Genomic DNA, 46,694 nt, shown 5'->3' with positions numbered 1-46,694 from the left:
CTACCCCGATTTGAAACCGCTATGTCGCCACATCAAAAGAGCAAATTCTTGCCTGTGATGTGGCTGCGATACTACGTCGATATGATTGATAAGGAGATGAAGTAATGAGGTGTACCCATTGCAATAAAGAACTCGATTTCGAAGAGGCTTACTATTACGAAAATTCCTGCGAACAATGCGAACGGCATTTCGAGTTAACTCAGAGTAAAAATAGCAGGATTAAATTAATCAGGATGAGATTTAAATTGTATCTCAGGAAGATTATTAACCGATTTAAATAAACCAAAAGCCAACCGGAGCGGATCATGAGATTCATCATTCGCGGAACGCCATCACCTAAAGAAAGGGAAATGGCGTTATTTGCTCTAAATAAACACAAAGAAAAATTTGGTAATTATGGTGTGACACGGAAAACTGTAACTTATGTGATTTTATCGGAAGGAAAGAAATATCGCATCGAAATAGCCAATAAGGATAAATCTTATGTCGCAACTGTCATCAATAAGAAACGCACCTTATCTAACCTTATATAAAAGTAAAAGTGATACCTATCCGTTAGATAGCCGCAAAGCTTGTGGATTTATGGATATATCGTATCCGACATTAAAAAAGTGGATAGATTCAGGTCGCTTGTCTGGTTCTCGCAAAGATCCATCAAAGCCAAAATCACCATGGCAATTCACAAGGGAAAATTGCATTGCCGCATTGAACTACAAAATGCACAATACACAAGAAAGTGTGATTTGTGCGGAAGAAGGAGATCGGAAATGTCAATCTTCCGTAGAGGTGAGTGCTGGTACGCAAGTTACTCATTCAATGGTAAAAGGGTTAAGGAATCGCTTGGCACAAAGGACAAAAAGCAAGCACAGGAGTTGCACGATAAAAGAAAGGCAGAGTTATGGCGTGTGAGTGTATTAGGAGAAACGCCAAAAGTGACATTCGAAGTGGCATGCACAAGATGGTTAGAGGAAAAGGCAAATAAAAAATCCCTCGATGACGACAAAACCAAAATAATTTTTTGGCTAGATCATTTCGAAGGAGTTTATTTGTCAGATATAGATGAATCCAGCATTTATAATGCCGTCAGTAAACTAACCAACCAGAAGCAAGCCGAGAACTGGGAAAAGCATGTGTCTGGTAAGAAGCGCAGGCAAGTAAAGAAAAAAATCTCGCCAGTATCTGTTGCAACAAAGGCTGCGTATCTGGCTTTTATCAAATCTCTATTGCGGTCGGCGGAACGCGATTGGAAGTATTTAGATAAAGCGCCAAATATCAAAGTACCAAAGCCAAAGAATAACAGGATCCGCTGGCTTGAACCATATGAGGCAAAGCGTTTGATCGACGAGTGCAGTGAGCCTTTAAAGGCTGTTGTTACTTTTGCCCTGGCTACTGGCCTGCGCCGTTCAAATATCGTTAACTTGGAATGGTCACAGATAGACATGCAAAGAAAGGTTGCATGGATACATCCAGATCAAACCAAATCAGGGAAGGCATTAGGTGTAGCATTAAATGATACAGCTTGTCATATTTTGAGGCAGCAGATAGGTAATCACCATAAATATGTGTTTGTTCACACCAAGGCAAAAAATAGGGCGGATGGAACTATGACGCCAACAGTGAGGAAAATGAGAGTGGATTCCAATACTTCATTTAGAACGGCTTTGAAACGTGCAGGGATAGAAAATTTTCGTTTTCACGACTTGAGGCATACGTGGGCAAGCTGGTTGATTCAAAAAAGAGTGCCACTTTCAGTGTTACAGGAAATGGGAGGCTGGGAATCAATTGAGATGGTGCGTAGATATGCGCATCTAGCACCTTCTCATTTGACAGAGCACGCACAACAAATTGATGCTCTATTTCACGATGAGGTCTCAAATATGTCCCACTCACATCTATCAGTGGTGGGACATACCGAGTAACTCATTGTCTTATATGGTGCCGGCTACCGGAGTCGAACTGGTGACCTACGGCTTAGAAGTCAGTTGCTCTACCAACTGAGCTAAGCCGGCGAAATTTGGCGGAAGGATAGAGATTCGAACTCTAGGATGGTTTCCCATCGGCGGTTTTCAAGACCGCTGCCTTCGACCGCTCGGCCATCCTTCCATGGCGCGAGATTATGCCTATATCGTTCTGATGTGTCTAGTCCCTGAAGGAAAAAAATCGTGTTTTTTTTACTGTTTGCTCAATCTTCGATCTGCAATGGTCTTTTTATTCTCTAACCTGCTAGTATTAGCATGATACAACGGCTTATTTGATTACGGGTTGATGTAGAATCAACCAAAAAATATATTCACACTAAAGGCAATTATTCAAAGAATGTATAAACAAGCATCTATCAAGCCATCCACTATTCCCCGTTTTTACGCGCTATTTGTTATTTTGCTTTTTACGTCTCTATTTTTATTCGGGTATAACTATTTTGATAGTTGGCTCACGGAGAAAAAATATGCTATTAGCAGCGTAACTGTTAAGATGAGATTGCAAATCGAAAATTATCGTTATCACGCCAATCATATCTTTGAGCAATCTAATATTCCGTCCTCTTCCTCCTCCTCTCAGGAGGCAACATCATTATTTAAATTGCGTCCCGATGTCCATTGGCTGGAAAGCCGTTATAAGACTGTCGATGCAATTATTTTTGGTCAGTACAATCATTCAAGTATTCAACTAGCTCAGCGGTTGTCTAACTATCTGGAAATTCTCTGGGGTTCCCGTAATGAATACGAATCTATGTATTATCTCAATGGTAAGGATAACAATTTACTTTTGGTAACGACTCATCCTATTTTAAAACCAGAAATCAGGTTTAAGGAGAGTTATCTGACCCTGACGTCTGAGGCCAAACGAACTGAAATGTTGGCTCAATCGATAGCGCTGGATGAAAAAGAAAGCATTTCAGCCATCAATGTGCTGCGTGGGGAGAATATTTATTTCTATACTTATAAAGCTGCATTCAATTTGCCTGGGCAATTAACTACCGTTATTGCCTTTGAACTGCCCATTAATAATCTTTTGCCGATTGATATGTCACCGGCAAACTTTCGCTTGAACTTGACCAACTCGCATGATGCCGAGGGCTCCAATAAAGTTGAGGTTTCACTGAACGGTTTTTGGCTAGAGTTCTCCCAGCATCTCAATGCCATGCCATATAAATTGGTTTATCAAGTCCCTCTGAAAGCACTGATTATAGATTTACTGATCAGGAATATCTGGCTCCTGCTCTCAATATTACTTTTCTCAATGTTCTCATTGAGTGGTTTGTTCTATATCCGCCGTAGATATATCACACCTAATGCTTCGATGGATCATGAGTTGAAAATTAAGGACTCTTTAGGTAATGATATCATTTCCAATATTCCTATCGGTTTGTTGATCTACGACTTTGCATCAAATCGGTTAATCACTAGCAATAAAATCGCAGAACAGCTGATACCTTATCTTGATTTGAATAAAGTTAAGGCGATGGCACAACAACATCATGGCGTCATTCAAACATCTATTGACGACGCGATTTATGAAGTCAAAATGTATAACAGCAATCTATTACCAGAGACATATCTCTTTCTGCTGCAAGATAGAGATCAGGAGGTCATGATAAATAGACGGCTCCAGCTTGCCAATCGAGAATATGATAAAACTGTTCAGGCCAGACGCTCAATGCTATCAAATATTAATAATGAAATAAAAATACCGATTCAGAGCTTAAATGAGATTGCTGTCCAACTGCAACAGAGATCACAAGATGAAAGCATGCAGAACTTGCTGGATAAGTTATTGGTTAAATCGGAATATATCACCAAATGGGTTGAAAACATTTCATTACTCAATGAGCTAGAGTCTGGTGACTGGCAGTCTGCTACTGAAATATTTTCTCTGTCTTCACGGTTGGAGCATATTCTGAAAGCTTCCCTGTCGACATTAAATGCCAAGGGATTGAAAACTTATTACCATTTTAATCTTCATCATGAATCTTTGTTCATTGGTGATGGTGTGGCAATAACTAAAATCATCTCGCTGTTATTTAATTACGCAATAGCGGCAACCAGTTATGGAAAAATATCACTGTCTATTAATAGTTCTGGTAAATATGACAATTACATTCAAATTGATCTCATTGATACCGGTTCAGGCCTTAGCGAAAAAGATTTAACCAGTTTGAATTATCCCTTCTTGAACAAGTCAGCAGAAGATAAGTATTATACGAACTCTGGGCTAACTTTTTATCTATGTAATCAATTGTGCAAAAAAATGGGAGGGAATTTTGAAATTAAAAGTAAGTTGGGTTTGGGTACACATTATGTCATCAACCTGCCTCTTTTGCAGCATAGTGATAACAATGGCGAAACGCCTCAGCTTTTGGAGGACGTGACGGCTTTAATTGATATCAGTAACCCTGAAATTAGTAAAATAATCCACAATTACTTGAATAATTATGGTGCGTCATACTTCGATAAAATCAAAGAGAATGTTACAGAAGAATACGATATTATCCTTACAGATATGCAGTACAAAGTAGAAAAACCAACTATATTATTAGTCGATGGTTTGGCTGACTTGAAGAAAATGAAACCTAAGCTGGTTCAGTGTAATTATAATTTTGTTGATGCGGTTATCAATGCAATATCGTTACTGGTTGAGGAAAATTTCAGTCTAGATGAATCTTGCTATGCTCTTGAAACCCCTAAATCAGAATGCAATATTGTCAACAGTGTTGACAATATTCTCAAGGATTACCAAACACAGTTGGCAGATAGTGATTATAGGAAATTATTTATAGAGACAGTACCGATGGATATTACTAAACTGTATACTGATATGGAACGACATGATTTGACATCACTTTCGCAAACGGTACACCGCCTTAAGGGTGCGTTTGCTATGTTAGATTTAAAATTGCTCAAATCATCATGTGAGGCGTTGGAACAACACATAGCAGACAATAATGAAATAGAAATCAAAAATAGCATCAGCCGTATTGATTCTTTTGTCACGAAGCTGTTGCAGCAAGGTAACCAATAATATGAATAACCTTAATGTCATTATTGCCGATGACCATCCCATTGTTTTGTTTGGCATCCGTAAATCACTCGAACAAATTGAGTGGATTAATGTTGTCGCTGAGTTTGAAAATTCAACGACACTCATTAACAATTTACCGCACATAGAAGCGGATGTTCTCATAACGGATTTGTCAATGCCAGGTGACAAATACGGTGATGGTATTACCCTGATAAAGTATATTAAACGGCATTACCCAACACTGGCTATTATTGTTCTCACTATGAACAATAATCCAGCTATTTTAAGCGCTGTGCTTGAACTTGATATTGAGGGAATTGTATTAAAGCAGGGAGCACCTACTGATTTGCCCAGAGCACTTTCTGCTTTGCAAAAGGGTAAAAAATTTACACCTGAAAGCGTTTCTAAATTGCTGGAAAAAGTCAATGCCAATGGTTATGGGGATAAACCCTTGTCTCCGAAAGAGAGTGAAGTACTGCGTTTATTTGCTGATGGTCTTCTTGTTACTGATATTGCTAAAAAACTTAATCGTAGTATTAAGACCATTAGCAGCCAGAAAAAATCAGCTATGCTAAAACTGGGTGTAGATAACGATATTGCGCTGCTTAATTATTTATCATCTGTCACTATTGAAAAAGATATTGGTAGATAATCAATATGTTATCTATTGGATAATAAAAAATCGGTAACAACAATTACCGATTTTTTATTATCCAATAGATAAATTAATTCAAGATTAAATATCACTGTATTCTATTAATGTATCCCTTAATATTGCCAATGAGACGGGTTTTGATAGACAGTGATCCATTCCAGCATCCGTACAACGTTGTTTTTCTTCTGCCAGGGCGTTGGCAGTGATGCCAATGATGGGGCTGGTATATCCTTTATCCCTCAGGTATTTTGTGAATTCATATCCGTCCATATTTGGCATATTCACGTCTGTCAGAATAATATCCGTTGAATTATTTTTCAGGTGCTCGATGGCATCAATACCATCATTCGCTGCGGCTGTTTTGAATCCTATTGTATTTAATTGTTCGATCAATAAGTGTCGGTTTAAAGGGTGATCATCAACAACCAAGATCTTAATGGTACTCAACCGGCTATCTGCCTGAATTGATGTTGACGTTGATATAGTGGCAGGAGAGACATGATTATTTTTTGATAGCAGTTTATCGATGACACTGTCAAGCTCGCTGAGTTGATAAGTGTTATGTAACCAATAATGTTCTCGAATTTGTTTTGGCGGCCCAATATGTTTTTCTGATATCTCTATGTAGTAACGTACAATAATGTCTAGTACATCAGGCTGGTCAATGATCACTAGTTCTGTGCCATCTATTTTATTTTTGTCATATAAGGCAATCTGAAAATAGTTCTTCGTAAGAAAATTCTGTAAATATTTTTCTAGATAGTCATTGCGAACAGCCAGTACGATTTTTTGTTGAGTACGATTCTTGGAATACTCTTTGGTATGATACTTTGCTCCATACAGTGGAAGGCGGATAGAAAAGATACTACCAATATGCTGTTGTGAAACAAATTCGATATCACCATCCATCAAATTGATCAATTTTTCACAAATCACTAATCCCAATCCAGTACCTTGCGAGAAGTTTTGTTTATTGGCGTTGATTTGAAAAAATGGTTCAAACAACTGAGTTTGTAATTTATCTTCGATTCCAAACCCGGTATCTTTGATACTGATATACAGGTAACTATGCTTTATCGAAATGGTAATGACAACACAGCCAGTTTCTGTGAATTTAATTGCATTATTCAGCAGATTGGAGATGATTTGCTGCAACCTTACGGGATCATTATTGATAATATCGGGAATGTTCGGTTCAATATAGCAGTATAATCCCAACTCTTTTTTCACAATGAGAGGAAGATAATTTGAGATCACATGCAATACGATTTCTTTACAAGAGAATTTCTTGGAATCAATTTTGAGCTGCTTAGATTCTATTTTGGAAAAATCGAGAATATCGCTGATGATTTTTAGTAACAATGATGATGCGTTATCCATTGCTGATAGCAGCCGTGCAGATTCTAATGGCAATGTATGAGATTGCAGCAGTTCCAGATTACCAATAATGCCATACAGTGGTGTTCTCAATTCATGGCTGACTGTTGCCAGAAACATGGATTTTGCCTGATTAGCCTGTTCTGCGGCTGACGCCATTTCCTGTAATGATTGTTCCATTTTTACCCGTGTACTGATATCTACTAGTACACAGATTGCTACTTCTTCATTTCGATAACGTGAATGTACAAAGCTAATTTGCAGGTGATTGTTGTTACTGGTGACAACATCGATATAGGTGCTGGTTTTATCGCAGATAATATCAACGATGCGTTTTTGATCTTCATATGTTAGCATTCGGGTGTAATTATGCGCCAGTTCGTTACTGAGAATATTGGCACCATCATTAATCCGTAAAATACTGATGCCAACTGGTGCAGAGGCAACAATTTTATGGTTAAATTGTTCATGCTCTTCAAGACGAATAGCATTGTCTTCAGCAGGGGCAAATATTTTACGTTCAAATAGCCAGACAAAGAAAATAATCAGGATCGCAGAAATAATATTCAATACGATACTGTTAATAATTGTTACCTTGAATTCATCATAGATATTTTTTAATGGCAATGAAAAAATAACGTTAAATGAAGAAGGAGCTAAGCGTCGTTTTAATAATAAATTGGTATAACCCTCGTCATAACCAAAATAAGGGGTCTGTATATTATAGTCAGCGTAACGAAGTTTATTATCATTCTTTACTGGATAATATAACTCAGGCTGATTATAGTGGTTTAGCATTGTGATAGAAATAGGTCGATTTCTTGTTTGTAGAAATGAATCTAACCTGATAGCTTGTTCGATACCTATCACTGCTGTCATTTGCCCATTAGTATAGATCGGCGCAAGAATATAAAAAGTACCACTGTCTGCTCTTGTGTTAGGCATGACCCAAAAGACATTCCGTTCTTTTCCTTGTTCTTTCAAAATGATTAGTTTACGGAAATTTTCGTAGACCATTTTCTTCAGTGTTTCAGGTTCTGTTATGGTACTGCGAACTGAAAAGCTCACCATACACATACTTTGTGTACCAACCAGAAAGATCTGATTCAGGCCTCGTGGAGCGGCAATATTATCTTTCCAAAATAAGATCAGGTTATTTAATGAGTCTAAATAATTATGTGTGCTTTTACGTAAGAGATCACAATCTGAATTCATATTCAGAGGAGTATATGAAAAAGCAGGGTTATTATACGGCAGAGTAATAGTTAGATCTTTTTCATTCTTTTGTGATAAATGTTTCTCCGTCATATGTTGGATATCCCGCAAGGTGTTGGTAGTATGCCGAATATAAGAGAACATTGTATCGTAGTTAGTGTTATATTCTTGACGAATGTCTGATTTGACTTCATTAAAAATATTTACCAGATAAAAGCTGGTTAATAAGGCGCCTAATGCCCACAGCATAAAGCCAAGCACCCGAAAAAGGTAACGGGATATCTTTAGTGACGTTTGAAAAGAAGATAGATATCTCAAAAGGTCGCCTGATGAAAAACATGATTAATAATAACTATTCACAGCATATACTAGTGTAGCAGGGAATACAAAGCAGCATTTGGTTCTTGTAAGTTCTTTGTAAAAAAATTGCACAAAAAAAGCAGGCATTAAAATACCTGCTTTATTAATAGTTTTATAGAATAGTCAAGGAAAGGTATATGTTATACCTGATCTTCTGACTCGCTATTCCCTTCATCAGAAGGAGACGTTATATTATTTTCTTCGTCTTCATCTTCATCAGGTTCAGCAACACGCTGCAAACCAACGACCTTTTCATCTTCTGCTGTACGGATCAAAGTAACACCCTGCGTGTTACGGCCAACAACGCTGACTTCAGAAACACGGGTACGTACTAGTGTTCCCGCATCGGTGATCATCATAATCTGATCAGTGGGTTCAACCTGAATTGCACCGATAACATTACCGTTGCGCTCGCTGACCTTGATAGAAATGACCCCTTGAGTCGCACGGGATTTAGTCGGATATTCGCTCTGAGCAGTACGTTTGCCGTAGCCATTTTCGGTGACAGTCAGAATTTCTCCTTCTCCACGAGGGATGATCAGAGAGACGACTTTATCACCTGCACTCAGTTTGATACCACGAACCCCTGCCGCTGTACGTCCCATTGCACGCACACCTTTCACACGGATAGTACCGTCTTCCAGAGTCTCTTCATCTTCTTCGAGGAAGCGAACGACTTTACCCTTCGCAGAGAACAGCATGACTTCGTTGCTGCCATCAGTCAGGTCAACACCGATCAATTCATCACCGTCATTTAGTTTTACCGCGATAATACCGGCACTACGTGGACGACTGAATTCACTGAGTTTAGTCTTCTTAACAGTTCCACTGGCGGTTGCCATGAAGATATTCAGCCCATCTTCATATTCACGTACTGGCAAGATGGCTGTAATGCGTTCTTCTTGCTCCAGTGGCAGTAGGTTGACAATCGGACGCCCACGCGCGCCACGGCTTGCTTCCGGCAACTGGTAGACTTTCATCCAGTACATCTTACCTTTGTTTGAAAAACAGAGGATAGTATCGTGTGTATTGGCGACCAGTAAACGCTCAAGGAAGTCTTCTTCTTTGATACGTGCTGCTGATTTGCCTTTGCCGCCACGACGCTGGGCTTCGTAATCAGACAATGGCTGATATTTCACATATCCCTGATGAGACAGCGTTACCACAACATCTTCCTGATTGATCAGGTCTTCAATATTGATATCCGCTGAGTTTTCAGTGAGTTCAGTACGGCGGGCATCGTTATATTGATCTTTGATGGCCAGTAGTTCTTCACGAATGACTTCTCTTAAACGTTCTGGGTTTTCCAGAATGAAAAGCAATTCGCCGATTAATTTCAGCAGTTCACGATATTCATCGAGCAGTTTTTCATGCTCCAGACCGGTCAGTTTCTGCAAGCGCAGATCCAAAATGGCCTGTGCCTGCTGTTCGGTCAGGTAATATTTGCCGTCATGAATGCCATATTCCGGCTCCAGCCATTCAGGGCGTGCAGCATCATCACCAGCCTGTTCCAGCATTGCTGCAACATTACCCAGTTCCCACGCTTGGGCAATCAGATTTGCTTTGGCTTCGGCAGGGGTTGATGCCCGACGGATCAATTCGATGGCAGAATCGATATTGACCAGTGCGATAGCCAGTGCTTCAAGGATATGTGCACGATCGCGGGCTTTACGCAGTTCAAAGATAGTCCGGCGGGTAACGACTTCACGGCGATGGTTGATAAACGCGGAAAGAATATCTTTCAGGTTAAGCAGCTTAGGCTGACCCTGATGCAGAGCAACCATGTTGATACCGAATGAAACCTGCAACTGCGTGAGTGAATATAGGTTATTCAGGACAACCTCAGCCACGGCATCGCGTTTCACTTCGATAACAATACGCATCCCATCTTTATCGGATTCATCACGCAGTGCGCTGATTCCTTCAATGCGCTTATCTTTCACCAGCTCGGCGATTTTTTCGATCAACCGGGCCTTGTTTATTTGATAGGGGATTTCATTGACGATAATGGTTTCGCGGCCATTTTTTTCGTCAGTTTCAATTTTTGCGCGGGCGCGAATATAAATTTTACCGCGGCCGGTGCGATAGGCTTCCAGAATTCCGCTGCGCCCATTGATAATGGCCGCTGTCGGGAAATCAGGCCCTGGGATGTATTCCATCAGGCCTTCTATACTGATGTTTTCATCATCAATATAAGCCAGACAGCCATCAATCACCTCAGATAAGTTATGAGGAGGAATGTTGGTTGCCATACCAACTGCAATCCCTGATGAGCCATTCACCAGAAGATTGGGGATACGGGTTGGCATCACTACGGGGATCTGTTCTGTACCATCATAGTTAGGCACAAAATCGACAGTTTCTTTTTCCAGATCTGCCAGCAATTCATGAGCAATTTTCGCCATGCGTATTTCGGTATAACGCATCGCAGCTGCAGAATCGCCGTCCACTGACCCAAAGTTCCCCTGACCGTCAACCAGCATATAACGCATGGAGAAGGGTTGTGCCAGACGTACAATCGTGTCATAAACAGCGCTGTCGCCATGCGGGTGATATTTACCGATCACATCCCCAACAACACGGGCTGATTTTTTATAGGATTTATTCCAATCATTTCCCAATACATTCATCGCAAAAAGTACGCGGCGGTGTACTGGCTTCAGTCCATCTCGAACATCCGGCAGTGCGCGTCCAACAATAACGGACATCGCATAATCCAGATATGAGCTTTTCAGCTCTTCTTCGATATTGACCGGTGTGATTTCTCTGGCAATGTCGCTCATGGAGCCACTATCCCTCATACTCCGAATTCAAAGGCTTAAATTATACCACAAATTGACAGTTTTATAAAAACCAGATGCGGGTATTTCAAGATTAAGGCATGTATAATACCCTCTTATCACACATCCCCATAATACTGTTACACTTTCTGTGGAGCAGTTTTCTATGAAGCAGTTCCTAGGAGCGATATCGCTGATGAACGTCAAAATCCCCGATTCACACATCCCGTCTCACCCCAATGTGGATCAACAGGAAATCGAAAAATTTGAAGCCGTTGCTTCCCGCTGGTGGGATCTTGAAGGTGAGTTCAAGCCATTGCACCGGATTAACCCACTGCGTTTGAACTATATCCTGCAACGTGCCGGAGGTCTTTTCGGCAAAAAAGTGCTGGATGTTGGGTGTGGCGGTGGGATTCTGTCAGAAAGCATGGCGCGTGAAGGTGCGGATGTGACGGGGCTGGACATGGGGTTTGAACCTTTGCAGGTCGCCCGATTGCATGCACTGGAATCCGATACTTCTGTCACTTATGTGCAGGAAACGGTAGAAAGCCATGCTGAACAGCATCTGCATTCTTATGATGTTGTGACGTGCATGGAGATGCTCGAACATGTGCCAGATCCTGAATCCGTGATTCGCGCCTGTGCCAAATTGGTCAAACCGGGCGGCCATGTTTTCTTCTCAACGATTAATCGTAATCGTAAAGCCTGGCTAATGGCTGTCATTGGTGCTGAGTATATTTTGAACATGGTGCCAAAAGGGACGCATGATGCGAAAAAATTTATTCGCCCTTCTGAACTGATTGGTTGGGTAGATAAGACTCCTCTGAAAGATCAGCATATTATTGGGTTACATTACAACCCGCTGACAGACAAATTTCGACATGGACACAATGTAGACGTGAACTACATGCTTCATACTCAATCGGTTTAAACGTGACAGTTAAGGGATTAATAAAACGGCAAATAGATATTATTTTTAAGATTTTATTTCCCCCGTTTCGCCGATAGTTTTGTGAAAGTAACATCAAGTAACTACGCAGGTTATCGGCTTTTCGGCAAAATTAATCCTCAAGTTATCCACAAAACTTCCCCGTTTTGTGCACTTGAAAAAATGCGGATTTAACAGTATCTTGTTATTACCGTTTTAATTACCCCCTATATATTGTGTTTCTCGACGTTCCGTTGCTACTAATTCCCGATTGGCCTTTAGCCATTTCGGGTACATCGTGCTGTCAATATGTCAATGTCAAGAAAGGCGATAAAGGCGAGATACGATAAAGAGAAGGTGTATTTCCCCATGAACCAGAGTCTGCTAGTAACCAAGCGTGATGGACATAAAGAACAAATTGATCTGGAGAAGATCCACAGGGTCGTTGCCTGGGCTGCCGAAGGTCTGAAAAATGTCTCAGTGTCACAAGTAGAACTGCGTTCTCAGATTCAATTTTACGATGGCATCAAAACAGCCGATATCCATGAAACCATGATCAAGGCAGCGGCTGATTTGATTTCTGGCGATGCGCCTGATTATCAGTATCTGGCGGCTCGTTTGGCCATCTTCCATCTGCGCAAAAAGGCTTACGGTCAGTTCGAACCACCTGCTCTGCATGATCATGTTGTACGAATGGTGAATTTAGGCAAATACGACAAGCATTTGCTGGAAGACTATTCCAAAGAAGAATTCGAGCAAATGGACAGTTTTATTGACCATTTGCGTGATATGGATTTCTCCTATGCAGCCGTTAAGCAGCTTGAAGGGAAATATCTGGCACAGAACCGTGTTACCGGTGAAATTTATGAAAGTGCCCAATTTCTCTACATTCTGGTTGCAGCGTGCCTATTTTCCACTTATCCAAAAGAAACGCGCCTGAGCTACATCCGTCGTTTTTACGATGCGGTTTCGACGTTTAAAATTTCGCTGCCAACGCCAATCATGGCGGGGGTTCGCACACCAACTCGCCAGTTCAGCTCCTGCGTTCTGATTGAGTGTGGTGACAGCCTTGACTCTATCAATGCAACATCCAGTGCGATTGTAAAATACGTTTCCCAGCGAGCGGGCATTGGTGTGAATGCAGGCCGCATCCGTGCTTTGGGTAGCCCAATCCGTGATGGTGAAGCTTTCCATACGGGCTGTATTCCATTCTATAAACACTTCCAGACAGCCGTGAAATCCTGTTCGCAGGGGGGGGTTCGTGGTGGTGCAGCGACTTTGTTCTATCCGCTGTGGCATTTGGAAGTAGAAAGCTTGCTGGTACTGAAAAACAACCGTGGTGTTGAAGGTAACCGCGTGCGCCATATGGATTATGGTGTGCAGCTCAATAAATTGATGTATGAACGCCTGATCAAAGGGGAAGACATTACTCTGTTCAGCCCATCTGATGTTCCAGGGCTGTATGATGCTTTCTTTGCGGATCAAGATGAATTTGAGCGTCTGTACACTCAGTACGAAAATGACGTCACTATCCGTAAAGAACGCATTAAAGCAGTGGAGCTGTTCTCACTGATGATGCAGGAGCGTGCTTCAACCGGCCGTATTTACATCCAGAACGTTGACCATTGTAATACACACAGCCCATTTGATCCGGCGGTTGCACCTGTGCGTCAGTCAAACTTATGTTTGGAAATTGCACTGCCAACCAAGCCAATGAATAATATCAACGATGAAAATGGTGAGATTGCCCTGTGTACATTGTCTGCTTTCAACCTGGGTGCCATTAATAATCTGACGGAACTGGAAGAATTAGCGGAATTGGCTGTTCGTGCACTGGACTCCTTGTTGGATTATCAAGATTACCCAATCATCGCGGCTAAACAGGGCTCAATGGGGCGCCGTACGCTGGGCATTGGTGTGATTAACTTCGCTTATTACCTGGCGAAAAACGGTGTCCGTTATTCTGATAGTAGTGCCAATAACCTGACACACAAAACATTTGAAGCCATTCAGTATTACCTGCTGAAAGCCTCGAATGGGCTGGCGAAAGAGAAGGGTGCTTGCCCGTGGTTTGGTGAAACCACTTATGCACAGGGTATCCTGCCAATTGATACTTACAAAAAAACACTGGATACATTGACCCGCGAACCTCTGCATATGGATTGGGAAGCCCTGCGTAATGACATCCGGCAGCATGGCCTGCGTAACTCAACATTGTCAGCATTGATGCCGTCAGAGACGTCTTCGCAGATCTCCAATGCGACCAATGGTATCGAGCCACCACGCGGCTATATCAGTATCAAGGCATCAAAAGATGGCATCTTGCGTCAGGTTGTACCGGAATATAACCGTCTGAAAGGGGCTTATGAGTTGCTGTGGCAAATGCCTGGTACCGATGGCTATCTACAGCTGGTGGGGATCATGCAGAAATTCATCGACCAATCGATTTCTGCCAATACTAACTATGATCCTGCTCGTTTCCCGAACGGCAAAGTTCCGATGAATCAGTTGCTGAAAGATTTACTGCTCGCTTACAAATATGGCGTGAAAACACTGTATTACCACAACACTCGTGATGGAGCGGAAGATGTTCAGGGTGATCTGGAAGAAGTCGTTGAGTCTGCTGATTCCGATTGTGACGGCGGCGCGTGTAAAATTTGATTTGAGGAAGTTATGTCCTATACCACTTTTTCACAAGTAAAAAATGATCAACTACAGGAGCCGATGTTTTTCGGCCAGCCTGTGAACGTAGCGCGTTATGATCAGCAGAAATATCCTATTTTTGAGAAGCTGATTGAAAAACAGCTTTCGTTCTTCTGGCGTCCCGAGGAAGTTGATGTTTCCCGTGATCGCATTGACTACAATGCATTGCCGGATCATGAAAAACACATTTTTATCAGCAATCTGAAATATCAAACGCTGTTGGATTCCATTCAGGGCCGTAGTCCGAATGTGGCATTCCTGCCGCTGATTTCCATTCCAGAATTGGAAACTTGGGTTGAAACATGGTCGTTTTCAGAAACGATTCATTCGCGTTCCTATACGCATATTATCCGTAATATCGTCAATGATCCTGCCGTTGTATTTGACGATATTGTAGCCAACGAGCAGATCTTAAAACGTGCCAAAGATATTTCGGGGTATTACGACGTTCTGATCGAAATGACTAACTACTATCATCAGCTGGGCGAAGGTACATACAATGTGGCGGGTAAAAACATTACAGTTAGCCTGCGCGCATTGAAAAAACAGCTTTACCTGTGTTTGATGAGTGTTAACGCTCTGGAAGCTATTCGTTTCTACGTCAGTTTTGCGTGTTCATTCGCTTTTGCGGAACGCGAATTGATGGAAGGGAATGCCAAAATCATCAAACTGATTGCGCGTGATGAAGCTCTGCATTTAACGGGAACCCAGCATATGCTGAACTTACTGCGCTCTGGTCAGGATGACCCTGAAATGGCAGAAATTGCCAGAGAGTGTGAACAGCAGTGTTACGATCTGTTTGTGCTGGCGGCTGAACAAGAAAAGGAGTGGGCAGATTATCTGTTCAAAGATGGCTCCATGATTGGTCTGAACAAAGAGATTCTGTGCCAGTATGTCGAATATATCACTAATATCCGCATGCAGGCAGTGGGTTTGAAGCTGCCATTTGAAGCTCGCTCCAACCCAATACCATGGATCAATGCATGGCTGGTTTCTGATAATGTTCAGGTGGCTCCACAGGAAGTCGAAGTCAGCTCTTACTTAGTCGGTCAGATTGATTCGGAAGTCAATGCTGAGGATCTCAGCGGTTTCGAACTCTGATATGGCTGATTACAAAGTTACCCTGCCGTCACGGCAGGGTTTATCCGTCCATTATTCTTCTGGTTTCCACCGTAACCTACTGGAAGCCTTGGAACAAGGCAGAGTACAGCTTGAATACCAATGTCGTCAGGGATATTGTGGTTCCTGCCGGGTTCGTTTGGTGAAAGGAAAGGTTGGCTATCCCTGCAAGCCATTGGCATTTGTTAATGAGGGTGAGATCTTACCTTGTAGTTGCCATCCACTCACTGATATTGAAATCGAACCGTGATCTTCCTTTAATTGACGGTCTCTATCGCAATTTTATATTCTTTAATTAAAAATTATTTTCATAAAGAGTGATTTTTTATGAAATCATAATATATAGAATCCTAAATATTAATCTATTATTAATAGAATACTTTATAAAAAAATAAAAAATTCACACACTATGATACTTATAAAAATACTCTGATTTATTATTTCAGTATAAAAGCATATGTACTATATTTTAATCATCAGGGTATTATATTACAATAAGTTCATCGTTTTACTATCTTCCAGCGCTATAGGGATTAATATATTTTAAGACAGCACTTGTTGAGATGATTTTATTTTGTTCCTTTTACTAAGAGATGAGGTCTTTATTCTTTAGTGAAGAAATGAAATCATTGTTGATATTAAATTAGAAAAACTATTTTTCATAATTTAATTTAGGTTCTTTACATTATTTTTTTCATAAAATGGATGGTGAAAATATAGAAAGACGTTAATATAGCGTGATATAAATAATGGAAAATTATTCTTACATAAGCAATGGCAAGTTCTTTCGAAAACGCGATACGCCTACCAGTACGAATGATAATGCATGAGATAGAATCCATGAGAAGTTTACATTTTGACGACTGAATCACACATATGGCTTTGTTTAATTGTAGAAAATGAGCGGGCAGAATACTTTTAAGGGGGGTATAAATTACATTTTTATATATTTGGTTGCTTTATCTATTTTGATAATGCATATAAATTAATAGACACAATGATGATTTTACAGCCATATACTGATTTAAATGGGTTTTCTTAAGTTAATTTTTGTTTTTCAGTGGGTTGGGTGTTTCAATTTCATTGTCAATTTTTTATCTGAGTTTTTAATGAATGGTTTAGTCAACCTAAACAGCGGTTTGTCAAACTTTAATATTTGATTAATTTTGTGATCTGGTTTATCTATTTTTGGTACTATTAATTGTAAATATTATCAGGAGCTTTAAATGGGTAAGCTATCGTGTTTCCCAGTTATGGTGATGGTAATAGCAATGCTGATATGCAATATTGCTGAAGCCAAGTCACCCTATGATGGCGATTATTTGTGCAAAATAAATAAAGAATTGAACGATGTGACTATCAAGAATGGGGGGATGTACTTTTTCCCGACTAACCTTGATACGGCCAGAGTTTCCTATAGAGATGAGAGTTTTACTATTTATGAAACAAGGCCAGAAGTGTTCATGAGTCCTAAATTAACCCCGATTACAAAATTTGGTATCTTAAACAAAAAGGAACTCACGGAAATGGGGGAAAACACATTGATATATGGAGGAGAGGGGCGTGGTCTGGGCTATTTTAGGCCAAGTCAAAACGAATTTTTCATTTCTAAGATAAAGATTCCTAATGTGAAGGGGGCTTATATCCTGTCTCTTGAAAATTGTGTTAAGCAGTTGTGAATTATTCAAAGAGTAGCCCCGAAGGGGCTTCTTCCTGATCTGATACCGTCAGAGGAATCAGGATATTGTGTCAAAGCAAGAAAAGCTTTGTAGGGCTAAAAAAGTTTACATTTGGTAAGGCGCAATTTATTTTTGGTTTTTGAATGATCCTATCTTTCCTATCTGTGATGATAAAGTCACTCGATTAGTGCTTTATGGTGTCATAAGAGAAGACATGATGCATACCATTACACTACTCCAATAGTCTATTCCATTGTTGGCCTATGCTCGGACAACAGTGATAGCTTTTAAACACACTTTGGTGAAGCCAGAAGGGTAAGCGGATTGAATCATCCTCACGTGCTAATTCCTAATAAGCTATGAAATTGGTATGGTTGAATTAAAACCGGGAAAACATGTATTAGAAACATCAGATGGTAAGAAGCAACCTTTCCTAGTTTATTCAAAAAATCAAGGAGGAATTATCAATCCAAACAGAGAATTATATTATACTTACAATATGGTGTACGCTATTGAAAACCATGAAAATAAGTTTTCACCACAAAATACAGAAGTTGTCATTGATGGTGTGACGCTGTATTTATTGATAACAATGTTTTTCGGTGTACATATCCAATTGGAACACCATTTCCAGAAGAAATTGTAATTTATGATAAAAAAAAGCAAAGGAAATATTAAAAGTAAATGCTTTAGAAAAAAAGAGTTTATTGATTTTTATGAACAAGAATCAGGAGAGGCACTACATTCTGAACACGATTCATTAAATAGTAATGATAATTCTGTGACAGATGAATTTGATTATCGTATTCCAACAGTGGATTTATCAAATCCTGAATTGCAAAAACGAGCACAAAATTATATTGCATTATTAAATGAATATGTAAAGGCTGATAATAATAAGAAACAAGAAAAAATACGTGAGCAGTACACTAAATTAATAATGAATGATACTAATGTTCGTTATGATAAAATTGATTCTGAAGAACGAGTTAAATACGATAATTTTTCCCGTAAGGTCAATCGTATTATAATGGCCGGTATTTTAGCAAAATAGGTATTTATTGTGATGATTAATGGTGTGATATTATGCCATTAATCATTTTCTTAAAAAATAAATAATTGCTTATTGTTCAGATTAAGCTAAAAATATAGATACTCACTTGATTTATTTGTTTTAATAATTAATATACTTTCAATGATGTAAATTGAATATAATTATGTGTTACAAAATGGATAATAATCTTTCCTATCTGCTTCTTATCAACTTTTTAATCTTAAGATATTTCTTAAAATTACAAAGAAAGTAATAATAAAACATTTTCTTTGTAAACAACAAGTTAAGGTTAATAGTGTTATATATAGTCGGATAGTGTGGGCAATTCAGTAAATGTTTTAATAGGGCTGTTACCATATAATTATTTGAATTTAAAATAAAATTTAATTTTTTGGGTGTGGATTGACGTTTTTATTTTATTGTTGAATTTATAATATGTCTCTTGTATATTTCGCGGGATTTAATTTTTTGAGAGAATGAGAATATTAACTTATGAAAAAAACGTTATTAACAGCTGTTATTGCTACAGGATTATCTATTTTTGCTTTCGGTGCTAATGCCAGTATTCGGTGCTAATGCCAGTAGTAGTGGTAAAAGTACTATCTCTTTGGGGTATGCTCAGAGCAGTGCTAATGCCAATGGTATTAAAGTATTTAAGAGCGATGGTACTGAATGGAATACAAAACAACATGGATTGAATTTGAAATATCGTTATGAGTTAGATGACCATTTTGGTGTGGTTGGCTCATTGACCTATACGCTCAATAGATTTGAAAATGATCATGCTGGAAACGTCACCAAATTTAAGTCGGATAGTTACTCCTTATTGGCTGGGCCATCATATCGTTTTAATGATTATATTAGCGCATATGGAATGATTGGTGCTGCCCACAATAAAATTAAGATACAAGGTGATAGTGAGTTTGACATAAGCAAGACATCACTTGCTTATGGTGCCGGTTTACAATTCAACCCCATTGAAAATATTGCAGTTGATGCATCGTACCAATATTCAAAATTTAATGATATCAAAGTTGGAACATGGGTACTGGGTATAGGATATCGTTTCTGATTTATTTTAACTTATACTATTTATTTTATTTATTATTTGATGCTTAATTTATAGAGATATTTTTCAAATATCATTTAATAAAATTATTATAGCCTGAACTCTTTAAATCATAGGGCTCAGGCTTTTTTATATATTTGGATTGTAATTATAAATTACGAAAATCCATTAAATTAATATGATTACCTCGCTTTTCAGGTAAATGTTTAAATTAATTTTAAAGATATATTTTATATCAGTTATTCATCCTATTAAAATATTACTTGAGTGATAATCTAAATCAACCTTTATTTATTTCTTATGTACTGGATGTATCTATATTTAGATGTGTAGTTATCACGGTGATATCTATGGGGAGGTTTTTTGGCGTTTTGGTTGAATTGCAGTCAATTTGAGGGGGCTGGATAATGCCATGAAAAAATAGTTTATAAAAAAGCCAGCTCTTGCTTTTGAACCGGCTATCTCCATCTCTATACTAACAAACGCTTACATAAAGCGAGTTGTTGACAGGCGGATAACGACGTTATGTACGTTTGAGAGGAAAGATTTTACAGATTTCATGATGATTTCCTTTAGGGTTATAAATTGTGACACACTTCACGAAAATATAAATTCTGAAGGAGATTTTATGCTCAAAATAAAAAGAGTCAAGGCATTTATTAAAATATTTTTTTAAAATTTAAAATATTTTTACATTTAGGTGTAACTCATTGAAAATATTTATTTAATTGTTTTTTTGTGTTTTTTTGTGTTTTTTATGTTGTCATATTGGTTTGCTTTTGTTCTGTAATTGTTTTTCTTTTGGTTTTCACACAGATAGTGGAGTAATCTCACTGGTTTTTCTAAGCTAGCTATACTTTACTCAACATTTAACGAGTGTTTTTTCTGAAAAATTTAACTTAACGATGAACTCAAGTAGCTGGAGATAACTAATGGAAATCAGTGAAAATGGCATTAATAAGATAAAAAGTTATGAAGGTTTGAGATTGCACGCATATCCTGATCCTGCCACAGGTGCTGAACCATGGACAATTGGGTATGGGCATACAAAAGGAGTGAAGCCAGAACAAATAATTACAGAGCAACAGGCTGAAACATTTTTGCATGAAGATCTGATACCAATTTATGCTGAGATTCAAAGAATTGTGAAGGTTCCTTTAACACAGGGGCAGTTTGATGCTTTATGCTCGTTTATTTTTAATTTAGGAGTAGGTAATTTTATTCATTCAACGTTGCTGAAAAAGTTGAATTTGGCTGATTATCAAGGTGCTGCTGAGGAGTTTTTGAAATGGGATAGGGCGGATGGACGTGTATTAGCCGATTTGCGTGTTCGAAGAGCATCTGAGCAGAAAATGTTTATGTCATAACACGATGTTGATAAGACCTTATTACGAAATGCAAAAAATATTAATTGCTGGATTCGACTAATAAGTACAATTTTTCAGAATGGCGGTCAGTTGCTATAGTAAGGGTTTTTAACACAGCTCCGTTCTAAGAATAGTAAATAAAATGGTTTATTATGATAATGTTTAAATCTGAACAATAAATTCGGGCTTATCAAGCCCGAATAAAAAATATGGATTAAATATGTGGTGGTGTATTTTGTAATACGACACGATAGCCATCAATATCTTCGAATGTTTTTCCGGTTCGATCCCAATAAGGATTATAAGAGGGGACAAGAGAAAAACCGGCTTCTTGCATCAATTGGCTCTGTTTCTGCCACTCAGACTCATCTTCGATATAAAAAACCAATAAACTATCTTGTGTCGGTGCTTTACCAACAGATGTATTGTGGTGGTGAGTAAATTCGAGATGCTAAGAATGATTGGGATGCCCTAACATAACACCATCAAAATTATCATGATCTCTGAATTCACCTAATAGAGTAAATTGTAATCCTTTGCAATACATATCTTTGATTATAGACAAATTGTCTGTTGGTCTGGCAATCCTAAGGACAGGTGTTGTTTTCATTTTTTTATAGGGTTTGATTTAAAACTGAATCTTATCAGTTAATATTTTAAATTGATTAGATAAATGTGCTAGCGAGCAACTAGCACATATTTTTTATCACCTTAATTTTATTGAGGAAATAATATTAAACCTAAAATATTATTTTATATCAGCATCAATGACTTGATAAAAAGCATTATCAGTATCTGCAATTGTCCAAACACCGAGAATGACATGGTACCCGGAACGTTCTGGAACCTCACATGTAATTGAGACATTTTGAGCCGGAAGTTTCCCATGATCATCACGTTCACAGAACGGTTTTAGATCAAATTGCGCACGAGTGAGTGGTTTGTTGGAGTCCCAACCAGGTTTAGTAATAAAAAATTGCCATGAGGCAGTACTATGTCTGGCGGTTAGCGTCCACTTAAAGTTGTTTTGGCCTTTGTTGACTGTGACGTGATGCCAGCGCTGAGCGCTTTGTTCGTTTAGAGGACTGAACTGGCCAACGCCACCGCTGGCAATTTGACCATCAGGTGGCCCTGATTCCGGGAAACCTTTAGGCCCTTCAACAGATTGCGGTTCATACATGATATTTCCGCAGTCTTTGTTGGTACGCTGATAACATAAAAAAGCTCTACTGGGCGGGGAATCTACATATCCATGGCGAGATACGGGGTCAGCAGTACTAGAGAATGGGATTGCACCAAAAGTAGTCAATCCCACTAAAAGTAATGACTTTTTAATGTTCATGATGAATTTCCTATGTTGTTCCGTATTTGACTGTTAAATAAGTAAATTTATCTATAGTTATTATCTTAATTTGACGTATAAGAGTATTAATTGACTTCTTATTGTGGAGCATATAAATGTTTATAACAAACTTAGTAAGTTATAAATACTTAATTTATGATAGAGGTATGCCAGAAAAATATATTAATTAATCTATTCAAAAAGTTCGTTTCTGATAGCTTTGGAACAGATTGTTAGATAGGAGGAATCCTATTTTTTATAGGGTAATTAAAATATAAAAAAACCTCCCTGCAATAGGGAGGATAAGAGCGAAATGAGAAGCAAATGAGGGTGTACAAAAATAAGATATTTAAGTACACACAAATAAAATAGACTTAAATGGCGGAATATTCAATAAACAGACATTAAACAAATCTTAAAGCCAAGAGCGTATCAGGGCGGGATTCCACTTTAAGATCGATTCTTTTATAGCCAAAAAACGTATCTCTACGTAAAATTTTCACCATCTTATCCAAGAAATCACATCATATTTTACGTACAAGCTCCTAAAGATTAATTTTTAAGCAAAGTAAAATCCCGCCCTGAAGAGCGTATCCCAGTAGATATTTATTGTTGATGTCAGTTTGAACAACGCACAGGTTCAAAATGGCAAATAAAATAGCTTAATGGGATAGGTTCTGAGTATGCTCTCGTATTGGTGGGGGTTCTATCGCATTAACAAAGAAAGTACGAGTTGATGCGGTTACAGGCATTCTGTCTTGTAACCGCTTATTTTTGCCCGGAACCAGCGCCTAAGTGGCATGAAACAGTACGTTGGGGCTAGGAGCCTCTGCAATGGTCACTCGGCCATTTCCGCAATCTGCTTGTTATGACTATTTTGCTGACTTATTTTTTGCTCAATATGCCGTACCACATAGGCAGCATCCTGATCGATCCCCAGAAACCGCCCAGAGCCCCATGTATGTAACCACGGCAAACCAATAAACGTGACATCCGGATCAATGGTAATACCCCGATCATGTTTTGGATAACCATTGGCTTGAAAAATATCTAAATCAATCCATGAATAATCCGGCCTAAAACCTATACACCAAATCACGGAAGTAATATTTGCTTTTGCTAAATTAATGTGTGTGATTTCCTGTTCTGGCTGCCAAACAGGCTGATATACCGATACAGGCTCATCAGTCTCAATGTTGTTTTTAGCTAAATATTCATCAATAGAGGCATTAATCCGATTATAAGTAGCATCGGCACTATCCAGATTTTCTGATAAATCTGGCCTGAACCAGAGTTGACCCTCTTTATAGTCATCAAAACGGCCAAGCAACTGCATACCTTCTAAAGCAAATTTACGCAGATCAATATCATGTCCGCCGTCACGGCCTGTAACATAGTGGTTGGTACTGTTACGTATTTCTTCACTATAGCGATGATCTTTCGCAGTCGTTTTGTAATGGCCCATATCAAACAGCCACTTCACCACATCTTTGCCGCGATAGAACCGGGAACAACGTGGGGCATCACCTGTCGATAAATAGACTTTTTTGCTTGCCAGATGTAAGTCTTCGGCAATTTGTGCTCCAGACTGTCCTGACCCGACCACCAACACCGCACCTTCAGGCAGTTGATCTGCATTCAAATATTCTTCCGAATGCATTACTTTTATATTCTCAGGCAAAACATCGCTTAATTTTGGATAAATCGGGGTGTGATACCCGCCTGCTGCGACTACAAGCTGTTTGGCTGTGGTTGTGCCGTAATTAGTTTTAATGACAAACTTATATGCTGCCTCTTTTTCCACATGTTCTACCTGAATGTTTAAAATGGCAGGTGGATTGAGTTTTTCAATAAATTCATCAAGATATTCCACGATTTCGTGCTTTTTCATAAATCCGTCGGGATCTTGCCTTTGATAAGGATGTTCAGGCAACAGGCACTGCCAGTTCGGTGTCACCAAGGTAAAATTATCCCAACGTTTACGGCGCCAGCTATGGGTCAACTCAGATTCTTTTTCCAACACCACATGATCAATACCTGCTTTTTGCAAATAGTGACTGATGCATAAACCTGCCTGACCACCACCAACAATCACCACATCATAATTTGGCTGTAATATTTGATTTTGGATATTTAACATAGAACATCCCTCTCATTTATGCGTCATTTCAATAACTGTAATTTGATCTTCCGGACTGAGTTCGAACAGTTTGGCTTGGTGTTGAATCATTGCCAGATTGTCCATAGCTGAACTACAGCCAAAGCCATAACATGCCCGTACTCTTTCTGATGCGGCATACAGACCATCTTCAACCTGATGCAAAAACTGCGTACTCGGGTAACACTGGCCAATGGACAAATATTCATAAATCACGGTTGAGGGTGAGTAATATTGAGTTTGTTCTCCATTGGACCACTTCACAGTAAAATTCACACTGGGCATAACATAGGCTCCTACTGGCTTTCAGGCTCAATCTATAACGGGTTGAACCTATAATTTTTTTAAACTGATTTTTTTAATCAAATGCTTTCAATTAAATGTTTTCAAGACATTGGCATAACAAAAACCGGTAAATACTTGGTTGTTAAAATCCCAAAATATGCCGTGTTGCTGTTGTTGCTGCACTGTAACCACACCACTGACATTGGTTTCAGCAATCACTGTGCAGGCAATGTCCTGACTGTGAAACAGTTTGATAATTTCTTCACATTTATCGACATTGGCAGTCAGTAAAAAACCAAAGCTGGGAAAAATTTGCAGCCATTTAGACCAGTCCACATCATCAGGTTTAGGCATGGCATCCAGGTTGATATGAGCCCCCGAGGCTGTAGCTTCGAGCAACATCAACAAACTGCCTAAAATGCCGGCATTGCTGATATCACGGGCTGCATGAACCAAAGCTGCTTCCGCCAATTGCGGCAACAAGGCAATTTGTGACTGTAAAACGCAGTCAGATACATGCTCAAAGCATTTCCAATAAGTGGTATTGGGGTGGAATTGTCCTTGCAGATTTAAAGCCATCAGGATTTTTTGTTGTGGTTTGACATGCAGCACTGAAAGCAATTTTCGCGCCGTGCCTTGAATCGCAACCGATAAGGCGGGCTGATAAACTGTACCAAGATTGGTATGCCCACCGACCAATGGCACACCATAAGCACGACAAGCATCCTGCATGCCTTGCATTAACAACTGTGCCTGTTTGCTGTTGGTATGCCAAAGACTGTTCACCACTGACAACGCCCGACCGCCCATGGCTGCAATATCACTAATATTCGCCATGACTGCCGACCATCCTGCAAAATAAGGATGATTGGCCACAAAATTTGGCAACATACCTTCACAGGCGTGCAATACATACTGACCATTCAATGGCAGTGCTGCCGCATCATCCCCAGGGTAAGCATATAAGCTATCCAATGAATCAACATGGCAGGTTGTATTGGCTGAAATACTGGATGCAATCGCCTGCTTGGACTGCATGGCGGGTGTGTGTCTCAATATTTCGAGTAATTGATTGAGTTCCATCATTGCGTCTCCTTCTGCATATAGGTTTGCATCGGGATATACTGCAATGGATAGTTTTCAATCTGTGCCTGCATTAACACATGTGGAATGTTGGCAACGGTCAACTGACACAAACTATCCCAACACAATCTTTGGAAGTAGTGTTCATTTTGACTTTGCACGGTGGCTAAAAAAGTACGGCATCCCAAGTTTTTGGCGGTCGATACCGCTGCATTGATTAACGCTTTACCAATGGTATGGTGACGTCGGTATAGAGGTTCTACACATAAACGCCCGCCATACCACGTCTGTTCGCCATCGGGGAAAATCCGGACTGCGCCAATCACACGGTCATGCTCACCAGCCATTTTTCCAATGGCAACAATACCTAATGCTTTAACATCGTACTCGTCACGATCTTCTTTCAAGATTTTCTGTTCATCACGAAAGGTCACTTCACGCAAACGATAATATTGGCGGCGTTCCCAATCTTCCGACACCATTTTGATGGCAATGTCATCGCTAATAAATTGTTTCAGCTCTTCATTTAGCCCAAGCAGCCAAGAATAACGAGAAAGTTCCATACCATATTCTCCTTATTCATATGCTTTCAGCGAAGAACAAGCGCCACATTTGGCACAGCCTGCCTGAGTATTTTCTGAGTTCAAGCTATGTTGTTTGAGTTGCAATCCGATTTTCGGGTAAAGCGACTGCATAAAGGCGTGATCAGGTTTAGGATGATGTTCTAATGGTGTGCCTTGAATTGGCACAAATGGCACCACAAATGGATACACCCCTATTTCAGTCAGTTTGGCAGTCATTTCCACGATTTCCGGTTCGGTGTCGCCCAATCCAGCCAAAATGTAGGTACTGACTTGTCCTCGGCCGAACACGGCAACGGCTGCCTCAAATGCTGAAAAATACTTTTCCAGCGATACTTCAGCTTTGCCCGGCATAATCTTTTGCCGTACACGCTCACTCACCGCCTCAAGGTGCATTCCAATTGATACAGCGCCTGCATCTTTTAAACGTTGAAACCATGCAAAATCATCGGGTGGCTCGCACTGTACCTGTATTGGTAAATCTACTTGTGCCTTAATCGCCTTGACCGAGTCACATAAGATTTTTGCTCCGCGATCTCCTGTATTTGGCGTACCTGTGGTGATCACCATTTGCTTGATACCATCCAGCTCAACGGCTGCTTTCGCTACCTCTGCCAATTGTTCCGGGCGTTTACGGATCAAGGTTCGACCCCCTATCAAAGACTGATCAATTGAGCAAAACTGGCACGCCGTTGCCTTGTCATTCATACGAATGCAATGCTGTAACACTGTCGTTGCCAACACATCATGGCTATGTAAGGTCGCAATTTGCTCATAGGCAATACCTTCGGCGGTTTTTAAATCATAAAATCGCGGTCGTGCAGGTATAGTTAAGGTTGCCACCGGGATCCGGTTTTTAAAGACAGTCACCTTGTCAGAGTTCAGATCAGGCTTTGCAGTATAGGGAGAGTCTTGTGCTGCAAGGTTCAGCACAGGAATCATCATGGTTTTTCCGTCAAGGCTCAGTGCCTTATGATCGCTTGGCCCTGCGCCACCTTTGCGGGATAAACCAAACTCGCCTTCCCATTTCAGACCATTACATTGCAAATCGGTCAGTAATTGTATTGCAGACATATTTACCCCCTATTACTTGGGTTTAATCAATATGGTTCAGATCTGGGTTTCATTAAATTTCGCGTGTTTTTCGAGATGATTTTGATCTGGTGTTTCAATTTTCAGTTCGTGCAATACATTTGTCGGACGGCGATCAATCAATAAGCTAAACAATTCAGGGCGACTGTAATGTCCCACTGAATCCATCATGCGTTTGCGTTTATCAATCAGGCTAAGATCCAAATCGGCAATGCAGTAACCTTCATCTTGCGTGAGCGGTTCAGCTAAGAACTTGCCTTCGGGAGAAACAATGGCGGTAAAACATCCCCCTGAAATTGGACCGATGTTACAGCCTGTATCCTGCATAATCTGCTGCTGCTGTTCAGGATGCAGCCATGCGGTGGCATTGACCACAAAACAGCCGGATTCTAACGCATGGTGTTGAATGGTTGCACTGATTTGATCGGCAAAAATTTGTCCTACCAACGAACCAGGAAACATGGACGCATGAATTTGCTCACCATCTGCCATCAAGGCAAAACGTGCCAACGGGTTGTAATGTTCCCAGCATGCCAGCGAACCAACACGCCCCACCGCAGAGTCAATGGCATGCAGGCCACTGCCATCACCTTGGCCCCAAACCATTCGCTCATGGTAAGTTGGCGTAATTTTGCGGCGATGCTGAATGATTGAACCATCGGCATCAAATAACAGCTGTGCGTTATAGATCGTACCGCCCGCACGTTCATTAATACCAATCGATACCACCATGTTGGCTTCAAGGCAGGCTTGACCAATCGCCAGAGTTGCTTCGGAAGGTACAACCACCGATTCATTCAACAACTTTAAATGCTCTTTTCCCATGGCAAATGGCGGTTGTACAAAGGAAAAATAAGGGTAATAAGGCACGACGGTTTCAGGAAAAACGGCAAATTGCACACCTTGTTTTCCAAGCTCTGAAATAATGTCACAGATTTTTTTTACCGTTGCGGCTTGGCTATAAAGCACAGGGCTACATTGCACTGCGGCAGCTTTAATGATTCGGTTCATGTCTTATTCCCCTTATGAGTTTGCGCTTACTTAAACAGTCCAAGTATCAATAATTAAGGCATTTTCACGACGCATCAGCAGTTTTAAATCCATCACATCCAATGGATTAATCGGGCGAATTCCCGGAATAAGTGCTTTCTCTGTTTGACCATACATTGCTTGCAACGCAAAACGACAGGCATAGACTTCGCCGCCTTCTTCCATAAAGGCTTTCAATTGGTTATTGACGGCCAAATGACCCGGAAAAGCCTCAGCCCCTAAAGTTGGAAAACCACGTTGAACACCCAATTGCACACCCGGGCCGTAAAGCAAGATTTTGGTTTCAAAGCCCTTACGCAATAAACGCTTTGCCTGTAACACATTGATCAGGCCAATTGATCCTTCAAATGCAACGGTATGGAAAGTCAACAATGCCTTTTCACCCGGCTGTGCTTTGACGTCCTCAAACACTTTTTCTTCGTAATCAACAAGAAAATCGCCATCTTTATATTGTTCGATATCAATTTTTGGCATAACAGCTCCTAGTTCAATGTTATTTTGGAATTAATCAATATGTCGTCTTCCTGTGTTATAGCGAAAGCTATGCCAAGTTATATTTCTGGGCAGGGGATTTGTGTTTATCTCATTGAAAAATATAATTAAAATTTATATAAAATATTTTTATTAATATAAATGGGACCGCTGGGATGTTATGATTTTCCGTAGTATTATGAATTTTTATAGTTTCAATTATGAAACTTCATAATATGAATATGAGGAATAATATGAATACAACTGATTTTATTTCGGATTGGGTAACTTCTGAAAACTCGATTCGCCCGTTGGTATTTGAACACACATCACAGGCATTAATTGTGTTAGATCCACATCAAAACCAGTTTATTGATGTGAATATCAGTGCCACTCGATTATTGCGTTATGAACGTCATGAAATTATTCAAAAAACAATAACTTCCGTTTTTGGTCATTTAAGCCAACTGCCACACCTGCTGGCATTTACCGAAGAAGCTTTGGAAAAAGATTGGGCTTGGAACAATGAGCTATGTTCCTTTGATAAACATGGTGAAAAAATCCAGTTAGATATCACTTCTATTTCATTGCCCTATAAAAACAAAACATTGTTGATATGGTCGCTGGTGGATGTCAGAGAGTTAGAACTGCGCCAACTTAAGAAAAATACCGATAAAGCCATCCGTACAGATTTAAAAGAATGGCAAGCCTTACAAGAATTGTTTATCGACTCCGACACAGGCAAGCATTTATTACTGAGTTCAGTCGGGGACGGTATTTACAGTATCAACAAGCAAGGCTTGTGCACCTTTATCAATCCTGCCGGGGCTAAAATGCTGGGGCTGCAACCTGAAGATGTGCTGAGTAATAATATTCATAAAATCCATCACCATACCCATGACAATGGCGATCATTACCCTGTTGAGGAGTGCCCGATTTACGCGGCAGTACATGACGGTATTGTGTATGAAGGTATTCAGGAAAATTTTTGGCGGCGTGACGGCAGTTACTTTCCAGTGGAATTTACCAGTACCCCAGTGATCCGTGACAGTGAAATTATCGGTGCAGTGGTGGTATTTCGCGATATTACCGATCGGCTGAATACCGAAAAACAACTGACCCATGCCCTTGAAGAACTGCAAGATTTAAAAAGCCGACTGGAACAGCAAAACGAATATTTGCAGGAGGAAATTTTACAAGAAAATAAATACCATGAAATTGTCGGTAATAGTGCATCTATTTTACAGATTATCGAAAAAATCAAGGTAGTCGCCTCAACGGATGCCAACGTGATGATTTATGGTGAATCCGGTACAGGCAAGGAACTGATTGCCCGCGCAATTCACCAATTCAGTCACCGTAAACAACAACCACTTATTCGGGTCAATTGTGCCGCGATTCCTTCGGAACTGTTTGAAAGTGAATTTTTCGGGCATGTCAAAGGTGCATTTACTGGGGCTGTGCGTGACCGTATCGGTCGTTTTGAATTGGCAGACCAAGGCACATTATTTTTAGATGAAATTGGCGATATTCAACCAGAGTTACAAAGTAAGCTACTGCGTGTATTGCAAGAAGGCACCTTTGAGCGGGTCGGCGAAGAAAAAACGCGGCATGTGAATGTGCGGATTATTGCCGCCACCAACCGTAATTTAAAAGAAGAGGTGAAATATAAACGCTTTCGTGAAGACCTGTATTTCCGTTTAAATGTATTTCCGATTCATTCCCCTGCCTTGCGTGACCGTAGGGAAGATATTCCGCTTTTGGTTACACATTTTACCAGACTGATTTGTGACAATCGTAAAATTAAGTATCTGCCATTTTCACAAAAGCATATTTTGGAGCTTCAGCAATATGACTGGCCCGGTAATATCCGTGAGTTGCAAAATGTCATCGAACGGGCGCTAATTACGGCAAGGCAAGGCGCTGTTTCCTTTAAATATTTGTTGGAACAAGATCAACAGCAACCTAAGATTCAGCGTCAGGATATTTACAATGAATATCAACAAACCGAAGGCGTTCTGACTATAGAACAATTCAAGGAGTTGGAAATTAAAAATCTTTCCCTTGCGGTTAAACAATGCAAAGGGAAAATTTTTGGTGATAACGGCGCAGCGAGATTGTTGGGAATAAACCCAACAACCTTGATCTCACGCTTAAAGAAATTAGGGATTGATTATTAAAAATCTCATCCAGAGGCAGGCTATTAGATGAATCTGTTTCCATTTCTTTCTGCACTTTGGATAACGTAGCATAAAAACTCAATTGTCCTTTGCGCAACATACAGACCCATAATAATGTCCATGTTTTGCGCGATCGGGGTTTATCACTAAGGACGCTGGATGGTGGGCGGCTCTATGGGATAACTATAAAGTAGAGGGAGTGGCATGGATGATTTACTGTTTCCGTTAGCCGGGATTACCTATGTATATGTACAGTAACTGACGGTGGTGTAAAAAAATAAAATTAAAGCTTGCTAAGTAAATAAAAATAGTGCTTAATAGCGCCATCGGTTTGGAAGTACAGACCTATTTATGTAAAGCAAGTTTAAAGTAGTTCACCTTTTAGCGCTATCTTCGATACCACTTCATTGCGAATTTCTTCTACTTAGTGCCCATAAGTAAAACAGAAAACAAACCTTACAACGCCTTATGGCAACTTAAAAAATTAAAGGAATTCAACATGTCTAATACAATGACTGGTACAGTTAAATGGTTCAACAGCGATAAAGGTTTTGGCTTTATCTCTCCAAAAGATGGAAGCAAAGATGTTTTTGTTCATTTTTCTGCAATTCAGAGCAATGATTATAAAACTTTAGATGAAGGCCAGGAAGTTTCTTTCTCAGTAGAAAGTGGCGCTAAAGGCCCATCAGCAACTAACGTGATTGCTTTATCTTAATCATTGCTGAACAGAATAAGACGATGACCTTATGATAGCGATGAAGGTGTAGGCCGGAGCACATAAGGTTATCATAGAAGCCTCGCAGAAATGCGAGGCTTTTTCGTATCTATCAGTAGTAGACTGAGAATTTGCAACTCGACTCCGGCAAAATTTACTGTAGTTCGATATACTGAAAGACTCAGGAAATATTCTAGGCTCCGCTTCGGCGTGGCCTTTTTTATTTTAGGGTACTAACTGTTTCTTCAAGTAAAATGTTGGTTGGGTTGCTGGGTTATATATTTTCAGCCCTGATCTGTATATCTTGATCTAAAACTAAAAAAAAGAATAAAATGGAGCAATATCACTAAGTTGGAATAAGGGAAATTATTATGATAAATCGAGATTTTGAACACTTAATGGAATTGCTTGATAGCTTCTTTTCTGATAAGGAGATTTGTAAAAAATTTCATATCATTGATGAAGGAAATATTACAGGCTGGGAAACTTGGCTTCAGGTTGAATTTTCATATATGCTTTCTAAAACAGATCATGAGTGGTGGAGAGAATATTCATTCAAGTATGATAATAGGAAAAATAAAGAAGGTAATTATTTAAAGCCTGATTTCCTTTTGAGAAAAAAAGGATGGACTACAGAGACATATTTGGCAGTAGAGTTCAAGCAAAATATCAGCCCTGTTTCATGTGTAAAAAATATGATTTCTGATTTAGATAAAGTGAGCAAAATTAGAAAATCTGAGATAGAACTAAGAAGTATTTGGGCTGTAGGTGTTACTAAAAATGTAGATCATGCTAAGTTGAATGGACTTGTAGATAAATATTTAAATGATAAAATTTATTATGCTAAAGATAAATCCAAACATATTCAATTAAAACAGATTGGTAAAACACCATTTCATTATATTATTATGTAAAAGTTTTAATTAATAACTAATTGTTTTTATAGAGTAATCTTACTATTTTTAATAGTAAGATTATCAGATCATATTTTTAAATTAACTCCTTTAAAATAATCAAAAATATGAGTAATCTGAATATTTACTGTCTGTTCACCATCTATAATAAGATCTGTACAGTTTTTAAGTCATTATCAACAAATAAATCACGCTATTCAGAGAGGTAAAATCGCTTCTCCTCCATCAGTTCACTTTTTGTAGCCTTATCATCTTGAAAAAGATGAAGTAACCGACGACAAGATGCCACATTCATCGATGTGTTGAGAGGAACGGCAATATTGATAAATTTTTCTGCCTGCATATGAAGCCTGCCCAGGGGGGCGTCGAATATAATAAAAATGGCGATCACTTTGTTTATAAATACCCAGCCCCTATAATTTATTGGCTGATTACTGCTGTCAGGGTAACTTAGCTATCTTGGCTTCTACGACAACACCAACAATATGCACTTTCTCATTGAGAGGTATCATATTGTATTGAGGATTCAGAGGCTTTAAATAGGCATCGTATCCTTCGGTAATTAATTGCTTAAAAGTCAGCTCTTTTTCTCCCTCAAGTTTTGCTATCACCAAGTTATTAGCCGTAGGCTTAACATCAGGGTCAATCAAAATGATCATACCTTGCTGTATGTTTAATTCATTCGATGATGCCATTGAATTACCTTTAACTTCCAGCCAGAAAGCATGGGGTGAACATTCAATAGAAGTTTCATACCATTGTTCAATATCGTTTCCAGGATATAGCGGTGCAGGTTCTTCACACCAACTACCTGCATTTGCCCAGTTCAGCAATGGATATTGTTTTTGAGGATGTTGATGGGCGGCAAGAGTAGGATCATCACCATAGATCACCTTCAGGAGTTTCCTGGCCTGTTGATCTAATGATGGACTGAAATCTGCAATGCGAACGCCCAATTTATTAGCGAAGTCGGCCGCTCTCTCCAAATTAAGGGCGTTTATACCATTGAGATAGTGTGAAACGGCGCTTTGAGTCATGCCAAGCTCGTCTGCGAATGCATCTTGAGAAGAGATACCGAGCTGCTTTTGCCTTGACACAAATATGCGCTTCAAACGTTTGGCATCTGCAAGTTGTTCTGTTGTTAGTTTCTTTTTCATAAGCCTATTTTAATACCAACGCTATTAAAATGATAAATACTAAAAGTATTGAAAAATTTAATACTTTGGATATTATTTCGAAGTAGACAGGAGAAAACGTATGGAAAAGATCTTATTATCAGAATATGTGAAGAAAAATGGCCAAGTGAAAGCAGCAAGTCTGGTCGGTGTTCATCAAACCGCCATAAGTAAAGCGTTGCGAGCAGGTCGTAAAATATTTTTGATCCGCCAGGAAGATGGCAGTTACAAAGCTGAAGAATGTCGGCCATTTCCCAGTCAGAAACAGGCTGTATAGAAGAATTAAAAAATATCAGGAGTATGATTAATCGGTATCTATTATTGAACAGACTTAATTATCTCATTGATTTTATTCTGATGTTTTTTGTGTATATTGTTCAGGAGAAGATATGGGTTCTAACATTTGTCATTATTTTAGAGCGATAGGGAGTATTCTTGACATTATGCCCGCAAATGATTATCGCGAGATCTTGGATTCTGATTTATCAGATAGAAATTCCTCGGAAAGTCAGGTGATTTCTCGTTGTTCTGAACCGCTTCCATCCCCTGATGTGTTGAAGAACTACGAGTCAATCCTGTCTGGTTGTGCAGAAAGAATATTGTCTTTCAGAGAAAAAGAGCAGCGTTTCCGGCATGATAATCAGAAAAAGGCACTTGATAGCATGATCACAAAGGATAAAAGGGGGCAGTGGATGGGATTTTCCATTGCGATGTTTATCTTAACCATAGCGACTGTCTTTGCGTTCAAGGGCGAAATGTTGTTTGCAGGAACGCTAATTACCATTGATCTGGTTGGGCTGGCAGCCGTGTTTGCCATAGGGCGTAAATCAAACATCAAATGACTCCGAAATAATAACGTAACTTATTGATATTATATGTAACTATGTTCATTTGCCATTTTTATATCCTCTCAATTTTATTTGAATATCTTCTTGTTGTTTTTATTTCATACCATAGAATTGACATGGTTTACATCGACAAGAATAAAAAGAATTTTGCATGGTAGGTTTAACTATCTATTTTAAATGAATTAGCATGTTATAGAGAATTTATATGGACATGAGAACTTTATGTGAACGTTATCAATCAGGAAAAAAGCTTAAATATCTTTTTTTCTGGGGGCATAAAAATAATCATACTGATTACATAACAAAATCCTGCCTAAGCCAGTGGTATCCAGCACCATTTATCGTTAATAACGTAAGTTATTCCAGTACTGAACATTATATGATGGCAGAAAAGGCGCGTTTATTTAATGATTCTGCAACACTGGAAAAAATTATCAATGCTAAAAACCCAGGTGCAGCGAAAGCGTATGGGCGCGAGGTTCGTGGGTTTAACCAATCGATTTGGGATGAACATCGATTGGCGATCGTGATTGACGGTAATCTGGCAAAATTTTCTCAAGATAATGCTTTGGCAGAGTTTTTATTGAATACGGGAGATAAAATACTGGTCGAAGCGAGTCCTGTTGATCGTATTTGGGGTATCGGGCTGGCAGAAGATTTTGCCAATATTGAGAATCCGTTGACGTGGAATGGTTTGAATTTATTAGGATTTGCCTTGATGGCTGTACGTGAAGAATTAAAAATATAAGACATAGATTAAATTTTAGCGCCTAAAAATCTAGGCGCTAAAATAGAATGGGAAGGGATAGACAATTTTATTCCCATTTAGTGGGAATGTTACTCACTAGGATAATGTCAATGACACAACGAACGATAAGTAGTAGCGACCTATTTTCTGGCAAAAAGATTATTATTGTGCATGGATATAGTGCCTCACCTTCATCACATTGGTTCCCTTGGTTAAAAGAAGTGCTTACTGAGCAAGGTGCGGAGGTTATGGTGCCTGCAATGCCTGAGTCATTGGCACCGATACCTGAAATGTGGGCCAAGATGTTGATTGATGTAATACCAAAGGCAGATGATGATACAATTTTTATTGGTCATAGCCTCGGTTGCGTCACGTTATTGCGGCATTTAGAGGTGATAAGTTCTACGGCTGACCGAATTGGAGGGTATATTTTAGTTTCTGGGTTTGATTCTCCGCTGGAGAGTTTGCCAAAATTAAACATTTTTACAGCCGAACCATTGAGCTATGCATTCTTGCGTGAAGTGACGGAACATCGTATTTCAATCATTTCTTCCAACGATTATATTGTTTCTCCGCAATCTTCTCACGCTCTGGCTAATTCATTGCAAACCAAAATCATTAATGTCGATAATGCTGGGCATTTTCTTGATAGAGAGGGCTTTACCCGTCTGTTACCTGTCTATGATGCTCTAAAAACCATCGTTTCAGGATGAAAATAAAGAGATGAAATCCTGCCAATGCCTCAGTTTATTTTATTTAATCTGAGGCATTGGCGCATCTGGTGTGTAAAGATATTAAATATAAAAGACCAATGATGTATTTTAAAAAACGATGGTTAATTATAAGGTTTGACTATCGTCAATAATGGGAACAATATAAAAACACGCATTTTAGTGACGTGATTTGATATTGATTGATTTAATTTGTGATTTACTGTTATTGATGTTTTTAAATAAATAATGTCAGTGTTGTGATAGATATTGTAGGTTTTGATTAAAGCGTTGTAACCTTGTATTTAGTATAAATATAAATATCTTATTTTAAGTATATCTATATCTGAATGTTTATATAGAGGTGAGAATATAAATTATATAAGGAATAAATTATGGCACCTGTCGATTTAACTTCTACTGCTAATCAAAGTCATGATGATTTAATTAACGTGAATTTTGACCATAAAGTAGGGAAATATTCTGCTAAGGATTTCAAATCTGACTGGGGTATTTCACCCTCAGCTTCGTCAGGTCTTAATCAAGGCCGTTTAAATATTGTTGTTGATCCTCAACATGATCGAAATAAAGTACTAGAGATAACTTATCTTGCTAATACCGTCAGTTCCAAAGCGGGAACATCCTTTGATGTGCCTCTGAAAGGTGCTCATCAGGCGTTATGGCTACAATATAAGGTGATGTTCAGTAAAGACTTTATGTGGGTCAAAGGTGGTAAGTTGCCGGGGCTGGCAGGTGGTGATCGCCCGTCAGGGTGCATAGATAATGGAGATTTTGATGGATTCAGTAGTCGTTTAATGTGGCGAGAGCGAGGGGAATTGAAGGGATATCTCTATTATCCTGAGAAAGAATCACGATGCGGTGATTATTTTAAATTTGATATCACGTTAAATAAAGGAGTCTGGTATACCTTAACCCAATACGTAAAACTGAATAGCATCGGCAAACATGATGGTATTTATATACAATATGTTAATGATAAAGAAGTATTTAAATTGAAGGATTTAAAATGGCGTAATGAAGGGAATATTTTTATCGATGCTATAAAATGGAGTTCATTTTTTGGTGGTTCAACGTTAGACTGGGCTCCTCCGGTAGAGCAATATGCTTATTTTGACAATTTTATTGTCAGTATAGAAAAACCGAATAGTATTAAATAGCTATTCTGATGAAATTAAAACTTAAGATTTTAAAATTAGCCAATTAATTCAAGAATATTCTTATAATGTACAAAAAATATTTATCTTTTTGCCCACACGCTCAGCGTGTGGGCTACTGGGTATTTTTACGGTGTGGCGAAAGGATTGATTTATCACCTATAGCGTTTAAACTGTCGGCCTTGAACGCACATTGAAGTATACAAGGTTATGTTATCTACTCATGAATATGCAAACGATCTTATTTTGTTTGCTTTGATTGTTGACTGTGGATCGTTCAGTAAAGCGGCAGAAAGCGCAAGTATCACTAGTTCAGTCATCAGTAAGCGTATTGGGCGTCTGGAAAAATCCCTTGGCGCGCGTCTTTTGTATCGTACTACACGTAGCCTTACATTGACTGAAAATGGGCGGGTGCTTTATCAACATGCCAAGGAAATAAGTAGCCGAATTCAAGATGCATTATATGTGGTAAGTGAGAAAAGTGATGAATTGACGGGAGTGATCCGTATGTCAGTACCCACAGTTTCAGGCGAATTGCTGCTGAGTGAAAAAGTTGCTGAGTTTTGTAGCTTGCATCCTAAATTGAAAGTTGAGATACGGTTAGAAAATCATTTCGCTGATTTGGTCAATGAAAGAATCGATCTGGCAATTCGTACTGGCACGATGCCGGATTCCAGTTTAATTGCCAGGCCTATCTTGAATTCGCGCTGGGTGATTGTATGTTCTCCCGGCTATCTGGAAATGTATCCGCAACCCAAATCCGCGGAAGATCTTCTTAATCATAGCTGTCTCACTTATACCCATCAGGAAAGCGGTACGGCCAACTGGTTGATGAAACAGCCTGATAGCCGGGATATCTACGAATTACAGGTAAATGGAAATTTTTCCTCAAATAATGCATTAGCAATCCGCAAAGCTGTATTGGGTGGGTTCGGTATTGCAATGGTTCCGCGTGTCATGGTGTATGAAGATTTGCAGACAGGAAAATTGGTGGAAATACTTAAGGGATATAGTGGAAAAGTTTTGGGTGTTTATGCTGTTTATCCTTATACCCGAAATTTACCTTTGAAAATCCGAATGTTGATTGAGCATATTATGATCTCTTACAAAAATATCAGTCATTATTTTTGATATTCCTCTCTGCTGATAACTAATATTCAGCAGAGATTATGTCATTTTTGGATATAGTCTATTGAAAATTCATGTCTAATTAGTGTGATGTAACCGCTTTTATTATTTCAATGATGCATGCATCCATATGATTTTTATGATATTTAATCATATCCGTATGACATGATAATTTCGCCGAAAATTTATATTATTCCTTATTGTTAAAAAATAGTGACGTAGGAGCTTAGGAAAGGTTGTGATTATAATGGCGTCGTTATGAAGAATTAACTTTTTAGCTACATTCTTTGCCTTATAAAAATAGTCACTATGAGGATTTTATGCCCTTATTTTTCAGCATTGCTCCGATTGTCCTGCTGATTTGGATGATGACCAAGCGTAACGGTATTCCATCCTATATGGCTCTGCCATTGACTGCGGTTATAGTTTATTTCACACAACTATTTTGGTTTGAATCTTCGTCATTATTGTTACATGCAAACATCATTACGGCTTTGGTTTCCGTTCTTACTCCTATTACCATTATCTTAGGCGCAATATTACTTAATAAACTGATGCAAATCAGCGGAGCCGAAGATGTTGTACGCAAATGGCTGGAAAATATCAGTCCCAACCCCGTCGCTCAGTTGATGATTATTGGTTGGGCTTTTGCTTTTATGATTGAAGGAGCCAGTGGTTTTGGTACACCAGCGGCGATTGCCGCTCCAATATTGGTTGGTTTGGGATTCAATCCCTTGCGTGTTGCTTTGCTGACTTTGGTAATGAATTCTGTACCCGTTTCTTTCGGCGCGGTGGGGACTCCCACATGGTTCGGTTTCGCCAACCTTGGCTTACCTGATGGCAATTTATTAGAAATTGGGCGCTTAAGTGCGTTGATTCACTTTGTCGCTGGCTTTGTCATTCCGTTACTGGCACTGCGGTTTATTGTGTCGTGGCAGGAAATTCGTGGAAACATCCTATTTATCTTCTTAAGTATTTTGAGCTGTACCACGCCTTATTTGTTATTAGCTCAGGTCAATTATGAGTTTCCTGCATTGATAGGCGGTGCGATTGGACTGGCTCTGTCAGTATTATTTGCTCGCTTGGGTATCGGAATAAAACGTTACGAGAAAAAAGGTACTGTTCGGGTTTTGCCTTTCAGCAAGATTATCAAGGCGATGATGCCAACCTTGTTATTAATTGTGATCCTGATAATTACCCGTATTCACCAATTAGGGATCAAGGGGCTATTGAACAATGCCGATATCCAGTGGCAATTGAATTTGGGATGGTTAGGTGAACTTAATGTCAGTAAATCTCTGATTATTAACTTACAACAAGTGTTGGGTACGTCAGCTTCTGCCAGCTACAAAATATTATATGCACCGGCAATTATCCCGTTCCTGTTGGTTGTGCTGTTGTGCATCCCACTTTTTCAGCTGAACCGCTATCAGGTAAAACAGATGTTCTGTGAAACAGGATCACGGATTTTCAAGCCATTCATTGCGCTGTTTGGTGCATTAGTGATGGTCAACATCATGATGTTGGGCGGAGAAAATGCACCAGTGATTATCATTGGTAAGGCATTGGCCGTAATGACGGGGGAAAGTTGGCTCCTGTTCTCTTCGTTCCTTGGGGCGCTCGGCTCATTCTTTTCGGGATCCAATACCGTTTCTAACCTGACATTCGGCGGAATTCAGTATTCCATCGCCCTGAACGGCGGAATGAATGCCAATTTGATGCTGGCGCTCCAATCTGTTGGTGGTGCTATGGGCAATATGATTTGTCTGAACAATATTATTGCTGTCTGCTCTATTTTGGGTATCGCCAATGCAGAGGGACAAATCATGAAAAAAACCATTTTACCCATGCTGGTTTATGGGGCCATCGCGGCTGTTATGGCCCTGATTCTGACATTCTAAAAATGCGCAAATAAGTTCTCAACATTAAGGTACATATTATGATTATTTCCGCTTCAACTGATTATCGGGCAGCAGCACAGGCCAAATTACCGCCTTTTCTGTTTCACTATATCGATGGCGGAGCTTATGCAGAGCATACCCTTAAACGTAATACCGAAGATTTATCTAGCATTGAGTTGCGCCAGCGTGTATTGAAAAATATGTCTGAACTGAACCTGGAAACCCGTTTATTTGGGGAAAAAATGGCAATGCCCGTGGCGTTGGCTCCTGTGGGTTTGTCCGGTATGTATGCACGTCGTGGTGAAGTGCAGGCAGCACGGGCTGCAGCCAAAAAGGGAATTCCGTTTACTTTATCTACTGTATCGGTATGCCCGATTGAAGAAGTAGCTTCAGCTATTGACCGTCCAATATGGTTTCAGCTTTATGTACTGAAAGATCGTGGTTTTATGCGCAATGTACTGGAGAGGGCACAGGCGGCGGGAGTTAAAAATCTGGTGTTTACCGTTGATATGCCGATTCCTGGAGCGCGCTATCGTGATGCACATTCTGGCATGAGTGGCCCGAATACTTCCATGAGACAAATCTTGCAAGCGATGACTCATCCTCAATGGGCATGGGATGTGGGGCTAATGGGCAAGCCGCATGATCTCGGCAATATTTCCGCGTACCGTGGTATACCAACCAAGCTAAAAGATTACATTGGCTGGTTGGGAAATAATTTTGATCCGTCAATATCCTGGAAAGACTTGGAATGGATCCGCGATTTCTGGAAAGGGCCAATGATTCTCAAAGGTATTCTTGATCCAGAAGATGCCAAAGATGCTGTGCGTTTTGGTGCTGATGGGATTGTGGTTTCCAACCATGGGGGACGCCAGCTTGATGGTGTTTTATCGACGGCGCGTGCTTTGCCAGCGATTGCAGATGCTGTCAAGAATGACATCACCATTCTGACTGATTCTGGTATCCGTACTGGATTAGATGTGGTGAGAATGCTCGCTTTGGGAGCGGATAGTGTCTTGTTGGGGCGCGCTTTTGTTTACGCGCTGGCAGCAGCAGGGGAAGCCGGTGTTTCCAATCTGCTGGATCTGATTGATAAAGAGATGCGAGTAGCAATGACATTGACAGGTGCGAAGTCAATTGCAGAGATCAATTCAAATTTGCTGGTAGGCAAGCAAGGTTAATCAATTGTAGCTGTTGTTTATGGTCAGCAGAGGTTATTCTGCTGACCGACACTCAATTAGATTCCGATGGGACGATACCCCTGCCATTCCGGTTTATCAGGCTGACCGTCAGGATTTTCAACTAAATGGATGTAATAGCTATTCACTGACCCCAAAAGCAAGCAGTCATCAACATCTTTCAGGTTATCTTTATGCAGTTGGCCGTAACCAGCAAGTAAGCTTTCTTTGGCTTTTTGTTTAGCTTCTTCAACTGTGCGGGCTACAAAGAACCCGAACTCATGGGCTTCTGCCAGTGAATCTTTTTGGTAGCCTCCAACGTTGACGAAATAAAGCTGCATTTCTCCAGGATATTCATCATGACTGAGCATAATATCGTAACCGTCAGCCCATGTGATGGGCATATAACCATCCAGATGCAGTTTATCTTTATCGCCAAACCAGACCTCACGTAATACAGGATAGGCTTTTTCGACCTGATCCACTGCAACAAATTGGACATCGTGAACTTCGATATTGGATTTTCCGGCATTGCCACCCAGATAAAACATATATAACCGAGTCATATTATCTCTTATGTTATAATTTTATAATGTCATTGTTTGTAACAAGTGGAGAATTACTGGTCTTCAAGCAATATTTGCCCATGGGAAAAGAGTTTTGCTTTTCCAGTCAAATAAACGCGATTGCCGTCTGTTTTACATAATATATCGCCTCCTCGTTCGGAGAGTTGACGTGCATGGAGTGTTGATTTATTGAGCCTTTCTCCCCAGAAGGGCGTGAGAACACAGTGGGTTGAACCCGTCACGGGATCTTCATTGACACCTTTTGCTGGAGCAAAATAACGTGAAACAAAATCAACAGGTGACTCACCGGGAGCGGTAATGGTAAGCCCAGCTAAGGGAAGAGCTGCGATTTTATTAAAGTCAGGTTGGGTATTGAGAACTTGAGATCAGCAGAATCCATCACGCAAATATAGCGATCATGTGAGGCGAACACTTCGTTGATATTTTGCCCCAGAGCGTCCTGCATAATAGAGACGAGCGTTTTTTCTTCATGACAATCAGTAGCGGCAAAATCCAATGTGAAAATACCCTCTTGATGAGATACACGAAGCTCACCGGAAAGGCTTGTGAACGTGATCGGGTTATCTTGGCAAGATTGGTGTTCTATGAGGACGAAAGCGGTTGCCAGCGTCCCATGCCCACATAAATTCACTTCGACTTTAGGTGTAAACCAACGTAGTTGATTTCCTACCAGAAAGGCTGTCTCTGAAAGATTAATTTCTGCGGCAATGGCAATCAACGCTTCATCTGTCAGCCATTTATCCAGCAAAACAACAGCGGCAGGGTTGCCAGAAAAGGATTTTTCCGTGAAAGCATCGACATGATAAATAGGGTATGAAGGCATCAAAATCTCACTTTATTCTAATAAAAAATCGGACTCAGCATGTTGAAGTTACTTTTGTTTGTAAAGGGTTATTTTTTCCGAACATAGATCTACCTATAACGGGGTGTTGACCTGAGCCCATAATGGCTATTAAATAATAATTTTTAGTTATAGTTACATTAGGGGAATATATGAAAATCAAAGGAGTTTCTTGCTTGTTTTTTATTTTATCAATGGGCTGTACCCAAGCGTTGGCGCTGGATTTTAGCTACAAAAGTGAGATGCCTACTGATAACAAACCTTCAGAGGAGTATCTGAAAAAAAGAGCGGGGTTAGACTCCAAATATTGGAATGTTGATACGCTGACACAGGATAACGTGCTGGCGGAAAAACGAGAGGAAGAGATGAAACAGTACAACAAAAAATTCGAGAATAAAAATGGAATCGGACTTTCTTATGATTGGGAGAGTAAAAACCTAAAATCCTTTCAACATATGCAACAAACGAGTCATCTCTCCAATCGCCGCTGTTATCGAGCTACTCGACAGAAATTAGAAAAAGACTTTGGAAATAGCTATTCTTATTCAGATATTGCTGATACTTGTGGTTCTTTTCACTGAGCCAGTGACGGGCGGCGGATGATACGATAGTGTTTAGCTAACTGTGGACACCGGAAGAGTGCGAAAGGAGTCGCATATAAAAACTAAAGCCATCTCAGCATAATGGAGATGGCTTGGGTATATCTATTTCCCTACTCAATTAATTGCGGCTTTTGTCATAATTAAGATTTCGTTTCCGCTTGGTGAAGATTGCTCATTAAACGGCGAATCGGGATGATTAAAACAAGCAGAACAGCAGAACAGATAATCAACGATAGTGAAACATTGGAAAACAATTCTGGCAGGCTATCAAGTTTATCTGCGCGCACGTTACCACCAATCAGGCCAGCAGCCAGATTTCCCAGTGCGCTGGCACAGAACCATAATCCCATTACCTGTCCACGCATGCGGGAAGGTGCCAGTACGGTCATGGTTGCCAGTCCGATTGGACTGAGGCAAAGTTCACCCAGTGTCAGCAAAAGAATACTAAAAATCAGCCATAGAGGGGAAACCGTCCCCCCAGTTGCCAGTACGTACTGTGATGCAAGCATCATGATGCCAAAACCACCCGCCGCAAACAGCATAGCAATCATAAAATTACCGATACTGCTTGGGTTCATATTACGTTTTGCCAGCATAGGCCACAGCCAGCTAAATAGCGGTGCCAGCAGAATAATGTACAGAGGATTAATCGACTGGAACCAGACGGCCGGAATTTCATAACCCAGTACTATACGGTCAGTGTAGTCTTTGGCGAATAAGTTAAATGAAGTTGGTTTTTGCTCAAATGCTGACCAGAATAGAGCGGCTGAAACCAGCAGGATAAAACAAATGAACAAGCGGGTTTTCTCATTGCGGTCTAACCCTGCAAATAGGAATAAATAGGCAAAATAGAGGATAACGCTTAATGAGATAATATACACCAGCACATTGGCAACCATCACTGGGTTAAAGGGAATAACGCCCATAGCTACTATTGCAACAATCGCACAGATAACGACTAAGAGTGCGCCGATCCATTTACCAACGTTTTTGCGTTTTACCATTGGATGATCCCAACTGGAATCCAGACCCGCTTCTTTATCATAACGGCGCATTAGTGGGACAGTGTAAAAGCGGAAAATCAGCAGGGCGACTAACATACCTAATCCACCAACACCAAAGCCCCAGTGCCAGCCGTAATCCTTCACCAGCCAACCTGTAATTAATGCAGCGATCAAGGAACCCAGATTGATGCCCATATAAAACAGGGAGAAACCACCATCACGACGGGGATCATCTTTTTTGTACAGAGTTCCTACCATGACTGTCACACAGGTCTTGAACAGGCCAGTACCAATAGTAATGAGTAGCAGCCCGATAAAGAACAGATTATTGTTCCAGATCCCCGATAATGCGATGGACAGGTGCCCTAATGCGATAATAATCGAGCCATACCAGACTGCAAGTCGTTGACCTAACCAGTTGTCGGCTAACCAGCCGCCTGGGAGTGATGTCAGGTAAATACTGCCGGCAAAAATTCCGACAATGGCTGATGCCTGCTCACGAGGGATACCCATTCCCCCTTCAAAAATTGCCGCAGACATGAATAAAATCAGAAGGGGGCGAATGCCATAAAATGAAAAACGTTCCCACATTTCTGTCATAAAAAGGGCACTTAGTGGATAAGGATGCCCAAAAAAGGTTCTATGATTTCCATTCTTATTTGAAGATTGCATTGAATAATTCTTCCCAGAAACCCATCTTTGTGATGGAGATATTTTACAAGTTAAAATAAAAATCACTTTATAATCACGAGGAACGAAATTATTAACATGTTTTTATAAAGTTGATTACTTAATTGTTGGTATAGTTTTAACATGTTCTCTGCTTTTTTCATTGGCAAGCAACACATTTTCTATTTCATATTCCATTTTTTAGAACGAAAGTCGATAAGAATCGCATTTTTAGAATTTAATAGAGGTGGTGTGATATGCAGCTATTGACTTGTGGTTTTTTTTATCGGCTATGATATTTTTTATAAAATGAATTATAAAACAATATGTTACTTGATGATGATTTCGGAGTGAATATGCTTCTGCGTTAGCAAGAAAGAATAAAAATTAATCGTGACAAGGTAACATAAGGGCGGTTTATTTCTTTTTATGTGGTTTACAGTCACTGTGGGAATGTAAATCAATCGAAGAATAAATAGGATTAAAAAAACACCACGTTGGCGGTGAAAAAAAACACAAAATATAGGTTGGAAATGGTTGCAACAAATGCTTTTATTAACATTTTTGTAATATTTACCATATCGCAACATGATGGATTATAACTGAAAATACGGCTTGTCACCTGATATGAGCAATAAGAAATGAGTATTAAATGAAAAAAGATTTCGTTTTCAATAACAGATAGGTGAAAACATTGTCGTTTTGGTGTACTTCGGTTTGTATCTCGTAAAGAGAGAAAAATCATGGCTGCCATTCGATGAAATGGCAGCCGAATAACGTTAGTTAGTTGTAACGGCTCGCAATCGAAAACGGTCGGGCTTGCATTTATCCGCTTTTTTAGCCCACATTAATTGCAAATGAAAATACCTTCCTGCTCATATTAACTGCAAATGAGCTTGCATTTATCTTTTTCGGCTCGCATTTCATTTCGA

At 39.7% G+C, this 46,694-nt stretch carries 38 protein-coding genes, 2 tRNA genes and 2 pseudogenes; 25 read left to right on the top strand and 17 right to left on the bottom strand.

Annotated features, from left to right (window positions below; translation table 11 throughout):
* Positions 1-305 precede the first annotated feature (305 nt).
* The gene (locus tag NXS07_RS10485) at positions 306-533 is read left to right on the top strand and encodes a DUF4060 family protein (RefSeq protein WP_258086706.1); all 228 of its coding nucleotides are present in this window, start codon (positions 306-308) and stop codon (positions 531-533) included.
* A 234-nt stretch (positions 534-767) separates the two neighbouring features.
* Complete coding sequence (locus tag NXS07_RS10480) at positions 768-1,919, top strand: tyrosine-type recombinase/integrase (protein ID WP_258086705.1); 1,152 nt, start codon at positions 768-770, stop codon at positions 1,917-1,919.
* Positions 1,920-1,933: 14 nt separating this feature from the next.
* Here NXS07_RS10480 and NXS07_RS10475 read toward each other — a convergent pair.
* Positions 1,934-2,009 (bottom strand) — tRNA-Arg (locus tag NXS07_RS10475).
* A 6-nt stretch (positions 2,010-2,015) separates the two neighbouring features.
* A tRNA-Ser gene (locus tag NXS07_RS10470) sits at positions 2,016-2,103 on the bottom strand.
* Between the two features lie 213 nt (positions 2,104-2,316).
* On the opposite strand from NXS07_RS10470, the gene rcsD reads away from it, so the two are divergent.
* Together rcsD and rcsB are read left to right on the top strand one after the other, a co-directional pair.
* Positions 2,317-5,019: a phosphotransferase RcsD gene (gene rcsD, locus NXS07_RS10465; RefSeq protein ID WP_258086704.1), complete on the top strand. Its 2,703-nt coding sequence runs from the start codon at positions 2,317-2,319 to the stop codon at positions 5,017-5,019.
* Between the two features lies 1 nt (position 5,020).
* Positions 5,021-5,671 carry a response regulator transcription factor RcsB gene (gene rcsB / locus NXS07_RS10460; protein WP_012987314.1) on the top strand — a complete coding sequence of 217 codons (651 nt, stop codon included), beginning with the start codon at positions 5,021-5,023 and terminating at the stop codon, positions 5,669-5,671.
* 84 nt (positions 5,672-5,755) lie between these two features.
* Here the strand turns inward: rcsB and rcsC are convergent, their stop codons facing one another.
* On the bottom strand, positions 5,756-8,584 hold the full coding sequence (gene rcsC / locus NXS07_RS10455; RefSeq protein WP_071827805.1) for a two-component system sensor histidine kinase RcsC: 2,829 nt from the start codon (positions 8,582-8,584) through the stop codon (positions 5,756-5,758).
* Between the two features lie 182 nt (positions 8,585-8,766).
* Complete coding sequence (gene gyrA / locus NXS07_RS10450) at positions 8,767-11,409, bottom strand: DNA topoisomerase (ATP-hydrolyzing) subunit A (protein WP_038209399.1); 2,643 nt, start codon at positions 11,407-11,409, stop codon at positions 8,767-8,769.
* A gap of 193 nt (positions 11,410-11,602) precedes the next feature.
* On the opposite strand from gyrA, the gene ubiG reads away from it, so the two are divergent.
* From ubiG to NXS07_RS10405, 9 genes are all read left to right on the top strand, one after another.
* Positions 11,603-12,337, top strand: a complete 735-nt coding sequence (gene ubiG, locus NXS07_RS10445; RefSeq protein WP_258086707.1) for a bifunctional 2-polyprenyl-6-hydroxyphenol methylase/3-demethylubiquinol 3-O-methyltransferase UbiG — start codon at positions 11,603-11,605, stop codon at positions 12,335-12,337.
* A 366-nt stretch (positions 12,338-12,703) separates the two neighbouring features.
* A complete protein-coding gene (gene nrdA, locus NXS07_RS10440) occupies positions 12,704-14,995 on the top strand; it encodes a class 1a ribonucleoside-diphosphate reductase subunit alpha (RefSeq protein WP_038224470.1) in 2,292 nt (763 codons plus the stop codon).
* Positions 14,996-15,007: 12 nt separating this feature from the next.
* A complete protein-coding gene (gene nrdB / locus NXS07_RS10435; RefSeq protein WP_038195346.1) occupies positions 15,008-16,138 on the top strand; it encodes a class Ia ribonucleoside-diphosphate reductase subunit beta in 1,131 nt (376 codons plus the stop codon).
* Between the two features lies 1 nt (position 16,139).
* Positions 16,140-16,406, top strand: a complete 267-nt coding sequence (gene yfaE, locus NXS07_RS10430) for a class I ribonucleotide reductase maintenance protein YfaE (RefSeq protein WP_038209393.1) — start codon at positions 16,140-16,142, stop codon at positions 16,404-16,406.
* 976 nt (positions 16,407-17,382) lie between these two features.
* A complete protein-coding gene (locus NXS07_RS10425) occupies positions 17,383-17,835 on the top strand; it encodes a hypothetical protein (RefSeq protein ID WP_038209391.1) in 453 nt (150 codons plus the stop codon).
* A 370-nt stretch (positions 17,836-18,205) separates the two neighbouring features.
* Positions 18,206-18,481: a hypothetical protein gene (locus NXS07_RS10420; protein WP_051863096.1), complete on the top strand. Its 276-nt coding sequence runs from the start codon at positions 18,206-18,208 to the stop codon at positions 18,479-18,481.
* Positions 18,482-18,484: 3 nt separating this feature from the next.
* Positions 18,485-18,889 (top strand): hypothetical protein, encoded by a 405-nt coding sequence (locus NXS07_RS10415; protein ID WP_051870510.1) that lies wholly within the window; start codon positions 18,485-18,487, stop codon positions 18,887-18,889.
* Between the two features lie 556 nt (positions 18,890-19,445).
* Positions 19,446-19,961, top strand: a complete 516-nt coding sequence (locus NXS07_RS10410; protein ID WP_308686603.1) for an Ail/Lom family outer membrane beta-barrel protein — start codon at positions 19,446-19,448, stop codon at positions 19,959-19,961.
* A 929-nt stretch (positions 19,962-20,890) separates the two neighbouring features.
* A complete protein-coding gene (locus NXS07_RS10405) occupies positions 20,891-21,325 on the top strand; it encodes a lysozyme (protein ID WP_038224468.1) in 435 nt (144 codons plus the stop codon).
* 214 nt (positions 21,326-21,539) lie between these two features.
* Here the strand turns inward: NXS07_RS10405 and NXS07_RS10400 are convergent.
* From NXS07_RS10400 to NXS07_RS10360, 9 genes and pseudogenes are all read right to left on the bottom strand, one after another.
* Positions 21,540-21,935 (bottom strand): annotated as a pseudogene (locus NXS07_RS10400) (VOC family protein).
* A 138-nt stretch (positions 21,936-22,073) separates the two neighbouring features.
* Positions 22,074-22,667, bottom strand: coding sequence for a lytic polysaccharide monooxygenase (locus NXS07_RS10395; protein ID WP_038195336.1), 594 nt, complete (start codon positions 22,665-22,667; stop codon positions 22,074-22,076).
* An 838-nt stretch (positions 22,668-23,505) separates the two neighbouring features.
* Complete coding sequence (locus tag NXS07_RS10390) at positions 23,506-24,807, bottom strand: MSMEG_0569 family flavin-dependent oxidoreductase (RefSeq protein ID WP_038224466.1); 1,302 nt, start codon at positions 24,805-24,807, stop codon at positions 23,506-23,508.
* Positions 24,808-24,819: 12 nt separating this feature from the next.
* Entirely contained in the window at positions 24,820-25,110 is a 291-nt protein-coding gene (locus NXS07_RS10385; protein ID WP_038214773.1) for an MSMEG_0570 family nitrogen starvation response protein, read from the bottom strand.
* Positions 25,111-25,197: 87 nt separating this feature from the next.
* Positions 25,198-26,196: a sll0787 family AIR synthase-like protein gene (locus tag NXS07_RS10380; RefSeq protein ID WP_258086703.1), complete on the bottom strand. Its 999-nt coding sequence runs from the start codon at positions 26,194-26,196 to the stop codon at positions 25,198-25,200.
* Positions 26,193-26,756 carry an MSMEG_0567/Sll0786 family nitrogen starvation N-acetyltransferase gene (locus tag NXS07_RS10375; RefSeq protein WP_038181201.1) on the bottom strand — a complete coding sequence of 188 codons (564 nt, stop codon included), beginning with the start codon at positions 26,754-26,756 and terminating at the stop codon, positions 26,193-26,195. Before NXS07_RS10375 ends, NXS07_RS10380 begins: the two co-directional genes overlap by 4 nt.
* A gap of 12 nt (positions 26,757-26,768) precedes the next feature.
* Complete coding sequence (locus tag NXS07_RS10370) at positions 26,769-27,848, bottom strand: MSMEG_0568 family radical SAM protein (RefSeq protein ID WP_258086702.1); 1,080 nt, start codon at positions 27,846-27,848, stop codon at positions 26,769-26,771.
* 36 nt (positions 27,849-27,884) lie between these two features.
* Positions 27,885-28,877: a Nit6803 family nitrilase gene (locus NXS07_RS10365; RefSeq protein WP_046336933.1), complete on the bottom strand. Its 993-nt coding sequence runs from the start codon at positions 28,875-28,877 to the stop codon at positions 27,885-27,887.
* A 30-nt stretch (positions 28,878-28,907) separates the two neighbouring features.
* Complete coding sequence (locus tag NXS07_RS10360) at positions 28,908-29,390, bottom strand: MSMEG_0572/Sll0783 family nitrogen starvation response protein (protein ID WP_038181218.1); 483 nt, start codon at positions 29,388-29,390, stop codon at positions 28,908-28,910.
* A gap of 251 nt (positions 29,391-29,641) precedes the next feature.
* Here NXS07_RS10360 and NXS07_RS10355 point away from each other — a divergent pair, with 251 nt between their 5' ends.
* From NXS07_RS10355 to NXS07_RS10345, 3 genes are all read left to right on the top strand, one after another.
* The gene (locus tag NXS07_RS10355) at positions 29,642-31,567 is read left to right on the top strand and encodes a sigma 54-interacting transcriptional regulator (RefSeq protein WP_258086701.1); all 1,926 of its coding nucleotides are present in this window, start codon (positions 29,642-29,644) and stop codon (positions 31,565-31,567) included.
* A 499-nt stretch (positions 31,568-32,066) separates the two neighbouring features.
* Positions 32,067-32,282 (top strand): transcription antiterminator/RNA stability regulator CspE, encoded by a 216-nt coding sequence (gene cspE, locus NXS07_RS10350; RefSeq protein WP_012987298.1) that lies wholly within the window; start codon positions 32,067-32,069, stop codon positions 32,280-32,282.
* A 371-nt stretch (positions 32,283-32,653) separates the two neighbouring features.
* Entirely contained in the window at positions 32,654-33,196 is a 543-nt protein-coding gene (locus tag NXS07_RS10345; RefSeq protein ID WP_038209454.1) for a hypothetical protein, read from the top strand.
* Between the two features lie 440 nt (positions 33,197-33,636).
* On the opposite strand, the gene NXS07_RS10340 is transcribed toward NXS07_RS10345, so the two are convergent.
* Positions 33,637-34,353 (bottom strand): LexA family protein, encoded by a 717-nt coding sequence (locus NXS07_RS10340; protein WP_038209463.1) that lies wholly within the window; start codon positions 34,351-34,353, stop codon positions 33,637-33,639.
* Between the two features lie 100 nt (positions 34,354-34,453).
* Here NXS07_RS10340 and NXS07_RS10335 point away from each other — a divergent pair, with 100 nt between their 5' ends.
* The 8 genes from NXS07_RS10335 (at position 34,454) to lldD (ending at position 42,062) form a co-directional block, all read left to right on the top strand.
* The gene (locus NXS07_RS10335) at positions 34,454-34,648 is read left to right on the top strand and encodes a Cro/CI family transcriptional regulator (protein WP_038181229.1); all 195 of its coding nucleotides are present in this window, start codon (positions 34,454-34,456) and stop codon (positions 34,646-34,648) included.
* A 112-nt stretch (positions 34,649-34,760) separates the two neighbouring features.
* A complete protein-coding gene (locus NXS07_RS10330; RefSeq protein ID WP_038181232.1) occupies positions 34,761-35,213 on the top strand; it encodes a DUF2335 domain-containing protein in 453 nt (150 codons plus the stop codon).
* 211 nt (positions 35,214-35,424) lie between these two features.
* Positions 35,425-35,967 (top strand): riboflavin biosynthesis intermediates N-glycosidase, encoded by a 543-nt coding sequence (gene ybiA / locus NXS07_RS10325; protein WP_308686602.1) that lies wholly within the window; start codon positions 35,425-35,427, stop codon positions 35,965-35,967.
* Between the two features lie 110 nt (positions 35,968-36,077).
* Positions 36,078-36,680, top strand: a complete 603-nt coding sequence (locus tag NXS07_RS10320) for an RBBP9/YdeN family alpha/beta hydrolase (RefSeq protein ID WP_046336932.1) — start codon at positions 36,078-36,080, stop codon at positions 36,678-36,680.
* A gap of 392 nt (positions 36,681-37,072) precedes the next feature.
* Positions 37,073-37,855: a polysaccharide lyase gene (locus NXS07_RS10315; protein WP_258086699.1), complete on the top strand. Its 783-nt coding sequence runs from the start codon at positions 37,073-37,075 to the stop codon at positions 37,853-37,855.
* Positions 37,856-38,062: 207 nt separating this feature from the next.
* A complete protein-coding gene (locus tag NXS07_RS10310) occupies positions 38,063-38,983 on the top strand; it encodes a LysR family transcriptional regulator (protein ID WP_258086698.1) in 921 nt (306 codons plus the stop codon).
* 317 nt (positions 38,984-39,300) lie between these two features.
* On the top strand, positions 39,301-40,881 hold the full coding sequence (locus NXS07_RS10305; RefSeq protein ID WP_258086697.1) for an L-lactate permease: 1,581 nt from the start codon (positions 39,301-39,303) through the stop codon (positions 40,879-40,881).
* Between the two features lie 38 nt (positions 40,882-40,919).
* Positions 40,920-42,062 carry an FMN-dependent L-lactate dehydrogenase LldD gene (lldD, locus tag NXS07_RS10300; RefSeq protein WP_038209467.1) on the top strand — a complete coding sequence of 381 codons (1,143 nt, stop codon included), beginning with the start codon at positions 40,920-40,922 and terminating at the stop codon, positions 42,060-42,062.
* Between the two features lie 56 nt (positions 42,063-42,118).
* Here lldD and NXS07_RS10295 read toward each other — a convergent pair whose 3' ends face one another.
* Positions 42,119-42,625 (bottom strand): DUF1543 domain-containing protein, encoded by a 507-nt coding sequence (locus tag NXS07_RS10295; RefSeq protein ID WP_038197145.1) that lies wholly within the window; start codon positions 42,623-42,625, stop codon positions 42,119-42,121.
* Positions 42,626-42,678: 53 nt separating this feature from the next.
* A pseudogene (locus NXS07_RS10290) lies at positions 42,679-43,469 on the bottom strand (PhzF family phenazine biosynthesis protein).
* 170 nt (positions 43,470-43,639) lie between these two features.
* On the opposite strand from NXS07_RS10290, the gene NXS07_RS10285 reads away from it, so the two are divergent.
* A complete protein-coding gene (locus tag NXS07_RS10285; RefSeq protein WP_038209474.1) occupies positions 43,640-44,068 on the top strand; it encodes a hypothetical protein in 429 nt (142 codons plus the stop codon).
* 161 nt (positions 44,069-44,229) lie between these two features.
* On the opposite strand, the gene NXS07_RS10280 is transcribed toward NXS07_RS10285, so the two are convergent.
* Positions 44,230-45,765, bottom strand: a complete 1,536-nt coding sequence (locus NXS07_RS10280) for a peptide MFS transporter (protein WP_258086696.1) — start codon at positions 45,763-45,765, stop codon at positions 44,230-44,232.
* Positions 45,766-46,694 lie beyond the last annotated feature (929 nt).

Origin of the sequence: Xenorhabdus bovienii (genome assembly GCF_024721015.1) — a bacterium.
In the GTDB taxonomy this organism is placed as follows: Bacteria; Pseudomonadota; Gammaproteobacteria; order Enterobacterales; family Enterobacteriaceae; genus Xenorhabdus; species Xenorhabdus bovienii.
The sequence above is the reverse complement of the archived record's forward strand: the minus strand, read 5'-3'. Positions and strand labels throughout refer to the sequence as shown.

Coding starts and splice junctions, on each gene's coding strand:
- NXS07_RS10485 (WP_258086706.1), top strand. CDS start 306: ATGAGATTCATCATTCGCGGAACGCCATCACCTAAAGAAAGGGAAATG.
- NXS07_RS10480 (WP_258086705.1), top strand. CDS start 768: ATGTCAATCTTCCGTAGAGGTGAGTGCTGGTACGCAAGTTACTCATTC.
- rcsD (WP_258086704.1), top strand. CDS start 2,317: ATGTATAAACAAGCATCTATCAAGCCATCCACTATTCCCCGTTTTTAC.
- rcsB (WP_012987314.1), top strand. CDS start 5,021: ATGAATAACCTTAATGTCATTATTGCCGATGACCATCCCATTGTTTTG.
- gyrA (WP_038209399.1), bottom strand. CDS start 11,409: ATGAGCGACATTGCCAGAGAAATCACACCGGTCAATATCGAAGAAGAG.
- ubiG (WP_258086707.1), top strand. CDS start 11,603: ATGAACGTCAAAATCCCCGATTCACACATCCCGTCTCACCCCAATGTG.
- nrdA (WP_038224470.1), top strand. CDS start 12,704: ATGAACCAGAGTCTGCTAGTAACCAAGCGTGATGGACATAAAGAACAA.
- nrdB (WP_038195346.1), top strand. CDS start 15,008: ATGTCCTATACCACTTTTTCACAAGTAAAAAATGATCAACTACAGGAG.
- yfaE (WP_038209393.1), top strand. CDS start 16,140: ATGGCTGATTACAAAGTTACCCTGCCGTCACGGCAGGGTTTATCCGTC.
- NXS07_RS10425 (WP_038209391.1), top strand. CDS start 17,383: ATGGGTAAGCTATCGTGTTTCCCAGTTATGGTGATGGTAATAGCAATG.
- NXS07_RS10420 (WP_051863096.1), top strand. CDS start 18,206: ATGGTTGAATTAAAACCGGGAAAACATGTATTAGAAACATCAGATGGT.
- NXS07_RS10415 (WP_051870510.1), top strand. CDS start 18,485: ATGATAAAAAAAAGCAAAGGAAATATTAAAAGTAAATGCTTTAGAAAA.
- NXS07_RS10410 (WP_308686603.1), top strand. CDS start 19,446: ATGCCAGTATTCGGTGCTAATGCCAGTAGTAGTGGTAAAAGTACTATC.
- NXS07_RS10405 (WP_038224468.1), top strand. CDS start 20,891: ATGGAAATCAGTGAAAATGGCATTAATAAGATAAAAAGTTATGAAGGT.
- NXS07_RS10395 (WP_038195336.1), bottom strand. CDS start 22,667: ATGAACATTAAAAAGTCATTACTTTTAGTGGGATTGACTACTTTTGGT.
- NXS07_RS10390 (WP_038224466.1), bottom strand. CDS start 24,807: ATGTTAAATATCCAAAATCAAATATTACAGCCAAATTATGATGTGGTG.
- NXS07_RS10385 (WP_038214773.1), bottom strand. CDS start 25,110: ATGCCCAGTGTGAATTTTACTGTGAAGTGGTCCAATGGAGAACAAACT.
- NXS07_RS10380 (WP_258086703.1), bottom strand. CDS start 26,196: ATGATGGAACTCAATCAATTACTCGAAATATTGAGACACACACCCGCC.
- NXS07_RS10375 (WP_038181201.1), bottom strand. CDS start 26,756: ATGGAACTTTCTCGTTATTCTTGGCTGCTTGGGCTAAATGAAGAGCTG.
- NXS07_RS10370 (WP_258086702.1), bottom strand. CDS start 27,848: ATGTCTGCAATACAATTACTGACCGATTTGCAATGTAATGGTCTGAAA.
- NXS07_RS10365 (WP_046336933.1), bottom strand. CDS start 28,877: ATGAACCGAATCATTAAAGCTGCCGCAGTGCAATGTAGCCCTGTGCTT.
- NXS07_RS10360 (WP_038181218.1), bottom strand. CDS start 29,390: ATGCCAAAAATTGATATCGAACAATATAAAGATGGCGATTTTCTTGTT.
- NXS07_RS10355 (WP_258086701.1), top strand. CDS start 29,642: ATGAATACAACTGATTTTATTTCGGATTGGGTAACTTCTGAAAACTCG.
- cspE (WP_012987298.1), top strand. CDS start 32,067: ATGTCTAATACAATGACTGGTACAGTTAAATGGTTCAACAGCGATAAA.
- NXS07_RS10345 (WP_038209454.1), top strand. CDS start 32,654: ATGATAAATCGAGATTTTGAACACTTAATGGAATTGCTTGATAGCTTC.
- NXS07_RS10340 (WP_038209463.1), bottom strand. CDS start 34,353: ATGAAAAAGAAACTAACAACAGAACAACTTGCAGATGCCAAACGTTTG.
- NXS07_RS10335 (WP_038181229.1), top strand. CDS start 34,454: ATGGAAAAGATCTTATTATCAGAATATGTGAAGAAAAATGGCCAAGTG.
- NXS07_RS10330 (WP_038181232.1), top strand. CDS start 34,761: ATGGGTTCTAACATTTGTCATTATTTTAGAGCGATAGGGAGTATTCTT.
- ybiA (WP_308686602.1), top strand. CDS start 35,425: ATGGACATGAGAACTTTATGTGAACGTTATCAATCAGGAAAAAAGCTT.
- NXS07_RS10320 (WP_046336932.1), top strand. CDS start 36,078: ATGACACAACGAACGATAAGTAGTAGCGACCTATTTTCTGGCAAAAAG.
- NXS07_RS10315 (WP_258086699.1), top strand. CDS start 37,073: ATGGCACCTGTCGATTTAACTTCTACTGCTAATCAAAGTCATGATGAT.
- NXS07_RS10310 (WP_258086698.1), top strand. CDS start 38,063: ATGTTATCTACTCATGAATATGCAAACGATCTTATTTTGTTTGCTTTG.
- NXS07_RS10305 (WP_258086697.1), top strand. CDS start 39,301: ATGCCCTTATTTTTCAGCATTGCTCCGATTGTCCTGCTGATTTGGATG.
- lldD (WP_038209467.1), top strand. CDS start 40,920: ATGATTATTTCCGCTTCAACTGATTATCGGGCAGCAGCACAGGCCAAA.
- NXS07_RS10295 (WP_038197145.1), bottom strand. CDS start 42,625: ATGACTCGGTTATATATGTTTTATCTGGGTGGCAATGCCGGAAAATCC.
- NXS07_RS10285 (WP_038209474.1), top strand. CDS start 43,640: ATGAAAATCAAAGGAGTTTCTTGCTTGTTTTTTATTTTATCAATGGGC.
- NXS07_RS10280 (WP_258086696.1), bottom strand. CDS start 45,765: ATGCAATCTTCAAATAAGAATGGAAATCATAGAACCTTTTTTGGGCAT.